A 57671-nucleotide genomic window follows, 5' to 3' on the forward strand; every position below is an offset into this window, starting at 1 on the left:
CAGCAGCGCAGCTTTACGTTCTTCTGAATAGAAAGGCATGACCATACTCTTGCCGCCCCCGGAATGCTTTTCAAAAAGCGGGGGACACGACAACTACCCTGACACCGGGGGGTTCGGCCAGCGTGGTTTAACGGGGCGCCTGAGATCAACATCAAAATCAAAAGCGACTCGCTTCGCATCGTGGTTACGGGTGGGTGCGGCTGCTTTATGTAGGAGCGAGCTTGCTCGCGAAAAACTCACAGGCGCCGCGTTCATTCAGGAAGCACGCGTTATCGTTGACGTTTTTCGCGAGCAAGAGCTAGGCGCCCCCTCGCTCCTACAGACGGCGGTGTTCGCTTAACTGACTGGTATCAGGGCAAGCACCCTCCCCCATCATTTCAAGCTCGAACACGCAGCACGACCCCAATCCCGATCGAACATCTATCCTTACCTCAGGTCCACGTTAAGGAGAGCAATGGATCGGAGGGATGTTCATCGTGCATATCGCTGACATAACCATGTTCTACGCCCCGGCCAGCGGTGGCGTACGCACTTATCTGGACGCCAAGCACCGGCGCCTGGCGCTCAAGCCCGGCATTCGCCACAGTCTGTTGGTGCCGGGCGCCCACTTGAGCGAGCGCGATGGTATTTTCCAGGTGCCGGCGCCGCCGCTGCCCTTCGGCAAAGGCTACCGCTTCCCCCTGCGCCTGGCGCCATGGCGAAATGTCCTGCACGATTTGCAGCCTGATCTGATCGAAGTCGGCGATCCTTACCTGACCGCCTGGGCCGCCCTGGACGCCCGGCGCCAGCTGGATGTGCCCGTCATCGGTTTTTACCACTCCGATCTCCCCCTGCTGGTGCGTAACCGCATGGGCGCCTGGTTTACCCCCAACGTCGAAGCTTATGTCAGCAAGCTCTATGGGAATTTTGACCGCGTACTGGCTCCCAGCCAGGTAATGGCCGACAAACTCATTGGACTTGGGGTAAAAAACGTCTTCGTGCAACCCTTGGGCGTCGACCTGCAAACCTTCACGCCACAGGTACGCGACCCCGGCCTGCGCGCCGAACTGGGGATCGATGAAGACACCAGGCTGCTGATTTTCGCCGGGCGTGGCTCCAAGGAAAAGAACCTGCCGGTGCTGCTCAACTGCATGAAGCGCCTGGGCGAGGGTTATCACTTATTGCTGGTGGGTTCCGGCATGCCGGCCAATGTGCCGGACAATGTCACCGTAGTCGATGGCTTCCGCCCGGCCGATCACGTGGCCCGCTTGATGGCCAGCGCCGATGCGTTATTGCATGGCGGTGACCAGGAAACCTTCGGCCTGGTCATTCTGGAAGCCATGGCCTGCGGCATTCCGGTGGTCGCCGTGGCGGCGGGAGCCTTTACCGAGATTGTCGACGAGCGCTGCGGCCTGCTCTGCGCGCCCAACAACCCCAAGGCGATGGCCGATACGGTACGCGAACTGTTTGGCGCCGACAGCCGCCGTCTCGGGGAACAGGCGCGGCGCCATGTCGAACAGCATTACGCGTGGGATGCGGTGGTGGACAGCCTGCTGGGGCATTACCATGCCGTGCTCGGCACACAAAAGCCGATGCTCGCCCATGGTTGAACGTTCAGTCATGCTGGTGCTGCACGACGTGGCGCCGAGCACCTGGGCCGATTACCGGCCCTTTGTCGAAGCCGTCGACGCCATCGGCAATGTCCCTGTCACCTGGCTGGTGGTCCCGGACTTTCATCATCACAACGCCCTGGCCACCCATGCAGACTTCCGGCGCCTGCTCGACAACCGGGTAGCCAAGGGCGATGAACTCACCTTGCACGGGTATTACCACTGCGACGACCAACCCCGGCCGCGTACACCCCGGGAATGGTTCATGCGGCGCATCTATACCCATGAGGGCGAGTTCTACCAGTTATCGCAAGCCGAAGCCTTGCAGCGCCTGACCGACGGCATCGAGGTATTCCAGCGCAATGACTGGCCCCTGCAAGGGTTTGTCGCACCCGCCTGGTTGATGAGCCAGGGTACCCGGTTGGCGTTGCGCCAGTTACCGCTGAGCTACACCAGCGACCCGCAGCACCTGTATCGCCTGCCCGACTTCACGCCCATCCACGCCCCGGGCCTGGTGTGGAGCGCGCGCAGTGCATGGCGCCGAGGCTTGTCCAAGGTCTTGAGCGATCGACGCGAGCAGCGCTGGCAGACCGCACCGGTGATCCGGTTAGGGTTGCACCCCGTCGATATGCGTCACGAATTTTCCCGTCAGTATTGGCTGCACACCCTGGAGCGCCTGCTTGAGGATGGACGCACGCCACAGACCAAGTCCGCGTGGCTGTCGACGCTGCCATGCGCCGGCTGATCTGGCTGGGCCTGGCGCTGCTGGTCGCGCTGGTGATCCCGGTGTGGCTGGGTGGCGGCGAAACCGTTGCGCGCCTGCGCCAGTTTCCCCTGCTCCAATTACTGGGAATGTTTGCCATGATCATCGGCTGCTGGCTGATCAACAGCCTGCGCCTGCGCTTATTGCTGGGCGCACAGCGCGCTCGGTTGGGATGGCGCAAAAGCCTGGGCGTGGTGATATCGACCGAATTCGCCATGTGCGCGACCCCAGGCGGCAGCGGCGGGCCCCTCACGCTGATGGGCCTGCTGGCACGCAGCGGCATACGGCCGGCCCATGGCAGCGCGGTGTTCGCCATGGACCAGTTGAGTGACTTGCTGTTCTTTTTCTGCGCACTGGTGGGCATCGTGCTGTATGCGCTGTTCCATAGCCTCAGCCCACGCCTGGAAGAGCTGTTGGGGCTCAGTGCCGTGTCGATGGTCGGTGGCGTCGTCGGCTGCGTGTTGGTGGTGCGCTTTCATCGCCGCCTGATTCGCCTGGCCGGAAGTGCACTCAAGGCCATGAAAGTGCGCGCCGGCACCCGCCGGCGGTGGGCCCGTCGGTTGCTGCGCTTCCTTGCGGCCTTCACCCAAACGCTGAAATTGCCCTGGAGCACCCTGCTCGGGGTGTTCGCGCTGACCAGCCTGCATTGGTTATTACGCTACAGCGTCTTGTACCTGGCGCTGCGTGGCCTGGGTGGGCAGGTGCAGTGGGCCTGGAGCTTCCTGATCCAGATGCTGTCATTGACCGCAGGGCAATTGAGCCTGCTGCCAGGCGGGGCCGGGGCGGCGGAGTTGACGTCGGCGGCATTGCTCGCGCCGATGGTAGGCAATGCCACGGCGGCGGCAGCCATTCTGATCTGGCGGGCAGTGACCTATTACTTCTATCTGCTGGCCGGTGCGCCCGTGTTTCTGTTGATGGTGGGCAAGCCGCTGCTCAAGCGTCTTTTCCGGGGGCAGCGGGCGGCTTTTCATCCTCCTGCAACTGCTCCCACAACTGGGCGGCGCCGGGAAAGTCAGTACCATCCTCAGCACACAGCGCATCCGGGTCGTAGCGACTCAGACAGCCCTCGCCCAGGGTAGCGGGTGGCCTGGAAGTCGCCTTGTCGAGTGGGTCGGTCATGGTCGCCTCCTGAAAATAAAAAGGGCCCGGAGAGTTTTACTCCCGGACCCCTGCTTGTTCAACCAGACGCGTCGGTCAGAACACCACGGTCTTGTTGCCGTGCACCAATACGCGATCTTCCAGGTGATAACGCAAGCCACGGGCCAGCACCATCTTTTCGACGTCGCGACCGAAACGCACCATGTCTTCGATGCTGTCGCTGTGGCTGACGCGCACCACGTCCTGCTCGATGATCGGACCGGCGTCCAGCTCCTCGGTGACATAGTGACAGGTTGCGCCGATCAGCTTCACGCCGCGCAGGGACGCCTGGTGATAAGGCTTGGCACCCACGAACGACGGCAGGAAGCTGTGGTGAATGTTGATCACCTTGCCCGCGTATTCGCGGCACAGTTCCGGCGGCAGGATCTGCATGTAGCGCGCCAGCACCACCACGTCGGCATCGTGCTGCTTGACCAGGCGCGACACTTCGGCGAACGCCGGCTCCTTGTCCTGCGGGTTGACCGGCACGTGGTAATACGGGATGCCATGCCATTCGACCATGCTGCGCAGGTCGTCATGGTTGGAGATCACACACGCGATCTCGCAATCGAGCTCATCGCTGTGCCAGCGGTGCAGCAGGTCCGCCAGGCAGTGGGATTCACGGCTGGCCATCAGCACGACGCGTTTCTTCTGCTCTGTGTCGGTGATGTGCCAGGTCATCGAAAACTCTTCGGCGATCGGCGCAAACGCCTCACGGAAGGCTTGCAGACCAAAAGGCAAGGTATCGGCACGGATTTCGTGACGCATGAAAAACCAACCGCTGAGATCATCCGAGTGATGGCTCGCCTCGGTGATCCAACCGTTATGAGAAGCCAGAAAGTTACTGACCTTGGCAACGATGCCAACCCGGTCCGGGCAAGCAATCACCAGCCGAAAAGTGCGCATTAGGGGGAAACTCCAGAACTTCGCAAAGGCCGCCATTCTAGCGATTGCGCAGAAAAACTGCAGTACTCCTTGTGCCTTATTCTGATCCCTGGCGCTGGCAACACCCCTTAACAGCGTAAGGGTTTACCAGCGTTATATGGCGTTACACAGGCAAGCTCGGCAATTAGCAGAATTAAGCTGATTGTTTTTAGCCGCGTACCCGATAATTAACTCGACTTCACACCGCGGCGAAAAACTTCAATCTAATTCACGTAAATAGCTGCTTAAATGTTTACTTGATGAAATTGCCTGACTATTATTAGGCCACTCACCCTGTCAATCAGCGTTCTACATAAGGTTGTCCACATGTCTCTGATCAACGAATACCGCGCCACCGAAGAAGCTATCAAAGAGCTGCAAGCCCGTTTGAAGAACCTGTCGCAAGACGACAAGCTGAAAACCGAGCTGGAATTCGAAGGCAAACTGCGCACCCTGATGGGCGAATACTCCAAATCCCTGCGTGACATCATCGCGCTGCTGGATCCGGAATCGAAAGTTAAAGCACCGCGTGGCGCTGTGAAAACTACCGGCACCAAACGTGCTCGCAAAGTCAAGCAGTACAAAAACCCGCACAACGGTGAAGTGATTGAAACCAAAGGCGGCAATCACAAGACACTGAAAGAGTGGAAAGCCAAGTGGGGCGGTGACGTGGTAGAAGGTTGGGCTACCCTGCTGGGCTAAGCCTGGTCGGATCTGCACCCGATACGCGACACATTGAAAACGCCAGCTCGCTGGCGTTTTTTATTGTCTGAATGTTTTGCAGTTGCTCGGCTACAGATTCAGGCGGGCCGCTAAAGAGTCAGCATAGTCTTGCCATTCATCCAGTACCTGGCACTGAAACGCTGTCGCACTGTTTTTCAATTCCTGATGGGCCAGCTTAAATGCCGCCAGGGTATTGGGTGCGCCCCATACCGGGTCTGACAACCGTTGCTGACAGAAAAGTCTCCAGCGCTCTTGCTCCTCATTGTTCAAGGTTTCAGGAAAGTTACGCGCGCGATAGCGGAATAATAATTCAGGCAATCGATGATCATCGAACGGCCATTGCTGGCGTCCCAGTTGTACCGGCTCTGCCATGCGAACTTGTTCACATAAGCGCCGATCACGGTCGCCGATAAAACCCTCATAGAGCTGCTGCTCAGGATCGGCATTCGGCGCATATTCCTCCTCGGCGTAAACGCTCGCCAACTTGTCACGCCAAACTTCCTGTGCGTCAGTTAGTCGCAGCGCCCGTGCCTGGTAAACCTCCATATCCAATTGCAACCGCTCGCGATCTTGCGCGCGCAGCACTTTCAAGGGCGCGACGACCGGACAGCGGTTGATGTGCAGCAACTTGAGCGGCACCGGCAGATCGCCCGCCGACAGCTCATCGCGCCGCGTATAGAGGCGCTCGCGCAACGTTTGGGCATCCAGTTCGAGCAGGGCCTGCGGGTCGAGCCCCAAGTCGCACACAATCAATGCATTGCGATTGCGCGGATGCCAGGCCAACGGCAAGACCACCCCCAGATAATGCCGCTCGGCGCTGAAGCGTCCGGAAATATGCACCAGCGGCTGTAACAGGCGCACCTGGTCCATCACCCGTTGCTTGCTCCGCAACTGGAACAGCCACTCATACAGCTTGGGTTGTTTGTCCCGCACCAATCGCGCCAGGGCGATGGTCGCGCGCACGTCAGACAACGCATCGTGGGCCTGGCCGTGGTCGATGCCGTTGGCTTGCGTCAGGCGTTCGAGCTTGAGCGTCACGCGCCCGTCCTGCTCGGGCCACACAATCCCCTCCGGGCGCAGGGCATAGGCGGTACGCATCACATCGATCAAGTCCCAGCGGCTGTTGCCGCCCTGCCACTCGCGTGCGTAAGGGTCGAAAAAGTTGCGATAGAGACTGTAGCGCGTCATTTCATCGTCAAAGCGCAGGGTGTTATAACCCGCGCCGCAGGTGCCGGGGGCCGCGAGTTCGGCGTGCACCCGGGTCATGAAGTCCGCTTCGGCAAGGCCTTTGTGCGCCAGGACCTGCGGCGTGATACCGGTGATCGCACACGCTGCCGGATGGGGCAGGATATCGTCGCTGGGCCGGCAATACAGATTGATCGGCGGGCCGACCTCGTTGAGCTCGAGGTCGGTACGAATGCCGGCTACCTGCAGCGGGCGATCGCTGCGCGGGTTGATTCCGGTGGTTTCATAGTCGTACCAGAAAATGGAGGTCACGGGCTGTTCCTGTGCTGAAGACCGGCAAAGTCTAGGCGCTGCAAGGGGCCAGGGGCCAGCAATACCTTACTGGACAAACATCCAGCAAAATCTTGAAGGGTTGCTTCCCGCCTCGACACTGCTAGCATCCGTGTCTCTCAGTCGCTTCGCACTGCCAAGGATCGCAATGCCAACAGCTCCTCTGGATACCTGCTACCAGATCGAGACCCCCGAGGGTATCGACCTGCCCTTGCGCCCTGCCGGCCTTGCGCCAAGGGCATTGGCCTTTGCCTTCGATCTGCTCGTGCGCGGCGTGATCATGGGCATCCTGCTGGTGCCCCTGGCGCTGCTTGGCAACCTCGGCCTCGGCCTGGGCGCGCTGCTGCTGTTCCTGGTCAGTTGGTGGTACATGGTGCTGTTCGAAGTGCTCAACCAGGGCTGCTCGCCCGGCAAGCAAGTCATGGGCCTGCGGGTGGTACAGGATGACGGCACCGCCATCGGTTGGTCGGCATCACTGATCCGCAACCTGCTGCGGTTTGTCGACATACTGCCCTTCGGCTACTTCTTCGGCGCCATCAGTTGCCTGCAACATCCGCACTTCAAGCGGCTCGGCGACCTGGCAGCGGGCACGCTGGTGGTCTACCGCGAACAGTCGCTGGCCCGTCCGCCCCTACCTCAGGCAGCCGCCCTGCGCCTGCCCTTCGCGCTGGAGCTGAGTGAACAGCGCGCAATCCTCGGTTTCGCCGAACGCCAGGCCGACCTGTCTGCCGAGCGGGTGCATGAACTGGCTGCAATCCTCGCGGCGCCCTTGCAGGTGTCCCCGGCCCGCGCCGTGGAGCAACTTAACGGTGTGGCCCGCGGTTTGTTGGGGCCGACATGAAGCAGAGCCTTTTTGAAAGCCGGCACCAGCAGCAATGGCAGACTTTCGCCGAACAACTGAAACAGTTGGAGCGAGGCAAAGCCTGCGAGGTGGCCGACTTCCCTTATCACTATCGACGCCTGTGCCAACACCTGGCCCTGGCCCAGGAGCGCGGCTACAGCAGTTACCTGGTGGACCGCCTGCAACAACTGGCGCTGCGCGGCCACCAGCAACTGTATCGCCATCGCAGCCAAACGACGGCGAACGTGGTGGCCTTCATCCTCGCCGATTTCCCGCGCCTGGTACGCGAACAATGGCGGTTCGTGCTGATCGCCAGCCTGCTGTTCTTTGGCAGCCTGCTGGGCATAGCCCTGTTGGTCTACCTGTTTCCCGACCTGATCTACAGCATCGTCAGCCCGCAACAGGTGGCCGAGATGCAAAGCATGTACGACCCCGCCGCCAGTCGCCTGGGCCGCGCGGCCGAACGCGCCTCCAGCGAAGACTGGATGATGTTTGGCTACTACGTGATGCACAACATCGGCATCGCCTTCCAGACCTTTGCCGCCGGTTTGCTGTTCGGCCTGGGCAGCGTGTTCTTCCTGGTCTTCAACGGCTTGACCATCGGGGCGGTGTCCGGGTACCTGAGTGAAATCGGCTACGGCCAGACCTTCTGGTCATTCGTGATCGGCCATGGTGCCTTCGAACTCAGCGCCATCGCACTGGCCGGTGCGGCGGGCCTGCAACTGGGCTGGTCACTGATCGCGCCAGGGCCGTTGGCACGTAGCGAATCCCTGCGCCTGGCGGCCCGCAAAAGCGTGCAGATGCTCTGCGGAGTCATGGTGTTCCTGCTGATCGCAGCGTTCATCGAAGCCTACTGGTCATCCACCACAAGCATTGCGCCCTGGATCAAATACCTGGTGGGCAGCGCACTATGGCTGCTGGTGGCCGCCTACCTGATCTTCGCCGGCCGGACTCGCCATGCGCCTGACTGACGCCAGCGTGGTCATCCGCCCGCGTACCTCCTGGGAAGCCATGGACCTCGGCGTACTGCTGGCCCGTGAACATCGTGCAGTGCTGATGGGCAGTTGGGCCCTGGTCAGCCTGCCTGTGTTCCTGCTACTCACCTCGCTGCTGTGGCAGTACCCGTCTTACGCCCTATTCCTGTTCTGGTGGCTCAAGCCCGCCTTCGAACGCTTGCCGTTGTACATTCTTTCCAAGGCCCTGTTTGGTGAAACCCCGAGCCTGAAACAGGCCGCTCGCCAGTGGCCACGCCTGCTCAGGGGGCAACTGTTCGCCAGCCTGACCTGGCGCCGGCTGAGCCTGAGCCGCAGCTTCATGCTGCCGGTGAGCCAGCTTGAAGGCCTGGATGGGCCGGTGCGTCAACAGCGCCTGGGCATACTGCAACAGCGTAATGCAGGCGCCGCGCGCTGGCTGACAATCATCGGGGTGCATATGGAGATCGGCCTATGGTTCGGGTGCATGGCGCTGTTCTATCTGTTCATCCCCGAGCAGGTTGAACTGCAGTGGGACTGGCAGCGGCTGGTACTGGCGACAGGCCCGCAGGGGCTATGGCTGGAACACCTGAGCAACGCGTTCTATGCGCTGGTCCTGGTGTTCTGGGAACCCATCTACGTCGCCTGCGGTTTCAGCCTGTACCTCAACCGTCGCACCGTTCTGGAAGCCTGGGACCTGGAACTAGTGTTTCGCCGGTTGCGCCAACGCCTGAGCGGTGTCGCGCCGCTGTTGCTGCTGGTCGTCGGGCTCACGCTGGTGCAACTGAGCCCATCGGCGCTGGCCGATCAGACAGCTGAGCCCAAGCCCCTCGGCACCCAGGCGGCCAGCCAATCGATCAAGGCGCTGTTGGAAAAACCGCCGTTCAAGAATCCGCAAACCGTCACCCGTTATCGTTTTGGCGAGGAAAAACCCGCCACGCCCCGCAAAGCCCATGGGGACGGTAAATTACCTGCCTGGCTCCAGCAATTGCTCGACAACCTCAACAGCAACACCTTCAGGCACGTGGCCCAAGGCTTGGAGATACTGCTATGGAGCGTGGTGATTGGCGGGCTGGCCCTGGTGGTGTGGCGCTACCGTGAATGGCTGCGCACATTTGTCAGCCGCAGGCGGCGACCTCAGCCCATCACCGCAAGGCCTGCGCCTGCCCAATTGTTCGGCCTGGAACTGGGGGTCGAGACATTGCCCGACGATATCGCCAGCGCCGCCGAACAGCTATGGCCCACCCGCCCGCGGGAAGCCCTCGGCCTGCTGTATCGCGGCCTGCTCAGCCGGCTGCTGCATGAGTTCGACCTGCCACTCAAAAGTGCCGATACCGAGGGCCAGGTACTGGAGCGCGTTCATCAGTTGCAGCAACCGCAGTTGCTGGCATTCAGCCGCGAATTGACCGCTCACTGGCAAAACCTTGCCTATGGCCATCGACTGCCTCCCGGCACCGCCCAGCAAAAACTGTGCAGCGATTGGCGCGCACTCTTCAGTAGCGGAGCCAGCCAATGAAACGGCCATTACTGTGGATTGCCGCGCTGCTGGCCTGCCTGTTGGGAGCGGGCGGCCTGTATGCCTGGCACAAGGCAATTCCCTATGAGGAGGTTGTGGATCGTGGCCCATCGCCGGACGCACTGGCCAACCCCTACCTCGCGGCGGAGGATTTCCTGCGCCAGCAAGGCCTGGCGGTAACACATGCCAACGGGCTCGAGCGGCTTGCCGATCTGCCCGCCCCAGGCCATAGCCTGCTGTTGCTGGGGGAGCGTGGCAACATGACCCCAGGCCAGGTCGAACAACTGCTGGCGTGGGCAAAAGCCGGGGGGCACCTGTTACTGGTGGCCGAGGCGTTATGGGATGAAGAGACCGGTAAAAGCGGCGACCTGCTGCTCGATCGTCTCAATCTTCACCAAACCCTTAGCGATGACTTCGACGAGCCGGCGGTGCCGCGCAAAAAGATCGCGCCGGACCTCACTAAACTGTATGTCGACAATGAAACCGCACCGGCGTATTTCAGTTTTGACACCGACTTCAACCTTACCGACCCCGGGCACCTGGCGCAGTTTTCAGCCAACAGCGCCAAGTCCAGCCATCTGATGCAACTTGACCTCGGGTCAGGCCGCGTCACGGTGCTCACCGACAGCGACCTGTGGAAAACCCCGAGCATCGGCAAGCACGACAATGCCTGGCTGCTGTGGTACCTGAACCAGGGCACCGACGTCACCCTGCTGTTCAACAGCGGCGCGGACAACCTGCTGACCCTGCTGGTTCGTTACTTCCCCCAGGCCCTCGTCGCGCTGGTCGCACTGCTTGCCCTGGCACTCTGGCACGCCGGCATGCGCCAGGGCCCGATCCAGGCACCCGCGCCCAAGGCGCGTCGACAGCTACAGGAGCATTTGCGCGCCAGCGCCGACTTCCTGCTACGCCGCAGCGGCCAGGGCGCCTTGCTGCAAGCCTTGCAGCAGGATTTACTGCGCACCGCCCGCCGCCGTCACCCCGGCTTTGAACACCTCGACATGGCAGAACAATGTCAGGTGCTGGAACACCTGACGCAACAACCCTCCCCTATCATCCGCCAGGCACTCGCCGCACCTGCGCTGAAACGGCTCTCCAGCGCCGATTTCAGCCAACGGGTGGCGTGCCTGCAAACCCTCAGGAATGCCCTATGAGCGACTCTCCAACGGCTACAACCCTGACCGCAGAACAGACTGTCCAAAACGCCACGCAACAGGCCCAGGCCCTGCGCATTGAATTACGCAAGGCAGTGATTGGCCAGGACGCGGTGATTGATGACGTGCTCACTGCGCTGATTGCAGGTGGCCATGTGCTGTTGGAGGGTGTACCCGGCCTTGGCAAAACGTTGCTGGTGCGTGCGCTGGCCCGTTGTTTCGGCGGCGATTTCGCGCGCATCCAGTTCACGCCGGACCTGATGCCCAGCGATGTCACCGGCCACGCGGTGTACGACCTGCAGACCGAACAGTTCAAGCTGCGCAAGGGGCCGTTGTTCACCCACTTGTTACTGGCCGACGAAATCAACCGCGCTCCGGCCAAGACCCAGGCGGCACTGCTCGAAGCCATGCAGGAGCGCCAAGTCACCCTGGAGGGCGAGGCATTGCCCATCGGCGCGCCGTTCATGGTGCTTGCCACCCAGAACCCGATCGAGCAGGAAGGCACCTATCCGTTACCTGAAGCCGAGTTGGACCGCTTCATGCTCAAGGTGCGCATGGACTATCCCGACGCGCAGCAGGAAGTGGACATGGTGCGCGAAGTGACCCGCTCGTCCAGGGCCGACATGCTCGATGTACAACCGTTGCGTACCGTGCTGCAGGCCGAAGACGTGGTACAGATGCAGCAGATCGCCAGCGGCATGCCTCTGGATGAACAGGTGCTCGACTATGCCGTACGCCTGGCGCGGGCCACGCGCAGTTGGCCGGGCTTGACCATCGGCGCAGGCCCACGGGCCTCTATCGCCCTGATTCGCGGCGCCCGTGCCCGTGCGCTGTTGCGCGGCGGCGACTTCGTGACCCCGGATGACGTCAAGGGATGCGCCCTGGCGGTGCTGCGTCACCGCGTACGGCTCGCGCCCGAACTGGACATCGATGGCCTGGAGGTGGACCAGGTGATCAAGCAGTTGCTCGACCAGATTGCGGCCCCCAGGCAGTAACGCCGGCATGAAACCGACCCGTCTGTTCCTGACCTGGCTGGGTGTCCTGTTGGCCCTCAGTATCCTGCTGGGCGCGTCGATGGCCTTGCAGGTCAAGGTGCCCGAGACCTTGCACGCAATCGCCTGGGGCCTGCTCCTGGCCCTGTTGGTGCTGGCGATGCTCGATGCCATACGGTTACGCCGCCGCCCTTCGGTACGTGTGCGCAGGACACTGCCCGGCAGCCTGGCATTGGGGCGCTGGGGAGAAGTGCGCCTGTCACTGGAACACGACTATCCACAGCCGCTGACCGTGCAGGTATTCGATCACGTGCCCGACGGGCTGGTTGTGGATAACCTGCCGCAATCCATTTTGCTGCGCCCGGGCGAGCGTGGTGAGTTGGGCTATCGTGTGCGCCCCGTACGACGTGGACATTTCAGCTTCAGCCGCTGCGAAATCCATCTGCCCAGCCCCCTGGGGTTGTGGTCGGCGCGGCGCTGGCTCGACGTCACGGACGCCACTCGCGTGTACCCGGACTTCGCACGCTTATCGGGTGCGCAGTTGCAGGGGGTGGATAACTGGCTGAGCCAACTGGGTGTGCGCCAGCATCAGCGGCGTGGACCGGGCCTGGAGTTTCATCAATTACGCGAGTTTCGCGACGGTGACAGCCTGCGTCAGATCGACTGGAAAGCCACGGCACGACAACGCACGCCGATTGCCCGGGAATATGAGGATGAACGTGACCAACAGATTGTGTTCATGCTCGATTGCGGCCGGCGCATGCGCAGCCAGGACGACGAGTTGTCCCACTTCGACCACGCTCTGGATGCCTGTCTGTTACTGAGTTACGTCGCCTTGCGCCAAGGCGATGCAGTCGGGCTGTGTACCTTTGCCAGCGACCAGCCGCGTTACCTGGCGCCGGTCAAGGGCAGCGGTCAGTTGAACGTCTTGCTCAATGCCGTCTATGACTTGCACAGCACACGCAAGACAGCCGACTACGAGGCCGCCGCCAGCCAATTGCTGGCTCGGCAAACACGGCGCGCATTAGTGATCGTGGTCACCAACCTGCGTGATGAAGACGATGAAGCACTGGTGAGTGCGATCAAGCGCATTGGTCGGCACCATCGGGTGCTGATCGCGAGTTTGCGAGAGGAAGTGCTCGATCAACTGCGCCAGGCCCCGGTACAAACCCTGCCCGAAGCATTGGCCTACAGCGGCGCAATTGACTACCTCAACATGCGTAACCAGTTGCATGACCGCCTGGGTGCCCATGGGCTGACCGTGCTGGATAGCTTGCCGTCAACATTGGGCGCCGCGCTGGTGACGCGTTACCTGCGCTGGAAAAAAGCCGGCGTGTTCTGAACGCACGCGCACGGCCACGGTGGACACGGCCCCCGTAGCCGACTGCACCCGCCGTTCAGGCGGATGCCTGCAGCGGATCGAAACTGAAGTAATGCAACAAGGCGCTGATCAGCTGTGCGTATTCTTCGCATGCCTGAAGCACGCGGAACCCCGAATCGTAATGTTGCGGGTTGACGTCTTCCCGGCTCCACAGACAAGTCGCGGTAAGATCAACAGCCTGGAATTCGCCGTGCAGCCCGGGAATTTTCAAGCGCAGCTCGAAGTCTGCACCGATCATCATCGGTAACTGGCTGATCAGCATCAGCCCGCCCTCGGAAACGTCGCCCAGAAAACCGATTGGCTTGTCCGTAAGCCGATTGAACACCTGCAAGAAATAAGGCAGCTGATGCCGTTCGATCCGTCGTTCGATAAACATGGTGAGGTTGCCATCCCATAAAGCCAGTGATTCGAAACGAGCCCATCGCTCTCCCTGATATCGGTGTGAAAAGCGCGCGTTGTCACGCGACCGCTGCCGAATCCGGGCGTTGCACTGTTTTGAATAGAAAGTTGTACAAACTGATATTCAAAGAATAGCCCAAGACTGGCACCAGGCCAGTTCTCAAGCGACAAAGTTCTCAAGCGACAAATAGCACTACAGCGAGGTCGGCCGTGGTTGCGCCACACTTGCGCCGGAGTCATGCCCCAACTGGCGCAAGGTATCGAGCCGGGCACGGGCGCGATAAGCGTACTCGCTGGACGGGTATTGGCTGATGATGAATTGATAGGTTTGCGCGGCATCGACGAACAGCTTCTGCCGCTCCAGGCACTGCCCGCGCAGCATCGAAACCTCGGGTTGCACATAACGACGGGTGCGGCTCTCGCGGTCGACCTGGGACAACTCCAGCGTGACCCGCGCGCAATCGCCCACCCCATAGGCACGGTAAGCGTTGTTCAAATGGTGGTCCATTGACCAGCGGGTGCAGCCGACAACACTGACGGCCAGGGCAGCAACGAGCAAAATTCGCATGGGGGTTCTCCTGTCTTGTGCAGTGTATCGACCCCGCGCCGAAAATCTTCAAGACTGTTCGTCTTTTCAACCTCAGCAAAAACAAGCCGTTCGTCAATAAGTAGTGCAAACGAACAATGACTACAACGAAAGAGCATAGTAGCCTTCCCCAGCGCTTGAACTCAGGAGTCTGTGCATGTCCGTCCGTCGTACCAAAATCGTCGCCACCCTTGGCCCGGCCAGCAACTCGCCGGAAGTCCTCGAACAGCTGATTCTGGCTGGTTTGGACGTTGCCCGTCTGAACTTCTCCCACGGCACCCCGGACGAGCACAAGGCTCGCGCCAAGCTGGTGCGTGACCTGGCCGCCAAACACGGTCGTTTCGTGGCGCTGCTGGGTGACCTGCAAGGCCCGAAGATCCGTATCGCCAAATTCGCCAACAAGCGGATCGAGCTGAAGATCGGTGACAAATTCACCTTCTCTACCAGCCATCCGCTGACTGAAGGCACCCAGGACATCGTCGGCATCGACTACCCGGACCTGGTCAAGGACTGCGGCGTCGGCGACGAACTGCTGCTCGATGACGGCCGCGTGGTCATGCGCGTCGACACCGCGACCCCGACCGAACTGCATTGCACCGTGATCATCGGCGGCCCGCTGTCCGACCACAAAGGCATCAACCGTCGCGGCGGTGGCCTGACCGCACCGGCCCTGACTGAAAAAGACAAGGCCGACATCAAGCTCGCCGCCGAGATGGAAGTGGACTACCTCGCCGTGTCCTTCCCGCGCGACGCCGCCGACATGGAATACGCCCGTAAACTGCGCGACGAAGCCGGTGGCACCGCTTGGCTCGTGGCGAAGATCGAACGCGCCGAAGCCGTGGCCGATGACGAAACCCTCGACGGCCTGATCAAGGCGTCGGACGCCGTGATGGTTGCCCGTGGCGACCTGGGCGTGGAAATCGGCGACGCCGAGCTGATCGGCATCCAGAAGAAAATCATCCTGCACGCGCGCCGCCACAACAAAGCGGTGATCGTTGCGACCCAGATGATGGAGTCGATGATCCAGAACCCGATGCCGACCCGCGCCGAAGTGTCCGACGTGGCCAACGCCGTGCTCGACTACACCGACGCCGTGATGCTCTCGGCTGAAAGCGCCGCCGGCCCGTACCCGTTGGAGGCCGTCCAGGCCATGGCGCGCATCTGCGTCGGCGCTGAAAAGCACCCCACCAGCAAGACCTCCAGCCATCGCATCGGCAAGGTTTTCGAAAGCTGCGACCAGAGCATCGCCCTGGCGGCCATGTACACCGCCAACCACTTCCCGGGCGTCAAGGCAATCATCGCCCTGACCGAAAGTGGCTATACGCCGTTGATCATGTCGCGCATCCGCTCCTCGGTGCCGATCTACGCGTTCACCCCTCACCGCGAAGCCCAGGCCCGCGCGGCGATGTTCCGCGGCGTGTACACCATTCCCTTCGATCCGGCCTCGCTGGCACCCAACGAAGTCAGCCAGAAAGCCATCGACGAACTGGTCAAACGCGGCGTCGTAGAGAAAGGCGACTGGGTCATCCTGACCAAAGGCGACAGCTACCACACCACCGGTGGCACCAATGGCATGAAGATCCTGCACGTGGGCGACCCGCAGTACTGAGTGACACGCAAAAAAAACAAAAGCCCCGCCATGAGAATGGCGGGGCTTTTTGCATTTAAGGCGTCATCGCGGCACAGTTACCTACACAACCGCAGTTCGCAGCCCCCACGCTAACCACGATGCGAAGCGAGCCGCCCTTGATCTTGATCTTGACCTGCTTTTGATCTTAGGCGCCCCGTCAAACCACGCTGGCCGGAATTCGCCATGGATTTGGGGGGCAAACCGGCAGGGATGCCGGTTTAGCCGCCCCGCGCCATGGATGGCGCGTGGCGGCGGCCCCCCAAATCCATGGCGGATTACGGGCACACCGAGCCCAGGCGAGGTGCCGAGTGGTGGGGCAAGAGCGTTTTGCTTACTTTTGCGCTTTTCAAAAGTGAGCCGCCGTAAGGGCGGAACCCTAAGCAGCCGTTACCTAAGTAATGGATATGTACTCGGTCCAATCCAACATCCTGGTCGGCCCAGAGGCCGCCATCGGGGGCAAGCCCCCTCCCACAGTTAACCGCGTACACCCGCAACGCCTGTGCTCGACAGCCAGCGTTCAACCACGGGGCAGGAATACATCGGCCAGCAGTTGATTACGCGGCAGCCCCACCAGGAACAAGCGTTTGGAAAAGGCTTCGACGCTGTCAGGATGCCCGCAGACTAAGGCCAGCGCTTGCCGCGATATGAGCCGCAGTTGCCCCAATGCCTGGGCCAACTCATGTGCGGTCCACAACTCCACTGTAAGGTTCTGATGCTGCGCGGCCAGCGCCATCAGGGACCCGGCCAGATAATGCCCATCAGCATCATGCGCCAGATGAACCACGCGAATGGCACCTTGGTGATCCTGGCGCAACGCCTCACGCAACACCCCCCACAAGGGCCCCAGCCCGGTACCGGAGGCGAGCAGCCACAGCGGTCGCGCCTGCCAGTCCGGATCGTAATGCAGCGCCCCGCCGCGCAACTCGCCCAGGCGCAGACATTCCCCCAGGTTCAACTGTCGCGCCGCATCGCTGAATTCGCCGGGTAAACGGCAATCCAGATGAAACTCCAGGTACGGATCCTCCTGCGGCAAACTCGCCAGGGAATACGGCCGCGCCACCTGCCCCGCCCATAACACCAGGTGCTGCCCAGCGCTGTAACGCAGGCCGCGCTGCGGTTGCAGGCGCAGACGCAGCACCGACGCCGTCAGCCAATCGGCACCCACCACCTTCGCCGCCACACCATCGCGCACAGGATCAAAGGCTTCGACCTGCAGATCGCCAACCACCTGGCACTGGCACGCCAGGCGCCAACCGTGCTGGCGTTGCTGCGGGCTCAACGCGTCAGGTTGGCGGTCCTGAACCTCGCCCTGGCAACGTACCAGGCAGGCATGGCAACTGCCGGCGCGGCAACTGTAGGGCACGGCCACACCTGCCTGGTTCAAGGCATCCAGCAGGTTGCTGCCGGTGGCGACCGACCAGTGGCGTTCGCCGACGTGCAGTTCAGGCATATAAAGGCTCTATCAGAAGGGACGCGCACAGGGAATCATGCCTGCGACAGTTTGACCATAGTCGGGTGTATCGGCCACCGCCACGGGTTATACTGCCGCGCCTTTTTAGCGTCGCGCCTGCACCAATGGCGTGCCTGTGGAAGGTGGCTTCAGCCGACCGATGCAACACTGAAGCCACCTTTATTGAATGTTCCCTTATAGAGGAGCGCGACTCATGACCGTGATCAAGCAAGACGACCTGATTCAGAGCGTTGCCGACGCCCTGCAATTCATTTCCTACTACCACCCGGTTGATTTCATCCAGGCGATGCACGAGGCCTACCTGCGCGAAGAATCGCCGGCGGCCCGTGACTCCATCGCCCAGATCCTGATCAACTCGCGCATGTGCGCCACCGGCCATCGCCCGATCTGCCAGGACACCGGCATCGTCACCGTGTTCGTGCGCGTGGGCATGGACGTACGTTGGGATGGCGCCACCATGGGCCTGGACGACATGATCAACGAAGGCGTGCGTCGCGCCTACAACCTGCCGGAAAACGTCCTGCGCGCATCCATCCTCGCCGACCCGGCAGGCGCGCGCAAAAACACCAAGGACAACACCCCGGCGGTGATCCACTACTCCATCGTCCCGGGTAACACCGTGGAAGTGGACGTGGCCGCCAAGGGCGGTGGTTCCGAAAACAAGTCGAAAATGGCCATGCTCAACCCGTCCGACTCGATCGTCGACTGGGTGCTCAAGACCGTTCCGACCATGGGCGCCGGCTGGTGCCCACCGGGCATGCTCGGCATCGGCATCGGCGGCACCGCTGAGAAAGCCGCGGTGATGGCCAAGGAAGTGTTGATGGAATCCATCGACATCCATGAACTGAAGAAGCGCGGCCCGCAGAACCGTATCGAAGAGATGCGCCTGGAGCTGTTCGAGAAGGTCAACCAACTGGGCATCGGCGCCCAGGGCCTGGGTGGCCTGACCACCGTGCTCGACGTGAAGATCATGGATTATCCGACTCACGCCGCTTCCCTGCCGGTGTGCATGATCCCCAACTGCGCCGCCACCCGTCATGCGCATTTCGTGCTCGACGGTTCGGGCCCGGCATCGCTGGAAGCGCCACCGCTGGACGCCTACCCGGAAATCGTCTGGGAAGCCGGCCCATCGGCCCGTCGCGTCAACCTCGACACCCTGACCCCGGAAGAAGTGCAGAGCTGGAAGCCGGGCGAAACCGTGTTGCTCAACGGCAAGATGCTCACCGGTCGCGACGCCGCGCACAAGCGCATGGTCGAGATGCTGAACAAGGGTGAGACCCTGCCGGTGGACCTCAAGGGTCGCTTCATCTACTACGTCGGCCCGGTTGATCCGGTGCGCGAAGAAGTGGTTGGCCCGGCAGGCCCGACCACCGCGACGCGGATGGACAAGTTCACCCGTCAGATCCTCGAACAAACCGGCCTGTTGGGCATGATCGGCAAATCCGAGCGCGGCCCGACCGCTATCGAAGCGATCAAGGACCACAAGGCCGTCTACCTGATGGCCGTAGGCGGCGCCGCTTACTTGGTGGCCCAAGCCATCAAAAAATCGCGCGTCGTCGCTTTCGCCGAACTGGGCATGGAAGCGATCTACGAGTTCGACGTGAAGGACATGCCGGTTACCGTTGCGGTGGACAGCAACGGCGAGTCGGTACACATCACCGGTCCTGCCATCTGGCAGAAGAAGATCAGTGAGAGCCTGGCGGTGGAAGTGCAGTAAGCACCTCCCTCCAAGGATAAAGGCGACTGCGGCCCCAAGGGCCCAGTCGCCTTTTTTTTGTGATGAGTGCAGTCAAATGTGGGAGGGGGCTTGCTCCCTCCCACACAAGCCCCCTCACTGCACTACCCAATGGCTCATGGTATGGTGCTCGCCCCCTACCGGCCTGTTCATCATCGTATGATCGCGATCCCTCGCCCCCTGCGCCTGACGTTCTACTCCCTGCTGATCATCGCTGGTGCCGTGCTGGCTGCCGCCCTGGCCACGCGCCATGCCGAACGCCAGGCCCTGGTGGACGATGCCGCTCGCGCCAACCAGCAGCTCGCGCTGTATGCCAACTCGCTGCACACCCTGATCGAACGCTACCGCGCCCTGCCCGCCGTGCTGGCCCTGGACTCGGAGATGATCAACGCCTTGAAAGGCCCGCTGACTGCCGACACCCAGGACCTGCTCAACCGCAAACTGGAACGCATCAACAGCGCCGCGCAGTCGTCCACCCTGGAATTGATGGACCGTACCGGCCTGGCCGTGGCCGCCAGCAACTGGAAGCTGCCCAGCAGTTATGTGGGACACAACTATGCATTTCGGCCTTATTTCAGCCAGACCCTGAGCCAGGGCACCGGGCGCTTTTATGCCGTGGGGGTGACCACCGGTATCCCGGGCTACTTCCTTTCCAGCGCGGTGGTCGATGAGCACGAGCAGTTCCTTGGCGCCATGGTGGTCAAGCTGGAGTTTCCCGAACTGGAACGCGAATGGGCCCAGGGCAATGACTTGCTGCTGGTCAGCGATGCACGCGGCATTGTGTTTATCGCCAACCAGCCGGGCTGGCGCTATCGCAACCTGCGGCCGTTGTCAGAGAGCGACCTGGCTGAACTCAAGGCCACCCGTCAATACGACAAGAAGCAACTGCAGCCGCTGGAGACCCGCACCCTGCAACGCTTCGACGACAACAGCCACTTGATGCGCGTCAACGGCCCCGACGGCAGTGCCAACTACATCTGGGAGTCGCTGCCGCTCAAAGCCGAAGGCTGGACCCTGCACCTGCTGCGCAAACCCCAGTTCCCGCTGGAAGACCAGCGCAACGCCGGCCTTGCCGCCGCCGGTTCGTGGCTGGCCCTGGTGTTTCTTGTGCTGTTCCTGAGCCAGCGTTGGCGCCTGGCGCGTCTGCGTCAACGCAGCCGCGAAGAGCTTGAGCAATTGGTGGAGGAGCGCACCCAGGCCCTGCGCACCGCCCAGGATGGCCTGGTGCAGTCGGCCAAACTGGCGGCGCTGGGGCAGATGTCCGCCGCCCTTGCCCACGAAATCAACCAACCGCTGACCGCGCAACGCATGCAATTGGCGACGCTGCGGCTGTTGCTCGACCACGGCCGCGTGGACGATGCCTACAAGGCACTCACACCGCTGGATGACATGCTCACGCGCATGGCGGCGCTGACGGGCCACCTCAAGACCTTCGCCCGCAAAAGCCCCAGCGGCCTGCGCGAACGCCTGGACCTGGCCACCGTGGTCGACCAGTCCCTGCACCTGCTCGACGCGCGCCTGCGCGATGAACATATCGGCGTAGCGCTGGACCTGACCCGCCCTGCCTGGGTGCGCGGCGACGCGATTCGTCTCGAACAGGTGTTGATCAACCTGCTGCGCAACGCCTTGGATGCCATGGCCGACAAACCGCGCAAACGTCTGGAGATTCGTTTGCACGCCGACCAGCAGCTCTGGCAGTTAAGCGTCAGCGACAGCGGTGGCGGGATTGCCGAAGAGCACTTGAACAACGTCTTCGACCCCTTCTTCACCACCAAACCAGTGGGCGACGGGCTCGGCTTGGGGTTGGCGGTGTCCTACGCTATCGTGCACGAACTGGGCGGACGCCTGATCGCCGGCAACCGGGGCGACGGCGCAGTGTTTACCTTGACCTTGCCTGTCGCGCTGGAGACGCCCGATCTATGTTGAACGCGGTGATTGTGGTTGATGACGAAGCCAGCATTCGTACGGCCGTCGAACAATGGTTGAGCCTGTCGGGTTTCGAGGTGCAGTTGTTCAGCCGTGCCGAAGAATGCCTGGCGCAGTTGCCCAGGGACTTCCCCGGCGTGATCCTGAGCGATGTGCGCATGCCCGGTCTCAGCGGCCTGGAGTTGCTGGCTGAAGTACAGCGGCGCGATGCCGACCTGCCGGTCATCCTGCTCACCGGCCATGGCGATGTCCCCATGGCCGTCGACGCCATGCGCGACGGTGCCTACGACTTCCTGGAAAAACCCTTCAGCCCGGATACCCTGCTCAATAGCCTGCGTCGAGCACTCGACAAACGCGGCCTGGTCCTGGAAAACCGCCGCCTGCATCAGCAGGCCGACCACCGCGCCCAGCTCGAATCCAGCCTGCTGGGGGTGTCCCGCAGCCTGCAGAACCTGCGCCGCCAGGTGCTGGACCTGGCCACGCTGCCGGTCAATGTGTTGATCCGTGGCGAGACCGGCAGCGGCAAGGAATTGGTCGCCCGCTGCCTGCATGATTTCGGCCCACGGGCGAAGAAGCCGTTTGTCGCGCTCAATTGCGCGGCCATTCCCGAGCAACTGTTCGAGGCCGAGTTGTTCGGCCATGAAAGCGGCGCGTTCACCGGCGCCCAGGGCAAGCGTATCGGCAAGCTGGAATTTGCCCACGGCGGCACGCTGTTCCTCGATGAAATCGAAAGCATGCCTCTGGCCCAACAGGTGAAATTGTTGCGGGTGCTGCAGGAGCAGAAGCTGGAGCGGTTGGGCTCCAATCAAAGCATCCAGGTGGATTTGCGCATCATTGCCGCCACCAAGCCGGACCTGCTGGAAGAGGCCCGTGCCGGGCGTTTTCGCGAAGACCTGGCGTATCGCCTGAACGTCGCGCAACTGCGCCTGCCGGCGTTGCGCGAGCGGCGCGAAGACATCCCGTTGCTGTATGAACATTTTGCGCAAAGCGCTGCCGAGCGCTTGGGCCGCCAGGTCGAGCCCTTGAGCGGGCCGCAGTTGGGACGCCTGCTCAGCCATGACTGGCCGGGCAACGTACGTGAGCTGGCGAACGTTGCCGAGCGCCAGGTGCTGGGGCTTGGAGAGCCGGAACCTGAAGGTGTCGAGGCCGGGCAATCGTTGGCGGCGCAACAGGAAGCCTTCGAGGCGCATTGCCTGAAAGCTGCCCTGGCCCGGCATAAAGGCGATATCAAGGCAGTGCTGGCTGAGCTGCAACTGCCGCGCCGCACCTTCAATGAAAAGATGCAGCGGCATGGATTGGTAAGGGAGATGTTTCTCTAGCAGCCTTCCGATCGCCATCGGGGGCAAGCCCCCTCCCACATTTTGATTTGTGAACACATCCAAGTGTGGGAGGGGGCTTGCCCCCGATGGCGCCCGCAGCCATAAGCGGATTTCCGCTCATCACCCCAAAACCATCAGCGACTTTCCGCTCAAAAAAACCTCGCAACCCTTCTATCCCGGGCCTTCATCCACCTGGCACAGCTTCTGCTATAGCCCCAGCCAGGCAGTGCTCAGGCACGCTTCATAAAAACAACTAGATTAAGGATCCTTCAATGGATAACTCCAATACCTTGCCTCTGGGGTCGGCCGCTGCGCCGGCGAAAGAACGCACGACCTCCAGCCGGATCAAATCGATCTTCAGCGGCTCCGTCGGCAACATGGTCGAGTGGTATGACTGGTACGTCTATGCCGCCTTCTCGCTGTACTTCGCCAAGACCTTCTTTCCCAAAGGCGACACCACCGCCCAATTGCTCAACACCGCCGCGATCTTCGCCGTGGGCTTTCTGATGCGCCCTATCGGCGGCTGGCTGATGGGCCTTTACGCCGACAAAGTCGGGCGTAAAAAAGCCTTGATGGCCTCGGTCTACCTGATGTGTTTCGGCTCGCTGCTGATTGCCCTGAGCCCAAGCTATGAACTCATCGGTATCGGCGCACCCATCCTGCTGGTATTCGCCCGCTTGCTGCAGGGGTTGTCGGTAGGTGGCGAGTACGGCACCTCTGCCACGTACCTCAGCGAGATGGCGACCCGGGAACGCCGCGGTTTCTATTCCAGCTTCCAGTACGTGACCCTGATCTCCGGCCAGCTCATCGCGCTGGGTGTGCTGATCGTGCTGCAGCAAACCCTGACCACCGAACAGCTGTATGCCTGGGGCTGGCGCATTCCGTTCGCCATCGGCGCCCTGTGCGCAGTGGTCGCGCTGTACCTGCGTCGCGGCATGGAAGAGACCGAGTCGTTCACCAAGAAGGAAAAAGCCAAGGAAAGCGCCATGCGCACCTTGATGCGCCACCCCAAGGAACTGCTCACCGTGGTCGGCCTGACCATGGGCGGCACCCTGGCGTTCTACACCTACACCACCTACATGCAGAAATACCTGGTGAACACCGTCGGCATGAGCATCTCCGACTCCACCACCATCTCGGCGGCGACGCTGTTTCTGTTCATGTGCCTGCAACCCCTGGTGGGCGGGCTGTCGGACAAGATTGGCCGGCGCCCGATCCTGATCGCCTTCGGCGTCCTCGGCACCCTGTTCACCGTGCCTATCCTCACCACCCTGCACACCATCCAGACCTGGTGGGGCGCGTTCTTCCTGATCATGGCCGCGCTGATCATCGTCAGCGGCTATACCTCGATCAATGCGGTGGTCAAGGCCGAGCTGTTCCCGACCGAAATCCGCGCCCTCGGCGTGGGCCTGCCGTATGCCCTGACCGTGTCAATCTTCGGCGGTACCGCTGAATACATCGCCTTGTGGTTCAAGAGCATCGGCATGGAAACCGGCTACTACTGGTACGTGACCGCGTGTATCGCGGTGTCGTTGCTGGTCTATGTGACCATGAAAGACACCCGCAAGCATTCGCGGATCACCACGGACTAACTGCATGATGAGATAAAACCTGTGGGAGGGGGCTTGCTCCCGATAGCGGTGGGTCAGTCAGTAATGTATAGACTGACCCACCGCTATCGGGGGCAAGCCCCCTCCCACATTGGGTATGATGTGGGCTCCAGAATTGAGAGCAGACAGGTTATGTCCGACGATATCCATTTCTACGAACCCGCCAACGGCCACGGCCTGCCCCATGATCCGTTCAATGCCATCGTCGGCCCACGTCCGATCGGCTGGATCTCGTCACACGACCGCGAAGGTCGCCTGAACCTGGCGCCTTACAGTTTCTTCAACGCGTTCAACTACATCCCGCCGATCATTGGGTTTTCCAGCGTCGGGCGTAAAGACAGCCTGAACAATATCGAGCAGACCGGCGAGTTTGTGTGGAACCTGGCGACCCGCCCGCTGGCCGAGCAGATGAACCAGAGTTGCGCGGCTGTTGCGTCGGACGTGGATGAATTCGAGCTGGCCGGCCTGACGCCGGTGGCTTCGAAAGTCGTCGGCGTACCGCGAGTGGGCGAAAGTCCGGTGTCGTTCGAATGCAAGGTGACGCAGATTATCCAGCTGCAACGCGCCGACCAGCAATTGGTCCCCAGCTGGCTGGTGCTGGGCGAAGTGGTCGCGGTGCACATCGCCAAATGGCTGCTCAAGGATGGGATCTACGACACGGCGGCCGCCGAGCCGATTCTGCGCGGTGGCGGCCCGGCGGATTATTTCCAGTTAGGCCCTGAAGCGCTCTTCAAAATGTACCGACCAGGCGCCACAAAACCCTGACTGAAATGCAGTCAAACTGTGGGAGGGGGCTTGCCCCCGATGACTAGGTATCAGCTGCAAATTTGCTGGCTGACAAACCGCTATCGGGGGCAAGCCCCCTCCCACATTTAGTCCCAAATCAGCTGGCCTTCCGCGTCCACATCGACCAGATACTCAAGGCGCGCCGCCGCCGCATCATCGGCATCGGACGCGGTCTTGAACGTCCGACCGTCCAGGATCTTGTGAAACCTCGGAGCGCCCATGCCATCGAGTGCCTTGACGGCAACGGCGGCGCTGTAGCCACTTTCTCCCGGTACGACGGCGGAAACGGCTTCGTGGTGGGCAAACTGTTTACGTGCCATGTTGCAGGTCCTGGCCAATGAAAAGTCGGCCATTCTAACCCCTAACCGGCCAGTTGCAGGTACTCGCCGTAGGCGTTGACGGCGGATGCGTCGGTGAAGGTCTGGAAGTCCATGCTGCGCACGACCATGTCGTTCAACAACTCGGTGAAGATCATCAGGGCCGGGGAATTGAAGTAGGCGCTCATCGCCTGCTCGCTGCTCCATAAACCTGTGACCAACCACACATCGGGGTCGACCTGGGAATGCTGCAACGAAAATTGCAGGCAACCCTGAGCCTGTCGGCCCGGTTCGATCAAACTGCTCAAGCGTGCACCCAGCTCGGTGCTGCACCCGTTACGGGCACGGATAAAGGCCATATGGCTCGCGGGAATGGGGGTGGACATGTTCGACTCTCCCGTTGAGAAGTGATGCTCGGCAAGCACTGTGAGGGCGTGTTGCCACAGGATCAAAGATAGCGGCGCAGGGTTGGGCGCGGTTAGTCAATTCCTGCAGGCTTATTGCACAATCCTGCGAGAAGCGTAGGCAGGACGTTTGCGCAGCCGTTTTATTCCACGCCCGAGCGGCTTGTTTCAGGGACATGACAGGCGCTTTGCTTGCCTGATTCACGAAAGGCCGCAGGATCAGGCAAGGATTGTGCAGAATCGACGTAACACTTTTGAAAACCCACCGCTAAGCTGAGCCCCATCAAATTCGCGTGTAGAGGACGTCTCATGCCGTCGCCCGACCTCAAGCCCACTCCCCTCGATGCCGAGATGGAAAAGCAGCGTGCCGAACTGGCCAGCATCGTGCACCGCCATACCTGGGAAGACGGTTCCTACGGCACGGCGATCACCTCGCTGTACCTGAACCGCCACAACACACCGCGCGACTTCATGCCGGTGCTGGTGGAGCCGGCATTGTGCATCCTCGCCAGTGGCAGCAAGGAAGTGCGCCTGGCCGACGAAATCTTCGCCTATGACCCGCTCAACTATCTGGTGTTCTCGGTGGCCATGCCGGTGGCCGGGCGGATTATCGAGGCCACGCCGGAAGACCCCAACCTGTCGGTGCGCATCAATATCGACCCGGCCCAGCTCACCGCATTGATTGCCGAAGCCGGCCCGATGGGCGTGCCGTCGCGTCCCACGTCCCGTGGCATGTACGTCGACCGCATCGACAATCAACTGCTCGACGCCGTGCTGCGCCTGACCCGCCTGCTGGATACGCCCAAAGATATCGCGATGCTTGCGCCGCTGATCAGCCGCGAAATTCTCTACCGTTTGTTACGTGGGCCCCAGGGCTATCGCCTGTATGAAATTGCCGTCGCCAACAGCCAGAGCCACCGGGTGAGCCAGGCGATCAAGTGGTTGAACGGCAACTACGAACAGCCGCTGCGCATCGATGACCTGGCCCGGGAAGTGAACCTGAGCGTCTCGACCCTGCACCACCGCTTCAAGGCGATCACCGCCATGAGCCCGCTGCAATACCAGAAACAGCTGCGCCTGCAGGAAGCTCGGCGACTGATGATTGCCGAAGGGCTGGAGGCCTCGGCGGCGGGGTATCGAGTGGGGTATGAAAGCCCGTCGCAGTTCAGCCGGGAGTACAGCCGGTTGTTTGGTGCGCCGCCCTTGCGGGATCTGGCCAGACTGCGCCAAAGCATCTGACCGCGCGCGGACCTAATGTGGGAGGGGGCTTGCCCCCGATAGCGGTGTATCAGTCAGCTCATTTGCAACTGACCCACCGCAATCGGGGGCAAGCCCCCTCCCACATTGGTCCGAGTTCAGTCAGTCTAATCCGCGGGGTAGCTTCAGGGTGACGCGCAGGCCGCCTTCGCGCAGGTTCTGCAAACTCACTTCGCCCCCATGGCTATGGGCAATGTTGCGCGCAATGCCCAACCCCAGCCCATAGCCCTGCTGCTGCCCGGCCAGGCGAAAGTGGGGCTCGAACACTTGTTCCAGGCGCTGTTCCGGCACGCCGGGGCCTTCGTCGTCCACGTGCAGGATGAACTCGGCGCCATCGTCCTCGATGTGCAAATGGGCGTTTTGTCCGTATTTCAGCGCATTGTCGATCAGGTTGCCGATACAGCGCTTGAGCGCCAGCGGCTTGCCCGGGTAGGTGGCCAGGGCCTGGCCATGCTGGGTCACTCGCCCGTTGCCGTTGGGCGCGAGGTAGGGCTCCACCAGGCATTCGAGGACGTGGTTGAGGTCCACCGGCTGGATGTTCTCGTGGATATCGGTGTCTTTCACGCATTGCAGCGCGCCCTTGACCAGCAATTCCAGCTCATCCAGGTCACGCCCGAACTTGGTTTGCAGGTTCTCATCGTCGAGCAGTTCCACGCGCAGGCGCAGGCGCGTGATGGGGGTGCGCAGGTCGTGGGAGATGGCGCTGAACAACTGGCTGCGCTCGGTCAGGTAGCGGCTGATGCGCTCACGCATGGCATTGAACGCACGCCCCACTTCCACCACTTCACTGCCGCCGCCTTCGGCCACCGGCTCCACGTCCGCGCCCAGGGACATGTCCCGCGCCGCCCGCGCCAGGCGCTTGAGCGGTCGGCTTTGCCAATGCACCAGCAGGCCGATAAACAGCAGCAGGAAGCCGCTGGTCAACACGATAAACCACACCTGCTGGGCCGGCAGGCCCTGCTCTTCAAGGCTGGTGTAGGGTTCGGGCAACAGCGAGGCGATGTACAGCCATTCACCCTGCGCGAGCTGGATCTGGGTGACCAGCACCGGCGGGTTGACCGGCTCCAGGGTCAATGCGTAGTGGGCCCAGGAGCGCGGCAGTTCGTCGAGCTTGAGGCCGGCATTGAAGATGCGCAGGTCTTCGGCGCTGACGAACTCCACCGAGATATGCACATCGGCGCCGAGGGTCTGGCGCAACACGTCGTCCACAGCCACCAGCACCGCCTGCTTACGCGGGGTTTCGGGCAATACCTGCATGTCCAACGGACGATCATTGAGGGTCACCACAAAACGCGTGCCGCCCATGCTGCGCAACTGGTCGAGCACCAGCGGGCGATAGGCCACCGGCAATGAACGGAAGTAACTCACGCTGGCGGTCATCGAATGCGCCAGGCTACGGGCGCTGGTGACCAGGCCTTCCAACTGCGTGGCGCGCAGCTGCGAGACCCAGATCACGCTGGACAGCGCCTGGGCGAACAACACGGCGAGCAAGGTCAGCAGCAACATGCGCCCCAGCAGCGAGCGCGGCACGGGAAAACGGCGGCGGCGTTCGCTCAGGTGTTCAGTGGGCATTGCCGGCAACCACGCTGGCTGCCAGTTGATAGCCGCTGCCGCGCACGGTGCGGATCAGCCGCGGAGGTTTGTCGGTATCGCGCAGGCGTTGGCGCAGGCGGCTGACGGCCATGTCGACGATACGGTCCAACGGCATCAGGTCGCGGCCACGGGTGGCGTTGCCGATGGTGTCGCGGTCGAGGATCTGTTGCGGGTGGTCGAGAAACAGCTTGAGCAAGGCAAAGTCGGCGCCGGAGAGGATCACCTCTTCGCCGTCCACGTGAAACAGGCGGTGGCTGACCGTATCGAGGCGCCATTCGTCGAACACCAGCACTTCGCCACCGCTGCTGCGCTCCTGGCCGAACTGGCAGCGACGCAGCAGCGCCTTGATCCGCGCCTGCAACTCGCGGGGGCTGAACGGCTTGCCGATATAGTCATCGGCGCCCAGCTCCAGGCCGATCACGCGGTCAGCTTCGTCGGAACTGGCGGTGAGCATGATGATCGGCACCTGCGCCTGGCGCGGGTGCTGACGAACCCAGCGGCAGAGGCTGAAACCGTCTTCATCCGGCAACATCACATCGAGGATCACCAGGTCGCACGGCGCCTCGCTCATCGCCTGGCGAAACCCCGCGCCATCGGCCACGCCACGGACCTGGAAGCCGGCGCGACTGAGGTAGGTCTGCAGCAATTCGCGGATTTCCTGGTCGTCGTCGACGAGGAGAATGGATTTACTGATTGCGCTCACGGGGTCCTCCTTGTTGTTGTGGGTGTTCTTGAGGGCCTCATCGGGGGCAAGCCCCCTCCCACATTCGATCGCGTTCCAACTTTGGAATGCAGGCAAATGTGGGAGAGGGCTTGCCCTCGATAGGCCATCACAGCCTAAGCAAATGCCTGCTCAAGCGCCACACCCGCCCCGGTCAACCCGGAATACGGTGCCGTCACCAACCATACCGGAATGCCCTTGAAGTAGTCGCTCATGCAGCCTTTATCGGCGAAGCTCCTGGCAAAACCGCTGTTGATAAAGAAGTCGGCAAACCTCGGTATCACCCCGCCCACGATGTACACGCCACCACGCCCGCCGGTGGTGAGCACGTTGTTGCCCGCCACCCGGCCCAGCCAGATGCTGAATTGGTCCAGGACTTCCATCGCCACCGGATCGCCAGCCAGGCCCGCCGCCGTGATGGCTTCGGGTGTGTCCAGCACAGGTGTGTGCCCGTCCACCGCACAGATCGCCCGGTACAGGCGCGGCAAACCGCCGCCGCTCAAGGCGGTTTCGGCGCTGACATGGCCGATCTCGCTGTGGATGTGCTGCCACAACTGGGTTTCGCGCGCACTGCTCAGGGGCAGGTCGACATGGCCGCCCTCCCCCGGCAATGCCGCAAAGCGCCCTGCGCCAAGGTCCAGCAGGGTGCCGACGCCCAGGCCGGTGCCCGGGCCGATCACCACGGCCGGGCGCAACGGCTCAGGGGTGCCTTCGCACACCACGCGGAATTCGTCGGGCTGCAGGCGGGTCATGCCCAGGGCCATGGCCGAGAAATCATTGACCAGCAGCAATTCATCCACCTGCAACGCCTGGCAAAACGCGGTCTTGCTCAGGCGCCAGTGATTGTTGGTGAACTTGAATTCATCGCCGCTCACCGGCCCGGCCACCGACAGGCAAACTGCGCCGATATCGCCGATATTCAAGCCTTCTTCCGCCAGATAGAACCTGATCGCGTCTTCAGGGCTGGCGTAGTCCGCCGTTGCATGCACACGAATCGAATGCAATGCCTGATCCCGCCACAACGCAAAACGGGCGTTGGTACCCCCGATATCACCGACCAGCGCTAACTTCACTTAAGCGTCTCCAAGGCAGAGGTAAAGGCGCTGGCGCCCTGCTCTGCGGAGCTTGCGGCCAAGCGCATGAATGCAAACAACTCGCGACCGGCGCCCACGTTATTGCCCAACAGGCCAGTGGCAGGCGTACGCGCTGCAAATACGTCGGCGTCCACCTTAAGCTCCAGGGTGCCGGTGACGCCATCGACGCGAATGATATCGCCATCCTGGACCCGCGCCAGCGGCCCGCCGCTCTGGGCTTCGGGGTTGACGTGGATCGCGGCGGGAATCTTACCCGAGGCGCCGGACATACGCCCGTCTGTTACCAACGCCACTTTGAAACCACGGTCCTGCAACACGCCGAGGAACGGGGTCATCTTGTGCAATTCCGGCATGCCGTTGGAGCGCGGGCCCTGAAAGCGCATCACCGCAACGAAGTCTTTTTCCAGTTGGCCCGCCTTGAAGGCATCGGCCAGGTCCTGTTGATCCTGGAACACCACCGCCGGGGCTTCGACCACCTGATGCTCCGGTGCGACCGCAGACACTTTCATCACCCCACGGCCAAGGTTGCCTTCCATCACACGCAAGCCGCCTTCGGGCGAAAACGCACGGGCCACGGGGCGCAGGATGGTTTCGTCGAGGCTTTCGATGGGGCCGTCGCGCCAGATCAGTTCGCCGTCGACCAGGAACGGCTCCTGGGTGTAACGGCTCAAGCCCTTGCCCGCCACGGTGTTGACGTCTTCGTGGAGCAGGCCGGCTTCGAGCAGTTCACGGATCAGGAACGACATGCCGCCCGCCGCCTGGAAGTGGTTGATGTCGGCCTTGCCGTTCGGGTACACGTGAGACAGGGTCGGCACCACCTCGGAGAGGTCGGCCATGTCCTGCCAGGTCAGGATGATGCCCGCCGACATGGCGATGGCCGGCATGTGCAGGGTGTGGTTGGTGGACCCGCCCGTGGCGTTGAGGGCGACGATGGAGTTGACGATGGATTTTTCGTCGACGATCTCGCCGATCGGCGTGAAGTTGCCGTTGGCCTTGGTCAGGCGCGTGACCTGGTGCGCGGCCTCGCGGGTCAATGCATCACGCAGCGGCGTGTACGGGTTGACGAACGAGGCGCCCGGCAGGTGCAGGCCCATGACTTCCATCAACAGTTGGTTGGTGTTGGCGGTGCCGTAGAAGGTGCAGGTGCCGGGGCTGTGGTAGGACTTCATCTCCGACTCCAGCAACTCTTCGCGGCTGGCCTTGCCTTCGGCGTAGCGCTGGCGCACATCGGCTTTCTGCTTGTTGGAGATACCCGACGGCATCGGCCCGCCGGGCACGAAAATCATCGGCAGGTGACCGTAGCGCAGCGCGCCCATCATCAGGCCGGGGACGATCTTGTCGCAGATGCCCAGCATCAGCGCGGCATCGAACATGTTATGGGACAGCGCTACCGCCGTGGACATGGCGATGACTTCACGGCTGAGCAGGCTCAGCTCCATGCCCGGCTCGCCCTGGGTCACGCCGTCGCACATGGCCGGGGTGCCGCCGGCGAACTGGCCGACCGAGCCGACTTCGCGCAGGGCTTTTTTGATCTGTTCAGGGAAATGTTCGTACGGCTGATGCGCCGAGAGCATGTCGTTATATGAAGAAACAATTGCCACGTTGGCGGCATTCATCATGCGCAGGCTGTTTTTGTCCTCGGTGCCGCAACCGGCCACGCCATGGGCAAAGTTGGCGCACTGCAGCTTGCCGCGCATCGGACCGTCGCTGGCAGCGCCACGAATGAGCGCAAGGTAGGCCTGGCGGGTGGCGCGGCTGCGGGCGATAAGCCGTTCGGTGACCTCAAGAACGCGGGGATGCATGTATAGAACTCCAGGCTAACGGATGTGGCGACCTGAGAGTCTATGCTGATCAAACGCCCACGGCTCATGGGAAGGCAGGGGGTCGTTTGGATCATCGGACCAGTTGATTCAGGTCACTCGTTGTAGATTGAACAAAATATTGCCACTAAAAAGGCTTGTTTTCTATTTTTATGCGAATAATCTTGTAATTCTTACAACAAATCGACGACAGGCACTTTTCCAATGACTCTACGTATCGCAATCAATGGTTTTGGCCGTATCGGCCGTAATGTCCTGCGCGCACTGTATACCCAAGGCTATCGCCAGGATTTGCAGATCGTCGCCATCAACGACCTGGGCGACAGTTCGATCAATGCCCACCTGCTCAAATACGACACCGTACATGGCACATTCGACGCAGAGGTCACCCACGATCAGGAAGGCCTGACCGTCAACGGTGACCGGATTGCCGTGAGTGCCATTCGCAACCCGGCCGACCTGCCGTGGGCCGCGCACAAGATCGACGTGGTGTTCGAATGCACCGGCCTGTTCACCGACCGTGACAAGGCTGCCGCCCATATCAGCGCCGGCGCGCGCAAGGTGATCATCTCCGCACCGGCCAAGGGCGCGGACGCGACCGTGGTCTATGGCGTAAACCATGACATTCTGCGTCAATCGCACCAGATCATCTCCAACGCTTCGTGCACCACCAACTGCCTGGCACCGGTCGCCCAGGTGCTGCACCGCGAGCTGGGCATCGAAAGCGGCTTGATGACCACCATTCACGCCTACACCAACGACCAGAACCTGACCGACGTCTACCACACCGACCCGTACCGCGCGCGTTCGGCCACCCAGAACATGATCCCGAGCAAGACCGGCGCCGCCGAAGCCGTCGGCCTGGTATTGCCGGAACTGGCGGGCAAGCTGACCGGCATGGCCGTGCGCGTGCCGGTGATCAACGTGTCGCTGGTGGACCTCACCGTACAGCTGAAAAAAGAAGCCACGGCCGACGAAGTCAACGCGCTGTTGAAACAGGCCAGCCAGCACTCGAAGATCCTCGGCTACAACACACTGCCGCTGGTTTCCAGTGACTTCAACCATAACCCGCTGTCGTCGATCTTCGATGCCAACCACACCAAGGTCAGCGGCAAGCTGCTCAAGGTGCTGGCGTGGTACGACAACGAATGGGGGTTCTCCAACCGGATGCTGGATAATTGCCTGGCGCTGTGTAACGCCGAATAATCCCTCTGGGATCTCGCTTGTGTGGGAGGGGGCTTGCTCCCGATAGCGGTGGGTCAGCTAGAGGTAAGCTGGCTGATACGCCGCCATCGGGGGCAAGCCCCCTCCCACATTTGCTTTGCGCGGGGCCGCAGAAATCGCCACTTGCCATTTCAGCTGATGATAAGCATTATCATTCACTGCATGTCAGTCTGGTATCACTGTGAGCCAATCTCGCTTCAACCACGTCTTTCTCGCCCAACGGGTGATCCTGCTGCGCACGCTGCAGCGCATGGTGAATAACCACAGCACCGCCGAGGACCTGTTGCAGGAAACCTACCTGCGCGTGACTCGGGCCTTGAGTGAACGGCCGATCGACCACCTTGAACCCTTCGTCTACCAGACCGCGCGCAACCTGGCGCTGGACCATCTGCGTTCGCGCAGGATCCAGGCCCGCACCCTGCAGGAAGATGTCCCGCTGGATATCCTGCAAAGCGTCGCCGCCCCCATCAGCACGCCCGAAGACGCCACCCAGGCCGAGCAACTGCTTGAGCACCTGAGCGTCAGCCTGGGCCAGTTGAGCGCGCGCCAGCAACGCATCTTCATCCTCAGCCGCCTGCACGGTTGCAGCTACCAGGAAATTGCCGATCAGTTGCAGGTGTCCTTGAGCACCGTGCAAAAGGAACTGAAATTGATCATGGCCATCTGTGTAGGTGTGGCCGAACGGTTGGATCAGCCTTAAGCTTCATCCGACAGAGGTATCGATCCAGACTGTAGGAAATAACGAATAAAACGTGGCGAAGACCCGAGGAACACCGTGACGGACCCGAATAAACTGCGCCCCCATGAGCTGGCTCATGAGGTGCTGCAAGACACGGCCATGGACCAAGCGCTCGATTGGCTGATCGCCTTGCAGTGCCCGCAACCCGGCCAGCAAGCCGCTTTCCAGGCCTGGCTGGCGCAGGACGCGGCGCATGCCCATGCGTTCAGCAAGGCCCAGTCCGCCTGGGGTGGCGCGCCGGTGCACAGCGCCGCCGTGGCGTTGGCCGCGCCGCGCAGACCAAGCGCCTGGCGCCGGGTCAAACCGCATTGGAAACCCCTGGCCACCGCTGCCGTGCTGCTGCTCGGCCTGTTCAGCTTCAGCAACCTGCCGGTACGCCTGCAGGCCGACCACCTCACCGTGGTCGGTGAGCGTCAGCGTCTGCAGCTGGATGACGGCTCCAACGTACTGCTGAACACCAATTCGGCGTTTTCCAGTCGCATCCAGGATCACCAGCGCATCGCCCGCCTCTACCAGGGTGAAGCGTTTTTCGACATCGCCCCCGCCCGTGGCCTGCCGCTGGAAATCGACGCCGGCCCGGTGCGCGCCAGCGTACGCGACACCGCCTTTGCCGTGCGCTATCTGGACGGCGAAGCCCAGGTGCAAGTGCAACGCGGTGATGTCGACCTGAGCAACACCTTCGACGACGCCCGGGTGCGCCTGAGTGCCGGCCAAAGCATTCGCGTCGGCCCCAAGGGCTTTAGTCAGCCGGCCAAGCTGGACGCCGGCAAGGACCTGGCCTGGGTCCAGGGCCGACTGGTGTTCGAAAACTGCCCGATGAGCGAAGTGCTGGCGGAGTTACGCCGCTATTACCCGGGCTGGATCGTCAACACCAACGACAAGCTCGCCAGCGTCGCCGTCACCGGAAACTATCGCCTTGACCAACCGTTGGACGTGGTGCGTTCCCTGGCCCACATCACCTCGGCCAAGCTGTCGGAATACCCGGCGCTGGTGATTTTGAACTGAATGAGAAATATTTTTACTCGATGTTAACCGGCGATACGTCTCGTTATAGCCAATGCAACTGATTCCTATTTGGTTTCTGTTCGCAACTATAAGATTCGTATTTCCGGAGCGCTCTCGATGTCCTCTCGTTTCAACCGCCGGTCTTGTTCCCCCGTTCTGTCCTTGCTGACCGCCGCCATCCTGATGGCCGGCGTGCCGGCAATGGCCGCCACTGCCGCCGAACCTGCGCCGCGCAGCCACGGCAACTACCACTTCAGCATCGAACAGCAGCCGCTGGTGGCGGCGCTGAACGCGTTTACCGGCGTGACCGGTTGGCAAGTGGGCCTACCGGCCGAGTTGGGCCAGGGTGTGTCGTCCCCGGGCGTGCGCGGTGCGTTGTCGCCGGAGAAAGCGCTGGAGCGGCTGTTGGTGGGGACCAACTTGAGCTACCGCAAACTGGGCAACAACAACAACATCGTCCTGGAAAAACGCGCCGCCGGCAGCGCCCTCAACCTGCAGCAAGTGACCATCAGCGCCACCCGTACCGAGCAGGCTGTCGACAGCGTACCGAGCATGGTCAGCGTGCACGATCGCCAGGAACTGGACCGCCAGAACGTCAACAACAGCCGGGAGCTGGTGCGCTACGAACCGGGCGTGTCCGTGGGCGGCGCCGGCACCCGCTCGGGCAACGCGGGCTATAACATTCGCGGTATCGACGGCGACCGCATTCTGACCCAGGTCGATGGCGTGGAAGTGCCGGACAGCTTCTTCAACGGCCCCTACGCCAAGACCCGGCGCAACTACGTCGACCCGGAAATCGTCAAGCGCGTGGAGATCCTGCGCGGCCCGGCGTCGGCCCTGTACGGCAGCAGCGCCATCGGTGGCGCAGTGAGTTATTTCACCCTCGATGCGGATGACATCATCAAGCCCGGCCAGGACGTCGGCGCGCGCCTGAAAACCGGCTACAGCTCCGCCGACGAAAGTTGGCTGACCTCCGCCACCGTCGCCGGCCGCGTGCAGGATGTCGACGGTTTGCTGCACCTGAGCCAGCGTAACGGCCACGAAACCGAATCCTATGATGGCAACAACGCCACCGGCCTCGCCCGCACCGGCGCCAACCCGGAAGACGCGCGCACCACCAACGTGCTGGCCAAGTTGGGCTGGAATTATGGCGACGACAACCGCCTGGGCCTGACCTACGAAAAATACAAGGATGATCGCGACGTCAACCTCAAGAATGCGGTAGGCGGCCCGTTCATTGGTGGCCGTGGTTTCAACCTGTACCGTGACCGTCGCGGCAACGACACCATTACCCGCGAACGCTTCGGCCTGGAGAACAGCTTCGCCCTCGAGTCGCCGATCGCCGACCGCATCAAGACCAGCCTCAATTACCAGATCGCCAAGACCGACCAGACGACCGCCGAAATCTATCAGTCCGGCCGCCGTGTCTTGCGCACCCGCGACACGCTGTACGAAGAAAAACAGTGGGTCTTCGATGCACAGCTGGACAAGGCCTTCAGCCTCGGTGACACCGATCACCAGGTGACCTACGGCACCACCCTCAAGCAGCAGAAAGTCACCGGCTCCCGTGAAGGCGGCGCCACTTGCCTGGCGGTCGGCAGCGGCTGCACCGCCATCGGCGCGCCCAGCCCGATGGCCAGCGACAGCGTGAAGAAAGCCAGCGACTTCCCCGACCCGACCATCAACACCTATTCGCTGTTCGCCCAGGACCAGATCACCTGGGACAAGTGGACCTTCCTGCCCGCCGTGCGCTACGACTACACCCGGCTCAAACCCAAGCTGACCGAAGAATTCCTCAGCACCGTGAACCCCACCGGAGCGGACACGGTCGACGGCAAGGACAAAACCTGGCACCGCGTCACGCCCAAGTTCGGCCTGACCTATGCCCTGACCGATCAATACACCTGGTTCGGCCAGTACGCCGAGGGTTTCCGCACCCCGTCCGCCAAAGCGCTGTATGGCCGCTTCGAAAACCTCAACCTGGGCTACACCGTGCAGCCCAACCCCGACCTCAAGCCGGAAACCAGCAAGGGCATCGAGACCGGGCTGCGCGGCAAGTTCGACGAAGGCTCGTTCGAGATCGCCGTGTTCTACAACAAGTACCGCGACTTCATCGACGAAGACAACGCAGTGGTCGGCGGTACCGTCGAACAGTTCAAGGCCGTGAATATCAAACGCGCCACCGTCAAGGGCGCCGAAGCCAAGGGCCGCCTGAATCTGGATGCATTCGGCGCGCCGCAAGGCCTGTACACCCAAGGCGCGATCTCCTACGCCCATGGCCGCAACAACGACAACGGCGAGCCGCTCAACAGCGTCAACCCGCTCAAGGGCGTCTTCGGCCTGGGCTACGACCAGGACAACTACGGCGGCCTGGTGAGCTGGACCCTGGTCAAGAAACAGGATCGCGTCGACAGCAGCACCTTCCACGCCCCCGACGGTGACACCAGCGGCCCGTTCAAGACGCCGGGCTTCGGCATTCTTGATCTGACCGCCTACTACAAGGTCACCAACGACGTGACCGTCAACGGCGGCATCTACAACCTCACCGACAAGAAGTACTGGAACTGGGATGACGTGCGCAGCTACGACAGCGTCGGCGAAGCCGCAGTGACCGGCCCGGCCAACCTTGATCGGCTGACCCAGCCGGGACGCAACTTTGCGATCAACCTGATCTGGGACATCTGACGAAACCTGCCGCACCTCGCCGCAATGATCGTGCGGCGAGGTGAGGATTTTTTACTGTGCCGCGTCTCCCTGTTCGTCTAGTTGATAACCGCTCTCTTTAGAGCCACAAGGCGCTACCCCCCTCAAGGATTTTTTCATGACCGCATCTCCTACCGCAGAACGTCCAGCCCTGCGCTCCCAGCGCCTGAACCAGATCACCCATGAGCCGCACACCAAGCTCGACGCACTGGTCAAGGCGCACGCCCCGTTTGAGACCCAGGCCAACTTCGCCCGCTTCATGGTGGCGCAGTACCTGTTCCAATCGGAGCTGGTCGCGCTGTACAACGATGCCGAATTGAACCGGATCATCCCGGACCTGGCCGAGCGCTGCCGCGCCGAAGCGGCCAGGCTTGATCTGGGCGACCTCGACACCGACGTACCGGCACCGGTTGCCGGTGCCGTGAACAACCCGGACAAGGCCCAAGCCCTGGGCTGGCTGTTCGTCTCCGAGGGCTCCAAACTGGGCGCCGCGTTCCTGATCAAACGGGCCGTGGGCCTGGGCCTGAGCGAGACCTTCGGTGCCCGCCACCTGGGCGAACCGGCGGGCGGTCGCGCCGAGGGCTGGAAACGCTTCACTCGCATCCTCGATGGCCTGCAGTTCAGCGCCGAAGAAGAAGCCGCGGTAGAAAAAGGCGCCATCGAGGCGTTTGTACGCTTCACCGTATTGCTGGAACAGGCGTACGCTACGGCCCCTGAACTGGCCTGACCTACTGATTGAAGTGCAATCAACTGTGGGAGGGGGCAAGCCCCCTCCCACAGTTGGAACGCATTTCACATTGTTTTTCTGTGATAACCCTACCTATGACCGGCAAAACCCAATCCACCTCCAGGATCGCGCAGATACTCTACGGCCTGCTGGCCTACGTCAGCCTGGGGATCGGCCTGGTGGCGATTGTCATACCGGGTTTGCCCACCACCGAATTCATCCTGCTGGCCGCCTGGGCCGCGACCAAAAGCTCACCGCGCCTGAGCGCCTGGCTGGAAAACCACCGCCTGTTCGGGCCGATCCTGTTCAACTGGCGCAATGGCAAGATCATCGCGCGCCGGGCCAAAGTCAGCGCCACCGTGAGCATGCTGCTGTGCGCCGTCCTGATGCTGGTGATGCTCGACCATGGCTGGCCGATCTATCTGGCGATTGCCGGGATGAGCCTGGGCAATCTGTGGATCTGGTCGCGCCCCGAACGCTTGGCCTCCACGCCCCCGTAAACGCCACCGCTCATCGATTTATCTCATGAATACCCCACCTGGGCTGATAGCGCAGGTAGCGTCAAATGGACTTGGCCATACGAGTGAGTAATCGGCTCTGCTTGTCCGCTTGCATTCTAATAAGTAAAAACGCGAGTAAACGCCATGTTCAACGCAGTCTCCATCCGATTGAAAATCGTGTTGTTGTCCGGTCTTTGCCTATTGGGCGTAATTGCGCTGATAGTCGGTATCAACCTCTACGAAACCAACCAGAACCACAAGCTGATCAGCGCGTCGAGCTCGCGGACGCTCACTGCCAGCGTGCAGGACCTGCTGCAGACCAAGGCCGCCGAACAGGCCGCGTACGTGCAAAAAACCTTCAGCGAAAGCCTGATGGCCGTCACCGCCCTCGCCGACCAGGTCAAGGACCTGCACACCATGGGCACCCGGCACTCGATCGACGCAGCGACCTTGCGCGAAGCGCTCAACCAGAGCACCAAGACCACCTTCGAACGCAATACCAAGGTCCTGGGCGTGTGGCTATCCTTCGACCCCAACGCCCTGGACGGCAAGGACAGCGACTTCATCAACGACACCGCCCGCGGGTCCAACGACGCCGGACGCTTCTCCATTTACTGGACCCGCACCGGCGGTGCAGGCGCGAACTCGGTGATGGCGGAAGCGGACCTGGTCAAGACCTCTACCACCCTCAGCGGTACAGCCGGCGATATCTGCCAGCGGGAAAGACGAGGCACCTGCCTGCTGGACCCGTATGAAGACAACGTGGCGGGCAAACCCATGTTGATGACCAGCATTTCCCTGCCCTTGCTGATAGACGGCAAGGTGCTCGGCATTGTCGGTATCGATATTGCGCTCAACGCCCTGCAAGCCTCGGCCGACGCCGCCCAGCACGAGCTGTTCGACGGCGCGGGGCACCTGCAGATGGTCGCCAGCAGCGGCTTGCTGGCAGCCTACAGCGGCCAGCCGGACAAGATCGGCAAGAACATCGGCGATGTGTTGAGCGTCGAGGGTAAGGAGGTCATGCAACTGTTGGCCAGTGGCCGCCGTGAGATTCTTCAACAGGATGATGTGATCCGGGCCGTCTACCCGGTCAAGCCGATTGCCGAGGCCGCAACGTGGGGTGTGGTCATCGACCTGCCCAAAAAGGTGCTGCTTGCCGACTCGATCAAGCTGCAGGACTTTCTCGATAAGGCCCAGGCCAGCGGCACCCTCAAGGCCCTGCTCGTCGGAGCCGCCGCCGCGCTGTTCGGTTTGCTGCTGATCTGGCTGACCGCCACCGGCGTGACCCGGCCCATCAATGGGGTGGCGGCCATGCTCAAGGGCATCGCCAGTGGTGACGGCGACCTGACACAGCGCCTGACCTACACGAAGAAAGATGAACTGGGCGAACTGGTCAGTTGGTTCAACCGCTTCCTCGACAAGCTGCAACCGACCATCGCCCAGATCAAGCAAAGCATCACCGAAGCGCGGGTCACGGCCGATCAGTCTTCGGCGATCGCCCGTCAGACCAGTGAAGGCATGCAGGTGCAGTTCCGCGAAATCGATCAGGTGGCCACCGCGTCCAATGAAATGAGCGCCACCGCCCATGAGGTGGCCAACAGCGCATCCAGCGCCGCCAACGCGGCACGCGAGGCGGACCAGGCAGCCCGTGAAGGCACGTCGATCATTGAGCAAAGCACCCACGACATCACCACCCTCGCCGAAGAAGTCAGCAAGGCCGTGGCGGAAGTGGAAGCCCTGGCGGTGAACAGCGAGCAGATCGGCTCCGTGCTGGAAGTGATCCGCAGCATTGCCGAGCAGACCAATCTGCTGGCCTTGAACGCCGCGATTGAAGCCGCACGCGCAGGGGAAAGCGGGCGAGGCTTTGCAGTCGTGGCCGACGAGGTGCGCAACCTGGCCAAACGTACCCAGGATTCGGTGGAACAGATTCGCCTGGTGATCGAACGCATTCAGACCGGCACCCGCGGCGTGGTGGCGACCATGCATTCCAGCCAGCATCAGGCCCAGAGCAATGCCGGGCAGATCCATCAAGCCGTGCAGGCACTGGGCAAGATCAGTGACGCCGTGACCGTGATCAGCGACATGAACCTGCAGATCGCCAGTGCCGCCGAAGAGCAGAGCGCGGTGGCCGAAGAGGTCAATCGCAACGTCTCGGCGATCCGCACCGTGACAGAGACCCTCACCGGCCAGGCCACCGAGTCGGCGGCCATCAGCAGCCAGCTCAACGCCCTGGCCAGCCAGCAGATGAAGTTGATGGATCAGTTCAGGGTTTAAACAACAGAGCAAATCCAATGTGGGAGGGGGCTTGCCCCCGATAGCGGTGTATCAGTCAATAAATGGGTGGCTGACACACCGCATCGGGGGCAAGCCCCCTCCCACATGTTGACCGCGCGCCGCTTAAAGACCGGTCCAGGCCTGGACGAACGCCGCAGCATCCTCCTTCGGCGCGGTGCGCGGCGGGTTTTGCGGCGTGCCCAGGTACAGGAAGCCGATCACCTCTTCATCTGCGCTCAGCCCCAGCCCTTTGGCCACATGGGCCGAATAGGACAACTCACCGGTGCGCCATACCGCGCCAATCCCTTGCGCATACGCCGCCAGCAGAATGCCGTGAGCCGCACAGGCGGCGGCCAGCAATTGTTCGGACTTCGGCACTTTGAAATGCTCCTGCAGGCGCGCAATCACCACCACCACCAGCGGCGCCCGCAACGGGCCGTTCTGGGCCTTGTCGATGGCGGCTTGCGGGGCGTCGGCATCCTGCAAACGCGCGGCTTCGGCCAGCAACGTGCCCATGCGCTCACGGGCCGGGCCTTCCACGGTGAGGAAACGCCACGGGCGTAACTGGCCGTGGTCGGGCGCGCGCATGGCGGCGGCGAACAGCACATCGCGCTGCTCCTGGGTCGGTGCCGGTTCCAGCAAACGCGGCACGGAAACACGGTTGAGCAAAGCGTCGAGAGCCTGCATTGGCCACCTCCAGAAAAAAATGTACGGTCATTCTAGCGGAATGCATCGGGCCGCCACCAAACGATAATTGCTCTTATTCAAACTGCCCTGCCCTGTTAGACTTTGCCACCGGATTTTTCGCCTTCGTTCAGGAAACTCGATGTTCCGTTCGCTACTACGCCTGTGCGCAGCATTGATGGCCCTGGGCCTGACTGCCTGCGACGACGCCCCAAGGTTCACCCAGGCTGAGCCGGGTGAAGCACGGGCCGGCGGCGCGGCGACCGTGAACAAGCGCGACCAGAACGCGTTCTCCCTGCCCTCGGCCAACCTGGCGCCTACCCGCCGCCTGGACTTCAGCGTCGGCAACAGTTTCTTTCGCAGCCCCTGGGTGATCGCGCCCTCGACCACCACTGCGCGTGACGGCCTGGGCCCGCTGTTCAATACCAACGCCTGCCAGAACTGTCATATCAAGGACGGCCGGGGCCACCCACCGCTGGCCGATGCGCCCAATGCCGTGTCGATGCTGGTGCGCCTGTCCATCTCCCCGCCTGCTACAGAGCTGGCGCCTTACGCCAAACTCATCGAACAGCTTGGCGTGGTGCCCGAGCCGGTCTACGGCGGCCAACTGCAGGACATGGCCGTGCCGGGTGTGGCGCCGGAGGGCAAGGTGCGCGTCGATTACACACCGGTCAACGTCAGATTCAAGGACGGCACGGTGGTCGAGCTGCGCAAGCCCGAGCTGCAGATCACCCAGCTTGGCTACGGCCCGATGCACCCCGACACGCGCTTTTCTGCGCGCATCGCGCCGCCGATGATTGGCCTGGGTTTGCTCGAAGCCATCAGCGACGCCGACATCCTGCGCAACACCAACCCGAAAACCGCCGACCGTGAAGCCATCGTCGGCCGGGCGAATCAGGTGTGGGATGACGCCGAGCAAAAGACTGTTTTAGGGCGCTTTGGCTGGAAAGCCGGGCAACCCAACCTCAATCAACAAAATGTTCACGCATTTTCCGGTGATATGGGCCTCACCACGTCCCTGAGACCCTTCGATGACTGCACCGGCGCCCAGGTGGCCTGCAAACAGGCACCCAACGGCAACGGCCCCGAGGGCGAGCCGGAAGTCAGCGACAACATCCTGCGCCTGGTGCTGTTCTATACGCGTAACCTCGCCGTGCCGCTGCGCCGCGACGTCGATGCGCCGCAGGTGCTGGCCGGCAAGAACCTGTTCTTCCAGGCCGGCTGCCAGGGCTGTCACAAGCCGACGTTCACCACGGCGGCCAACGCCTCCGAACCCGAACTGGCCAATGAGGTGATCCGCCCCTACAGCGACTTGCTGCTGCACGACATGGGCGAAGGCCTCGCCGATAACCGTACCGAATTCAAGGCCGGTGGCCGCGACTGGCGTACCCCGCCGTTGTGGGGCATCGGCCTGACGCAAACCGTGAGTGGTCACACCCAGTTTCTGCATGACGGCCGCGCCCGCAACCTGCTTGAAGCCGTGCTCTGGCATGGCGGCGAGGCGCAAGCGGCGCAGCAGCATGTGTTGTCATTCAACGCCGAGCAGCGCGCCGCGTTGCTGGCGTTCCTGAATTCTCTATAAGCTTTGCCCCAATTACAGAAGGGAGCTCGACATGTTCCGTCCCAAGTTGTTGTTCACCAGCCTGGCCGCCCTTGCCCTCGGCGCCTGCTCGCCCCAGGACCCGCAAGCGGTGACCTCGGCGGCCATCGCCAAGCAAGTCATCCTGCCGACTTACAGCCGTTGGGTTGAAGCCGACCGCCAACTGGCCGTCAGCGCCCTCGCCTATTGCCAGGATCAAGAGAGCCTGGACACCGCCCGCGCCGACTTCCTCCACGCGCAAAAAGCCTGGGCCGAGTTGCAACCGCTGCTGATCGGCCCGCTGGCCGAAGGCAACCGCGCCTGGCAGATCCAGTTCTGGCCGGACAAGAAGAACCTGGTGGGTCGCCAGGTCGAGCAACTGGTCAGCGCCCAGCCGCAGATCGATGCGGCCGCCCTCGCCAAATCCAGCGTGGTGGTGCAAGGCCTGTCGGCCTATGAATATATCCTCTACGACGCCAAGCCCGACGTCGCCGACCCGGCCCAGAAAGCCCGCTATTGCCCGCTGCTGATGGCCATCGGCGAACGCCAGAAAGCCCTGGCCGAAGAAATCCTGGCCAGCTGGAACAGCACCGACGGCATGCTTGCACAGATGACCAAGTTCCCCAACCAGCGCTACGCCGATTCCCACGAAGCCATCGCGGATCTGCTGCGCGTGCAGGTCACCGCCCTGGATACCCTGAAGAAAAAACTCGGCACGCCGATGGGCCGCCAGACCAAGGGCATCCCGCAACCGTTCCAGGCCGATGCATGGCGCAGCCAATCGTCCCTGCAGAGCCTGGAAGCCAGCCTCGCGGCGGCCCAGACCGTCTGGGTGGGCGTCGACAACAAAGGCCTGCGCGGGCTGTTGCCGGCCGATCAGAAAGCCCTCGCCGACAAGATCGACGCCGCCTATGCCGCGTCCCTCAAACTGTTCGCCAGCAACCAGCGCACCCTCAACGAACTGTTGAACGACGACGCCGGGCGCCAGCAGCTCAACGACCTCTACGACAGCCTCAACGTGGTCCATCGCCTGCACGAAGGCGAGCTGGCCAAGGCGCTGGGCATCCAACTGGGCTTCAACGCCAACGACGGTGACTGATGATGCTCAGGCGACAGGCTTTGGCGGTTGGCAGCGTACTGCTCAGCGCCCTCACCTTGGGCGGCTGGACGCTGTTCAAGCACAAGGACAAGCGCCCGCTGCTGCTGTCGGCGCGCGATGATGCCGACGGCAGGCACTACGCCGTCGGTTATCGCCTGGACGGCAAGCAGGTGTTCGCCACCCAGGTCGGCCAGCGCTGCCACGACATCATCAACCACCCGACGCTGCCGATTGCGTTGTTTGTCGCCCGCCGTCCGGGCACCGAGAGTTACCTGATCGACCTGCGTGACGGCGCGCTGTTGCAAACCATCACCTCGAACGCCAATCGCCACTTCTATGGCCACGCGGTGATCCACAAGAGCGGCGACTGGCTGTATGCCACCGAAAACGACACCTCCGACCCCGGCCGTGGCCTGTTGGGTGTGTACAAGTTCGAAGGCGAGCGGCTGGTGCACAGCGGCGAGATCTCCACCCACGGCATCGGCCCGCACCAGGTGTCCTGGATGCCCGATGGCGAAACCCTGGTGGTGGCCAACGGCGGCATCCGCACCGAAGCCGAAAGCCGCGTAGAGATGAACCTCAACGCCATGGAGCCGAGCCTGGTACTGATGCACCGCGACGGCGGCCTGGTCAGCAAGGAAACCCTGGGCCAGCAGATGAACAGCGTGCGCCATATGGGGATCGCCAGCGATGGCACCATCCTTACCGGGCAACAGTTCATGGGACCGTCCCAGGAGCGTTCCGAATTACTCGCGATCAAGCGCCCGGGGCAGCCGTTCATGGCGTTCCCGGTGGATGATGCGCAGTGGCAGGCCATGGGGCACTACACCGCCAGCGTCGCGGTGCACAGCGAGCTGCGCCTGGTAGCGCTGACGGCGCCACGCGGTAATCGCTTCTTTATCTGGGACATGGACAGCGGCGAGTTGCGCCTGGACGGGCCATTGCCGGACTGTGCCGGCGTGGGTGCGGTGGCGGACGGCTTTGTCGTGACCTCGGGCCAGGGGCGCTGCCGCTTCTACGATTGCCGTCAGAAACAGCCGGTGGCGACCCCGCTGACCCTGCCGGCAGGGTTGTGGGACAACCACCTGCATCTCATGACGTAACCCCCCATCTTGATCGCAACGCTCCTGCGCTGACGCCCGGGAGCCCATCCGCCGACAGCCGTTTGGCACTTCTCCTACGCAACCTGTGGAACTGTCTCTCACCCGGGGAACAGTGTTCTCACAATAACTTGCGAAACCACTCCTTATCCCCGTCCCCGTCCTGATCAAGACTGCGGCGCTCAGTGCAGCGCCGCCTGCTCTTGCGTGCTCGCGCTTCGTTCAACCTGCACAGGTTTCACAAGGACCCCCACTATGACCATGCCGGGCCGCCGGATGATTATCATGCTCAGCCTCGTTCTGTCCGTCGTCCTGATGCTCGCCGGCTACAAGGCGCATTGGATTTATCAACAGTTGCAGCTTTTGCATGGGCCAAAGCCACCGGTCAGCGTGGCGACGTCCAATGCCTTTGAAATACCCTGGCAGCGCCAGATGCCGGCGGCGGGCACGCTCAAGGCATTGCAAGGTATCGATCTGAGGGTTGAGGTGCCCGGTGTTGTGACACAGCTGCACTTTGAGTCAGGGCAAAGGGTCGAGGCCGGGCAGCCCCTGCTGCAGCTTGAGTACCAGACCGAGCAGGCCGAATTGGACGTGGCAAAGGCCGACCAGCGCCTGGCCCTTCAGAACTTTGAGCGCGGCCGCAAACTGGTGGAAATCAGCGCCATCTCCAAAGGCGAGTTCGACCGGCTCGGCGCTGAACTCAATCGCAACACCGCCGTGGTGGCACAGCGTACTGCGGCGCTGGAAAAAAAGCGCATCGTCGCGCCCTTCACCGGCACCATTGGCATTGGCCAGGTCAATGCGGGCGATTACCTGCAAAGTACCCAGGTTATCGCCAGTCTGCAGGACACACGCCAGCTTTACGTTGACTTTTATGTGCCCGAGCAAGCCGTTCAACTGATCAGGAAGGGGCAGTCGGTTCAGGTTGAAATCTCGGCACGCCCCGGCATCTTCAGCCTCGCCAAGGTGAGTGCCATCAACCCGCTCGTCGATGACAGCACGCGAAACGTGTTGGTGCGCGCAACGCTGCCCAACCCGCGCGATGAGCTGTTGCCGGGAATGTTCGCCCATCTGCGGGTGCTGCTGGACGAACCGACTGCACACACCGTGATCCAGGAAAGTGCGATCGCCTTCAGTCCTTATGGCCAGTACATTTTCGTAATAACACCCAGTAACCACGGCGAGCCGCACGCCTCCGATGCCGGCGATACGCCGCAACTGATCGCCGAGCAGCGCCTGGTCGAAACAGGCGAACGGCGCAATGGCCTGGTGGTGGTTTCCAAGGGGCTGCACAAGGGCGAACAGGTGGTCACTGCCGGCCAGCTCAAACTCAAACACGGCACTCCTGTGCGTATCAGTATCGACCGAAGCCAGCCGGAGGGGACGCTGCCGATGCCTCATCAGGAGGGTGCGCAATGACCTTCACCGACCTGTTCATTCGTCGCCCGGTGCTGGCCGTGGTCGTCAGCCTGCTGATCGTGCTGCTTGGATGCCAGGCCTACGAAAAACTGCAACTGCGCCAGTTTCCACAGATGGAAAACGCACTGGTTACGGTCACCACGGTCGCACCGGGACTGAGTGCGCAAACCATCCAGAGTTACGTCACCCAGCCCTTGCAACAGAGCCTGGCCAGCGCACAAGGCATCGACTATATGACCTCGTCCAGCCGTCAGAATATTTCGTTCATCTCCATCTACAGTCGGGTCGGCGCCGACAGCGACCGCCTGTTCACCGAACTGCTGGCCAAGTCCAATGAAGTCAGGAACCAGTTGCCCAGCGGCATCGAAGATCCGGTATTGAGCAAAGTTGCAGTGGACAGTACCGCGCTGATGTACCTGAGCTTTTCCAGCAAAACCATGAACAACGCGCAGATCACCGACTATCTGCAGCGGGTGGTCCAGCCTCGGTTGGTGACACTGCCGGGCATGGCGCAAGCGCAGATTATCGGCAGCCAGAGCTTCGCCATGCGCCTGTGGCTCGACCCGATAAAACTCGCCGGGTTTGGTCTGGGCGCCAGTGACATAACCCAGGCAATCAAACGCTACAACGTACAACCTGTCGCGGGGGACCTTACCGGCGAATATGTCGTCACCAGCGCGACCACCCACACCGAACTCCAATCGGTCGAGGGGTTCAGTGCCATTCCAGTGAAAACCGAGGGCGACAACCAGGTGCGCCTGGGGGACGTGGCGCGCATTGAGCTGGGCTCGCAAAACTACGACAGTTTCAGCACCTTCAATGGCACCCCGGCGGTCTATATCAGCATTCAAGCCACACCCGATGCCAACCCCCTGGAGTTGGGCAAGCGTGTTCGCGAACTGATGCCCCAATTGCAGGCGCAGGCGCCACCCGACCTGCACTCGGATATCGCCTACGATTCGACGCTGTATATCAACGCTTCGATCGAACAGGTGCTGTCCAGCCTGATGGAAGCCTTACTGATTGTGGTGTTGGTGGTGTTTTTGTTCCTGGGTTCGTTGCGCTCAGTGATCATTCCCGTCATCACCATTCCACTGTCGCTGCTTGGCACTTTGTTCCTCATGCAACTGCTGGGCTATTCCATCAACGTGCTGACGCTGCTGGCCATGGTCCTGGCTATCGGCCTGGTGGTCGACGACGCCATCGTGATGATGGAAAACATCCACCGGCACATCGAAAAAGGCAAATCTCCACTTGAGGCCGCCATCAAGGGGGCAAGAGAGGTATGCGTTCCGGTGGTGTCCATGACCATCACGCTGGCTGCGGTCTTTGCGCCTATCGGCTTCATGCAGGGTTTGACCGGGGCGCTGTTCAAGGAGTTTGCCCTGACCCTGGCCGGCGCTGTGGTGATTTCCGGGATCGTGGCGTTGACGCTGTCACCGATGATGTGCGCCATTTTACTGCGGCCTGAAGAACAGCCAACGGGCCTGTCGCTGGCTCTGGAGCGTTTTTTCAATGCCCTGAAAAAACGCTATCGACGGCGCCTGCGCCAGATCATGCGAGCGCGGTCGGTGGTATTGGTTTTCGCCGCGCTCGTGCTCTGCCTGATACCCGCCATGCTCACGTTCACCCTCTCGGAATTGGCGCCCGACGAGGACAAAGGCCTGATTTTCATCCTGTCCAGCGCGCCCCAGGCAACGAACCTGGCCTACCTGAATCGCTACACCCAGGACTTTATCGAACCGTTCAACACCGTGCCCGAATATCATTCATCCTTCCAGATCAACGGCCTGGACGGATTACATTCAGGCGTCGGCGGCTTCCTGCTCAAACCCTGGGAGGAACGTGAGCGCACACAAATGCAAGTCCTGACAGACGTACGTGAAAAACTCGACAGCAACCCCGGCCTGCAAGTCTTCGCATTCAATTTGCCCTCCCTGCCGGGGACCGGTGAAGGGCTGCCCTTCGGCTTTGTCATCAGTTCCCAGCAGGACCACAGTTCGATGATGAACGTGGCCGAGCGCATCAAGCAACGAGCGATCGACTCGGGGAAGTTTGCCTATGTGGATATCGACCTGGCCTTCGACCGCCCGGAAGTCATGGTCGACATTGACCGGACCAAGGCCGCCCAGATGGGCGTATCCATGGAGGACCTGGACCTGACCCTCACCACCCTTCTGGCTGAGGCGCAAATCAACCGATTCAGTATCGACGGGCATCTCTACAAAGTGATAGCCCAGGTCGAGCGCAACTACCGGGACAACCCCCAATGGCTGAGCCAGTACGCGGTAAAGAACGCCAAGGGCCAATTGCTGCCCTTGTCGACGCTGATCACCGTCTCCAGCCCGCAGGTTCGTCCCCAGCGGTTGAATCAGTTCCAGCAACTCAATTCGGTCACCGTGTCGGCCTTTCAGATTGTCGGCATGAGCGACGCATTGCAGACCTTGCAAACCATTGCCCAGGAAGAGGCGCCAGCGGATTACAGCTTCGATTACAGCAACGCTACGCGCCAGTTCGTGCAGGAGGGCAATGCGCTATGGGGCACGTTCGGCCTGGCACTGGCCATCATCGGCCTGGTGCTGGCGGCGCAGTTTGAAAGCCTGCGTGATTCACTGGTAATACTGCTGACCGTGCCGCTGTCGGTGTGCGGCGCATTGATCGCGCTGTTTCTGGGTTGGTCCACCCTGAATATCTACACGCAGATCGGCCTGGTCACGTTAATCGGCCTGATCAGCAAACACGGCATCCTGATCGTCGAGTTCGCCAATCAACTGCGCAAGCAACAAGGCCTGTCCGCGCGGGCTGCGGTCGAACAAGCTGCCGCGACCCGTCTGCGGCCGATTCTGATGACCACGCTGGCCACCGTAATGGGCGTCGTACCGCTGATTTTCTCCAGCGGCGCGGGCTCGGTCAGTCGGTTCGATATCGGCATGGTGATCGCCACCGGCATGTCGATCGGCACCCTGTTTACCCTATTCGTCCTGCCCACGGTGTATACGACGCTGACCAAAGCGGACAACACAGCCAGGGCACTGACCCGATAGCGCTGCCTAGTCCTGAAACAGGGCACCACATGATCGTTCCCACGCTCTGCGTGGGAATGCCGCCCTGGACGCTCCGCGTCCTGCTTTCAGCACAAAATCCGGCACTTTCATAATGGTGACGCGGAGCGTCACGGGATGCATTCCCACGCGGAGCGAGGGAACGATCAACTGACCCGATAGCGCACAAAAAAAGGCCTCGCACTGCGAGGCCTTTTGCGGGGTTTTAATCGTTTCAACTCTGCGGCCTCATCGCTTGAGACATCCCGAACATGAATAACAGCAACTCATGATCGGGTTTGGCCGCCACACTGACCTTGGCCACACGTGGCAGCAGGCATTGCCCGCCGCCTTGCGTCGCACTGAGTACCTGTGTGCGAGGCTGTTCCCATGCCGCCAGGGCCAGGGCCGTAACCGCCAACGCCCCGACCAGGAACAAACCTCGTGCTATTTCTAGCTTCATCTGGTTAAACCCTTGATAGCGCTGCCAAACGCCGTCTCGTAAAAGTAGCTGAGTTTTTTCCAGTCGGTATCGTTCCACGACGAATGGCGGCGCAATTGCAGCATGTCATGGGAGGCGGCCCGATAAGCGGTCAAACGCTGGCGGCATTTTTCAAAGTCCAGCAGCGCCACTTCAACGTTCACCCCATCGCCCTCGCCCGTTACCCGAACGAAGATGTGCTTGATATACAGGCAACCGTGCTGCCAGCGGCCTTTGTGCATGCGCGCCAGGGTGCCGGCCAATTCCTCGAGCAAGCGCTCGTGGACCGCCTCGCCGTATTGCTCACGGCCACCGGCGGCGTACCAGTTTTCGATCTCGTCGAAACCGTCCAGCGACGCGGTGACCAGCAACGCTTTCCACTGATGCTGGGGGTCGCGTCGCGCCTCGCAGAACACCAACTCCGGCACGCGTACATCCAGCAGGCGCAGGCCCTTGAGGGCATCACGCTCGCGCAGCACGGTCGGACGTCCAAACGGATGCAACCAACTGCGGTAGATATGGCCAGTCTGGCGTTTGCAATAGAGCAATCGCCCATTGGGACTGATCACCCGCTGTACGCCACTTTCACCGCCACGCCGACGATTGGGTTCTTCCACCCACTCGCCCTGCTGACGCCAGAAAAAATCAAATCGTTCTTCGGGAGCTATATGACTGCCGACTACGCACTCAACTGCCATCCTGTTACCTCTTGCGCAATACATAGACTCGCCACATGGCGTAGAGCGGCATGAAGTCCAGGGATTCCTGAACCCGGAAACCGGCCTGCTCGAATTCTGCCTCGACAGTAGCAGCCGGTAACACAAACCGGTTTTGGTAACCTTCCTGCTCACCTTTCTTACGACGCCGTACCTCGGCGCGCCTGCGTTTCCAGGCCTTGAAATTGCCATCGACCCACAGCGAGATAATCACGCTGTCACGGCTAACCCGCTGAAACTCCCGAAGTATTGTCATCCTGTGCGCCGGGTCACCGATGTGGTGCATCAAGCGCATGCAGAAAATACTGTCGACCGAGTTATCTGGCAAATCGATATCAAAGGCAGATGTCTGCAAAGGGCGTACCCGTTTGACGACTTCTGCCGGTTGGGCCACCGTGGCGACCTTCAACATCGACGCCGAATTGTCGGCCCCGATGATCACACGATTGGGTTTCTCGGCCAGCAATGGCCAAAAGCGCCCGGCACCACACGGCAGGTCCAGCACCAGGCCCGGTTCACCGGCCATGGCCAGCGCACCGCGCGCCAGTTGCTCATCGCGCTTGTGGGACAACCGGCGAGCCAGATTGTCCTGGTGCTTGAGCAAATATTGCCGCGCGTGTTGATCGTCGTACTTTTCTGAGAATTCCAACTTGATCGGGGAAGGCATCTTACGTCTCCGGTAACTGATGCCTACACCCTAAGCAGCGAACTGTGATCAACAGGTCAACTCGTTGTGAAAAACTTGTCCTGTCCAATCCCATACATTTCAAGACTTTACAGAAACATTCAGTAGCATGGGGCCATCTTCGCCGAAAAGCAGGCGTCGTGCAGCAGCAAAATGACAGACTGTTCGGTCAGGTTTTGACTTGACCCAGTTCGACATGAAAACGGCAGCCGTTGGGCTCCATGGTGCTCAGGGTCACGCTCCAGCCCTGGCTCTCACAGATACGCTGCACCAGCGACAAGCCCAGCCCCAGACCCTCGCCGCGCTTCTCGCTGCCACGCACGAACGGCTCGAACATCGCTTCACGCTTGTCTTCCGGGATGCCCACACCCGTGTCCTCCACCACAAAGCCGCTCGGTTCCAGGGTCAGGCGGATAAACCCTTGCTCGGTGTAATGCAGTGCATTGCGCAACAGATTGCCCATCACCGCATGCAGGAACGTCGTGTTGTAGCGTGTATCCAGCGGGTCGCCGGGGCAGTAGATCAACTCAAGGCCCTTTTGCTCGATGGGCCCGCGCCAGATACCGAGCAGGTCCTCGGCAACCTGGGTCAGATTCACCTGGGCCGACATGGCGGCATCGTCATGCTTGGCGCGGGCCAGCATCAGGAAGGTCTGCACCAGTTCGCGCATCTCTTCACAGGCCCGGGCGATGCGCTGGACCTGGTTGCGCCCGCGTTGATCGATGGCCGGATTCTCCAGCAGCAACTCGCAGGAACTGGCCAACACCATCAAGGGTGTACGCAATTCATGGCTGACATCGCTGGTAAACAACTGTTCGCGAGACAGCGCCTGGCGCAAGCGGCCCAGGGTGGCGTCGAACGCCACGGCCAATTCGCCCACTTCGTCGGCCGCGTAGTCCGGTGCCAACGGTGGCGCAAGCCCCAGCAACTGGTCGCGATGGCGCACCTGGCGGGCCAGGCGCACCACCGGCGCCATCACCTTGCGCGCCAGCACCCAACCCAGGAACACCGCCAGTGCCAGGCTGAGCACGAAACCCACCAGCACCACGGCAAACAGCACCCGCTCGCGTTCTTCGAAATCGCTTTGGTCCTGCAGCAGCACGTAACGTCGGCCGTCGATCACTTCGACCATGGCGTGGTAGGACAGCGACTCGCGAAATACTTCATGAAAGCCCGGGTCCAGATGCCGCAAATCCTTGGGCAACTCGAAATCGCCGGGGCCGCCGCTGAAATAGAACAACTGGTCAGGCTCGGGCCGATGTCGCCAGTCTTCCATGCTGTCCATCAACAGCAGACGTTGCAAGTCGCCGCCCAGGCCCGCTGAAATCAACTTCTCTTCCACCAGGTGCACGGTCGCGACAATGCCCATGGCGAAGGCCCCCGCGACCAACGCGCTCATCAAGGCAAAGGCGATGATGATCCGTTGGGCAAGGCTTTGCTTAAACTCCATCACGGCCCTCGGCCAGGCGATAACCTACACCGTGTACCGTTTGCAGCAACGGCTTGGCGAAGGGTTTGTCGATCACTTGACGCAATTGGTGGACGTGGCTGCGCAGGCTGTCGCTGTCCGGGCAATCATCGCCCCACAAGGCTTCTTCGAGGATTTCCCGACGCAATACGTGGGGGCTTTTCTGCATCAACACCGCCAGCAACTTCAGGCCGACCGGGTTGAGTTTGAGCAGGCGCCCTTCGCGGGTCACCTCCAGCGTATCCAGGTCATAATTGAGGTCGCCCACTTGCAGGGCACGACGCCCACCCCCCTGGGCACGGCGCAGCACCGCTTCGATGCGAGCGGCCAGCTCCGACAAGGCGAACGGCTTGAGCAGGTAGTCATCGGCGCCGGACTTGAAGCCCTGCAGCCGGTCGTCCAACTGGTCACGGGCGGTCAGCATGATCACCGGTGTGTCGCGGCGTGCATCTTCGCGCAGGCGTTTGCACAGGGTGTAGCCATCGATGCCCGGCAGCATGATGTCGAGCACGATCAAGTCGTAATGCTCGGTAGCCGCCAAGTGCAGGCCCGACAGGCCGTCCTGGGCACAATCCACTGTGTAGCCTTTGAGCCCTAGGTAATCGGCCAGATTGGCCAGAATATCGCGGTTGTCTTCAACCAATAAAATTCGCATGGGCAGTGCTCCGTACGCGGTAACAGCCGTGTTGGCTCGCGCAGCTTAAGGCCAAGTGCAGTTCAGGGATAGGCCTGCCGGGCCGGTCGATAAAGCTTTTCAACTGATTAGCCAGCTGAACGAGTTTTTCACTATCGCTTCACACACTGACGACAGCGTCAGCGTGAACATCGCGCCCATCGATAAAAGGAAGTTGCACATGGGATTCCCCAAAACAGCGCCTATGCGCTATCTGTTGTTGGTAACCGGTACCTGGCTGGTTATTTTCCTGCTCACCCGCAGCGTGCTGCTGGTGACTCACCTGGATGAAGTCGGCGGCAACCTGCTGCCGGTATTTGGCGTGGGTTTGCTCTACGACCTGGGGTTCCTGGCTTATGCGGCATTGCCGCTGGGGCTGTACGTGTTGCTGTGCCCACCCGCGCTGTGGCGTCGCCGTGGGCATCGCTGGCTCCTGCAAGTGCTCTTCAGCGCAAGCCTGTTTGCGATGCTGTTCACTGCGGTGGCTGAATGGCTGTTCTGGGATGAGTTCGGCGTGCGCTTCAACTTCATCGCCGTTGATTACCTGGTGTACTCCGACGAGGTCTTGAACAACCTGCTGGAGTCCTACCCGATCGGCAAGCTGCTCAGTCTGCTGGCAATGCTCGCACTGATCCTGAGCGTGGTCCTGCGCAGGCCCTTCAACGCCGCGATGGCCGCGCCGTTACCGGCAATGCGTGGCCGCCTGGTCAATGCCCTGGCCTTGCTGGCAGTCGCCGGCATCAGCCTGCAATTGATCAGCCAGGACCACCCGCGCACCCAGGGCGGCAACGCCTACAACAACGAACTGGCCAGCAATGGTCCCTATCAGTTCTTTGCCGCATTTCGTAACAACGAACTGGACTACACCCAGTTCTACAAAAGCCTGCCAACTGACGTTGTCGCCAAGCAATTGCGCGCCGAACTCAGTGAACCCAACGCGCGCTTCATCGGCCAGGACCCACTCGATATCCGTCGCGCTATCACCCACCCCGGCACGCTGCGCAAACCCAATATCGTGCTGGTCACCATCGAAAGCTTCAGTGCCAAATACATGGGCAGCAACGGTGACGAGCGCAATCTCACGCCCAACCTCGATGCGCTGCGCCAACAGAGCCTGTACTTCAATAACTTCTACGCCACCGGCACCCGTACCGACCGTGGCCTGGAGGCCATTACCCTGGCGATTCCACCTACGCCCGGGCGCTCTATCGTCAAGCGCATCGGCCGCGAAAGCGGTTTCGCCAGCCTGGGGCAGCAGCTCGGCGCCGTTGGCTACGACAGCGTGTTTGTCTACGGCGGACGCGGTTACTTCGACAACATGAACGCGTTTTTCAGTGGCAACGGTTATCGCGTGGTGGACCAGAGCAGCGTGCCCGAGTCGCAAATTTCGTTTAAAAACGCCTGGGGCATGGCCGACGAAGATCTCTACCGACAAACCCTGAACTTGGCCGATGCCGATTACGCCCGCCAGCAGCCGTTCCTGTTGCAGTTGATGACCACCTCCAACCATCGCCCCTACACCTACCCGGACGGGCGTATCGATATCAAATCCGGCAACGGCCGCGACGGCGCGGTGAAGTACACCGATTACGCCATCGGTCAATTCCTCGACGCTGCGCGCCAGAAGCCATGGTTCGATAACACCATCTTCGTGTTCGTCGCCGACCACACGGCCGGCAGCGCAGGCAAGGAAGACCTGCCCATCGCCAACTACCAGATCCCCCTGTTTATCTATGCGCCGAAGCTGATCGAGGCCCGGGAAACTGCGCAACTGGCCAGCCAGATCGACCTGGCGCCCACACTGTTGGGATTGATCAACCTGAGCTACGAATCGACCTTCTTCGGCCGCAATCTGTTGCAGGACAACCCGCTGCCACCGCGCGTAGTGCTCGGCAATTACCAACACCTGGGTCTGTTTGACGGCACCAACCTCGCCATCCTCAGCCCACGCAAGGGCCTGCGTCGCCATGACCAGGCGCTGGGCGAGAGCCAGGAACTGCGCGTCGGCAGCGACGACCCGTTGATCCAACGGGCGATCACCTACTACCAAGCGGCTAGTTATGGGTACAAGCAGCAACTGCTGAGCTGGAAAGCGCCCAAGGACACGACACCGGCCATCAGCACACGCTGACGGCCCTACGCAGCCCTTGCCTGACGCCAGGCAAGGGCGTAACACTTGCGTCCTTTCCTGCAACGACGCCCGCTCATGTCCGACACTCTCTTGTTGATCGAAGATGATCGCCCATTGGCCGCATTGACGGCCGAGTTCCTGCGTGCGGAAGGTTTTACCGTTGCGGTGGAACACCGTGGTGACCGCGCGGCGCAACGCATTGTCGACGAGCAGCCGGCATTATTGATTCTGGACGTGATGTTGCCCGGCCTTGACGGTTTCTCCCTGTGCCGGCAGATCCGCGCGCAGTATTGCGGCTTGATCCTGATGATGACCTCGCTGGATGAAAACGCCGAGCAATTGACCGGGTTCAATGCCGGGGCGGACGACTATGTGGTCAAGCCGGTCGACCCGCTGCTGCTGCTGGCCAGAATCCGCTCGTTACTGCGCCGCCACCCGCAGGCGCCACGGGCGTTTTACCAGTGGCACAGCTTTCGGCTGGAGCTCAATAGCCATTTCGCCTGGCTCGACGAGCAGCCCTTGCAGTTCTCGGTCGCCGAGTTCGAACTGCTCGCGATTTTCGCCCGGCACAGCGGCGTGTTGCTCACACGGGAGAAACTGCTTCAAAGCCTGCGCGGCCTGGAGTACGACGGGCTCAATCGCTCTGTCGATATGCGCGTTTCGCGCTTGCGTAAAAAGCTCATGAGCCTGGCGTGCCCCGTGACTATCCAAACCATCACCGCACAAGGCTATCTGTTTGTCGAAATTCCTCAGGGCGGTCAACATGTCGAGTAAGTTCAAACCCTGGATGGCACTGGTGGCCGGAGCAGGCTGGGCCGGCTTGACCTTTTATCTGTTATGGCTGTGTGCCAATACCGCCGTGTATGTGGGTGAGTACAGCTTTTTGCGCTTGATGGCGGGGCCAGGCTACCTGGTGGCGGAACAACTCAAAACCTTGCCTGCCGATCAACGCGAGGCGCGCATGCAGACGCTGCGCGAACGCTTCCAATACCCGGTGGCCCTGATAAAGCTGAAGGATGTCGAGATGCCACCGGAAGCGTTGATCATGTTGAAGCATCAGCAACCCGCGCAAAACAGCGATGAAGACATGACTTACTTCCCCTTCGACGACGAAACAGCCATCCAATTCGGCCCGCTATGGGGCACCGCCGAGGTCAAGGACCTGCTGACATTTCCGGTATATTGGGTGACGGCCTGCGTCGCCGCCTTGCCTTTAGTGCTGCTGCTCTGGATCAGCCTGCGCACACGC

Annotated in this window: 49 protein-coding genes (1 of these 49 running past the window's edge); 32 read left to right on the forward strand and 17 right to left on the reverse strand. The window is 61.6% G+C overall.

The window, feature by feature from the left end:
• Positions 1 to 467: 467 nt before the first annotated feature.
• Genes J1G34_RS21570 through J1G34_RS21580 form a run of 3 tightly spaced genes read left to right on the forward strand, consistent with a single transcriptional unit; the run spans position 468 to position 3431 of the window.
• A complete protein-coding gene (locus J1G34_RS21570; protein ID WP_065896390.1) occupies positions 468 to 1589 on the forward strand; it encodes a glycosyltransferase family 4 protein in 1122 nt (373 codons plus the stop codon).
• On the forward strand, positions 1582 to 2334 hold the full coding sequence (locus J1G34_RS21575; RefSeq protein WP_065896389.1) for a DUF2334 domain-containing protein: 753 nt from the start codon (positions 1582 to 1584) through the stop codon (positions 2332 to 2334). The genes J1G34_RS21570 and J1G34_RS21575 overlap by 8 nt, the downstream gene beginning before the upstream one ends.
• On the forward strand, positions 2322 to 3431 hold the full coding sequence (locus tag J1G34_RS21580; RefSeq protein ID WP_065895145.1) for a lysylphosphatidylglycerol synthase transmembrane domain-containing protein: 1110 nt from the start codon (positions 2322 to 2324) through the stop codon (positions 3429 to 3431). The genes J1G34_RS21575 and J1G34_RS21580 overlap by 13 nt, the downstream gene beginning before the upstream one ends.
• 115 nt (positions 3432 to 3546) lie before the next feature.
• On the opposite strand, the gene purU is transcribed toward J1G34_RS21580, so the two are convergent.
• Positions 3547 to 4395 (reverse strand): formyltetrahydrofolate deformylase, encoded by an 849-nt coding sequence (gene purU, locus J1G34_RS21585; RefSeq protein ID WP_043050024.1) that lies wholly within the window; start codon positions 4393 to 4395, stop codon positions 3547 to 3549.
• A 345-nt stretch (positions 4396 to 4740) separates the two neighbouring features.
• Between purU and mvaT the strand changes: the two genes are divergently transcribed.
• Positions 4741 to 5115, forward strand: coding sequence for a histone-like nucleoid-structuring protein MvaT (mvaT, locus tag J1G34_RS21590; RefSeq protein WP_003175830.1), 375 nt, complete (start codon positions 4741 to 4743; stop codon positions 5113 to 5115).
• 90 nt (positions 5116 to 5205) lie between these two features.
• On the opposite strand, the gene sbcB is transcribed toward mvaT, so the two are convergent.
• Positions 5206 to 6633, reverse strand: coding sequence for an exodeoxyribonuclease I (gene sbcB / locus J1G34_RS21595; protein ID WP_065895091.1), 1428 nt, complete (start codon positions 6631 to 6633; stop codon positions 5206 to 5208).
• Between the two features lie 166 nt (positions 6634 to 6799).
• Between sbcB and J1G34_RS21600 the strand changes: the two genes are divergently transcribed.
• The 6 genes from J1G34_RS21600 to J1G34_RS21625 are packed head-to-tail and all read left to right on the forward strand — an operon-like array spanning position 6800 to position 13467.
• On the forward strand, positions 6800 to 7492 hold the full coding sequence (locus J1G34_RS21600) for an RDD family protein (RefSeq protein ID WP_065895092.1): 693 nt from the start codon (positions 6800 to 6802) through the stop codon (positions 7490 to 7492).
• Positions 7489 to 8463 (forward strand): stage II sporulation protein M, encoded by a 975-nt coding sequence (locus J1G34_RS21605; protein WP_222994610.1) that lies wholly within the window; start codon positions 7489 to 7491, stop codon positions 8461 to 8463. Before J1G34_RS21600 ends, J1G34_RS21605 begins: the two co-directional genes overlap by 4 nt.
• On the forward strand, positions 8450 to 9979 hold the full coding sequence (locus tag J1G34_RS21610; RefSeq protein ID WP_065895094.1) for a DUF4129 domain-containing protein: 1530 nt from the start codon (positions 8450 to 8452) through the stop codon (positions 9977 to 9979). Before J1G34_RS21605 ends, J1G34_RS21610 begins: the two co-directional genes overlap by 14 nt.
• Positions 9976 to 11133 (forward strand): DUF4350 domain-containing protein, encoded by a 1158-nt coding sequence (locus J1G34_RS21615; RefSeq protein ID WP_122560978.1) that lies wholly within the window; start codon positions 9976 to 9978, stop codon positions 11131 to 11133. The genes J1G34_RS21610 and J1G34_RS21615 overlap by 4 nt, the downstream gene beginning before the upstream one ends.
• The gene (locus J1G34_RS21620) at positions 11130 to 12128 is read left to right on the forward strand and encodes an AAA family ATPase (RefSeq protein ID WP_065887580.1); all 999 of its coding nucleotides are present in this window, start codon (positions 11130 to 11132) and stop codon (positions 12126 to 12128) included. The genes J1G34_RS21615 and J1G34_RS21620 overlap by 4 nt, the downstream gene beginning before the upstream one ends.
• Before the next feature lie 7 nt (positions 12129 to 12135).
• A complete protein-coding gene (locus J1G34_RS21625; RefSeq protein ID WP_065887579.1) occupies positions 12136 to 13467 on the forward strand; it encodes a DUF58 domain-containing protein in 1332 nt (443 codons plus the stop codon).
• Between the two features lie 55 nt (positions 13468 to 13522).
• Here J1G34_RS21625 and J1G34_RS21630 read toward each other — a convergent pair whose 3' ends face one another.
• Positions 13523 to 13882, reverse strand: coding sequence for a PilZ domain-containing protein (locus J1G34_RS21630; RefSeq protein ID WP_065895096.1), 360 nt, complete (start codon positions 13880 to 13882; stop codon positions 13523 to 13525).
• A 216-nt stretch (positions 13883 to 14098) separates the two neighbouring features.
• Positions 14099 to 14473: a tetratricopeptide repeat protein gene (locus J1G34_RS21635; RefSeq protein WP_065887577.1), complete on the reverse strand. Its 375-nt coding sequence runs from the start codon at positions 14471 to 14473 to the stop codon at positions 14099 to 14101.
• Positions 14474 to 14648: 175 nt separating this feature from the next.
• On the opposite strand from J1G34_RS21635, the gene pyk reads away from it, so the two are divergent.
• Positions 14649 to 16100 carry a pyruvate kinase gene (gene pyk / locus J1G34_RS21640; RefSeq protein ID WP_065887576.1) on the forward strand — a complete coding sequence of 484 codons (1452 nt, stop codon included), beginning with the start codon at positions 14649 to 14651 and terminating at the stop codon, positions 16098 to 16100.
• Positions 16101 to 16638: 538 nt separating this feature from the next.
• On the opposite strand, the gene J1G34_RS21645 is transcribed toward pyk, so the two are convergent.
• Positions 16639 to 17571, reverse strand: coding sequence for an iron-sulfur-binding ferredoxin reductase (locus J1G34_RS21645; protein WP_222994611.1), 933 nt, complete (start codon positions 17569 to 17571; stop codon positions 16639 to 16641).
• A 214-nt stretch (positions 17572 to 17785) separates the two neighbouring features.
• Here J1G34_RS21645 and J1G34_RS21650 point away from each other — a divergent pair, with 214 nt between their 5' ends.
• From J1G34_RS21650 to J1G34_RS21670, 5 genes are all read left to right on the forward strand, one after another.
• On the forward strand, positions 17786 to 19309 hold the full coding sequence (locus tag J1G34_RS21650; RefSeq protein WP_065887574.1) for a fumarate hydratase: 1524 nt from the start codon (positions 17786 to 17788) through the stop codon (positions 19307 to 19309).
• Positions 19310 to 19486: 177 nt separating this feature from the next.
• The gene (locus J1G34_RS21655) at positions 19487 to 21253 is read left to right on the forward strand and encodes an ATP-binding protein (protein ID WP_122461232.1); all 1767 of its coding nucleotides are present in this window, start codon (positions 19487 to 19489) and stop codon (positions 21251 to 21253) included.
• A complete protein-coding gene (locus J1G34_RS21660) occupies positions 21247 to 22572 on the forward strand; it encodes a sigma-54-dependent transcriptional regulator (protein ID WP_222994612.1) in 1326 nt (441 codons plus the stop codon). Before J1G34_RS21655 ends, J1G34_RS21660 begins: the two co-directional genes overlap by 7 nt.
• A 272-nt stretch (positions 22573 to 22844) precedes the next feature.
• Positions 22845 to 24164, forward strand: a complete 1320-nt coding sequence (locus J1G34_RS21665) for an MFS transporter (protein ID WP_065935142.1) — start codon at positions 22845 to 22847, stop codon at positions 24162 to 24164.
• A 150-nt stretch (positions 24165 to 24314) separates the two neighbouring features.
• Complete coding sequence (locus J1G34_RS21670; protein ID WP_065895101.1) at positions 24315 to 24947, forward strand: flavin reductase family protein; 633 nt, start codon at positions 24315 to 24317, stop codon at positions 24945 to 24947.
• A 107-nt stretch (positions 24948 to 25054) separates the two neighbouring features.
• On the opposite strand, the gene J1G34_RS21675 is transcribed toward J1G34_RS21670, so the two are convergent.
• Positions 25055 to 25288, reverse strand: a complete 234-nt coding sequence (locus tag J1G34_RS21675) for a hypothetical protein (protein ID WP_222994613.1) — start codon at positions 25286 to 25288, stop codon at positions 25055 to 25057.
• Positions 25289 to 25329: 41 nt separating this feature from the next.
• Positions 25330 to 25671, reverse strand: a complete 342-nt coding sequence (locus J1G34_RS21680; RefSeq protein WP_065887569.1) for a putative quinol monooxygenase — start codon at positions 25669 to 25671, stop codon at positions 25330 to 25332.
• 327 nt (positions 25672 to 25998) lie between these two features.
• Here J1G34_RS21680 and J1G34_RS21685 point away from each other — a divergent pair, with 327 nt between their 5' ends.
• Positions 25999 to 26928 carry an AraC family transcriptional regulator gene (locus J1G34_RS21685; RefSeq protein ID WP_065896379.1) on the forward strand — a complete coding sequence of 310 codons (930 nt, stop codon included), beginning with the start codon at positions 25999 to 26001 and terminating at the stop codon, positions 26926 to 26928.
• A 120-nt stretch (positions 26929 to 27048) separates the two neighbouring features.
• On the opposite strand, the gene J1G34_RS21690 is transcribed toward J1G34_RS21685, so the two are convergent.
• The 4 genes from J1G34_RS21690 to edd form a co-directional block, all read right to left on the reverse strand.
• Positions 27049 to 28518, reverse strand: coding sequence for an ATP-binding protein (locus J1G34_RS21690; protein ID WP_065895104.1), 1470 nt, complete (start codon positions 28516 to 28518; stop codon positions 27049 to 27051).
• Positions 28508 to 29242: a response regulator gene (locus tag J1G34_RS21695; protein WP_222994614.1), complete on the reverse strand. Its 735-nt coding sequence runs from the start codon at positions 29240 to 29242 to the stop codon at positions 28508 to 28510. Before J1G34_RS21695 ends, J1G34_RS21690 begins: the two co-directional genes overlap by 11 nt.
• 134 nt (positions 29243 to 29376) lie before the next feature.
• Positions 29377 to 30333: a glucokinase gene (locus J1G34_RS21700; RefSeq protein ID WP_065887565.1), complete on the reverse strand. Its 957-nt coding sequence runs from the start codon at positions 30331 to 30333 to the stop codon at positions 29377 to 29379.
• On the reverse strand, positions 30330 to 32156 hold the full coding sequence (edd, locus tag J1G34_RS21705; RefSeq protein WP_065887564.1) for a phosphogluconate dehydratase: 1827 nt from the start codon (positions 32154 to 32156) through the stop codon (positions 30330 to 30332). Before edd ends, J1G34_RS21700 begins: the two co-directional genes overlap by 4 nt.
• A gap of 222 nt (positions 32157 to 32378) precedes the next feature.
• On the opposite strand from edd, the gene gap reads away from it, so the two are divergent.
• The 7 genes from gap (at position 32379) to J1G34_RS21740 (ending at position 41346) form a co-directional block, all read left to right on the forward strand.
• Positions 32379 to 33380: a type I glyceraldehyde-3-phosphate dehydrogenase gene (gap, locus tag J1G34_RS21710; RefSeq protein ID WP_057723881.1), complete on the forward strand. Its 1002-nt coding sequence runs from the start codon at positions 32379 to 32381 to the stop codon at positions 33378 to 33380.
• A 199-nt stretch (positions 33381 to 33579) separates the two neighbouring features.
• Positions 33580 to 34098, forward strand: a complete 519-nt coding sequence (locus J1G34_RS21715) for an RNA polymerase sigma factor (RefSeq protein ID WP_065895106.1) — start codon at positions 33580 to 33582, stop codon at positions 34096 to 34098.
• Between the two features lie 75 nt (positions 34099 to 34173).
• Positions 34174 to 35142: a FecR family protein gene (locus tag J1G34_RS21720; RefSeq protein WP_065887561.1), complete on the forward strand. Its 969-nt coding sequence runs from the start codon at positions 34174 to 34176 to the stop codon at positions 35140 to 35142.
• A gap of 117 nt (positions 35143 to 35259) precedes the next feature.
• Positions 35260 to 37827, forward strand: coding sequence for a TonB-dependent receptor (locus tag J1G34_RS21725; protein WP_222994615.1), 2568 nt, complete (start codon positions 35260 to 35262; stop codon positions 37825 to 37827).
• Positions 37828 to 37963: 136 nt separating this feature from the next.
• Positions 37964 to 38572, forward strand: a complete 609-nt coding sequence (locus tag J1G34_RS21730) for a biliverdin-producing heme oxygenase (protein WP_222994616.1) — start codon at positions 37964 to 37966, stop codon at positions 38570 to 38572.
• Positions 38573 to 38667: 95 nt separating this feature from the next.
• Entirely contained in the window at positions 38668 to 39072 is a 405-nt protein-coding gene (locus J1G34_RS21735) for a YbaN family protein (RefSeq protein ID WP_065895110.1), read from the forward strand.
• A gap of 144 nt (positions 39073 to 39216) precedes the next feature.
• Complete coding sequence (locus tag J1G34_RS21740) at positions 39217 to 41346, forward strand: methyl-accepting chemotaxis protein (RefSeq protein WP_222994617.1); 2130 nt, start codon at positions 39217 to 39219, stop codon at positions 41344 to 41346.
• A gap of 123 nt (positions 41347 to 41469) precedes the next feature.
• On the opposite strand, the gene J1G34_RS21745 is transcribed toward J1G34_RS21740, so the two are convergent.
• Positions 41470 to 42033, reverse strand: coding sequence for an NAD(P)H nitroreductase (locus J1G34_RS21745; protein ID WP_122683019.1), 564 nt, complete (start codon positions 42031 to 42033; stop codon positions 41470 to 41472).
• Between the two features lie 139 nt (positions 42034 to 42172).
• Here J1G34_RS21745 and J1G34_RS21750 point away from each other — a divergent pair, with 139 nt between their 5' ends.
• From J1G34_RS21750 to J1G34_RS21770, 5 genes are all read left to right on the forward strand, one after another.
• Positions 42173 to 43612 (forward strand): di-heme oxidoreductase family protein, encoded by a 1440-nt coding sequence (locus J1G34_RS21750; protein WP_222994618.1) that lies wholly within the window; start codon positions 42173 to 42175, stop codon positions 43610 to 43612.
• Between the two features lie 31 nt (positions 43613 to 43643).
• Complete coding sequence (locus tag J1G34_RS21755; protein ID WP_065887554.1) at positions 43644 to 44708, forward strand: imelysin family protein; 1065 nt, start codon at positions 43644 to 43646, stop codon at positions 44706 to 44708.
• A gap of 2 nt (positions 44709 to 44710) precedes the next feature.
• Positions 44711 to 45811: a DUF1513 domain-containing protein gene (locus tag J1G34_RS21760; protein ID WP_065936652.1), complete on the forward strand. Its 1101-nt coding sequence runs from the start codon at positions 44711 to 44713 to the stop codon at positions 45809 to 45811.
• A gap of 258 nt (positions 45812 to 46069) precedes the next feature.
• Positions 46070 to 47227 carry an efflux RND transporter periplasmic adaptor subunit gene (locus J1G34_RS21765; protein ID WP_065896448.1) on the forward strand — a complete coding sequence of 386 codons (1158 nt, stop codon included), beginning with the start codon at positions 46070 to 46072 and terminating at the stop codon, positions 47225 to 47227.
• Complete coding sequence (locus J1G34_RS21770; protein ID WP_222994619.1) at positions 47224 to 50271, forward strand: multidrug efflux RND transporter permease subunit; 3048 nt, start codon at positions 47224 to 47226, stop codon at positions 50269 to 50271. Before J1G34_RS21765 ends, J1G34_RS21770 begins: the two co-directional genes overlap by 4 nt.
• Before the next feature lie 232 nt (positions 50272 to 50503).
• Here the strand turns inward: J1G34_RS21770 and J1G34_RS21775 are convergent, their stop codons facing one another.
• The 5 genes from J1G34_RS21775 to colR form a co-directional block, all read right to left on the reverse strand.
• Positions 50504 to 50731: a hypothetical protein gene (locus J1G34_RS21775; RefSeq protein ID WP_065887552.1), complete on the reverse strand. Its 228-nt coding sequence runs from the start codon at positions 50729 to 50731 to the stop codon at positions 50504 to 50506.
• A complete protein-coding gene (locus J1G34_RS21780) occupies positions 50728 to 51447 on the reverse strand; it encodes a lipopolysaccharide kinase InaA family protein (RefSeq protein WP_065887551.1) in 720 nt (239 codons plus the stop codon). Before J1G34_RS21780 ends, J1G34_RS21775 begins: the two co-directional genes overlap by 4 nt.
• Positions 51448 to 51451: 4 nt before the next feature.
• A complete protein-coding gene (locus tag J1G34_RS21785; RefSeq protein WP_065887550.1) occupies positions 51452 to 52132 on the reverse strand; it encodes a class I SAM-dependent methyltransferase in 681 nt (226 codons plus the stop codon).
• Between the two features lie 187 nt (positions 52133 to 52319).
• On the reverse strand, positions 52320 to 53600 hold the full coding sequence (locus J1G34_RS21790) for a sensor histidine kinase (protein ID WP_065895116.1): 1281 nt from the start codon (positions 53598 to 53600) through the stop codon (positions 52320 to 52322).
• Positions 53590 to 54273: a two-component system response regulator ColR gene (gene colR, locus J1G34_RS21795; protein ID WP_003208587.1), complete on the reverse strand. Its 684-nt coding sequence runs from the start codon at positions 54271 to 54273 to the stop codon at positions 53590 to 53592. The genes J1G34_RS21790 and colR overlap by 11 nt, the downstream gene beginning before the upstream one ends.
• Positions 54274 to 54472: 199 nt before the next feature.
• Here colR and J1G34_RS21800 point away from each other — a divergent pair, with 199 nt between their 5' ends.
• The 3 genes from J1G34_RS21800 to J1G34_RS21810 form a co-directional block, all read left to right on the forward strand.
• On the forward strand, positions 54473 to 56422 hold the full coding sequence (locus J1G34_RS21800; RefSeq protein ID WP_065895117.1) for an LTA synthase family protein: 1950 nt from the start codon (positions 54473 to 54475) through the stop codon (positions 56420 to 56422).
• Between the two features lie 75 nt (positions 56423 to 56497).
• On the forward strand, positions 56498 to 57196 hold the full coding sequence (locus J1G34_RS21805) for a response regulator (RefSeq protein WP_122483753.1): 699 nt from the start codon (positions 56498 to 56500) through the stop codon (positions 57194 to 57196).
• A protein-coding gene (locus J1G34_RS21810; protein ID WP_222994620.1) for a sensor histidine kinase crosses the window boundary here: on the forward strand, positions 57186 to 57671 show its 5' portion. Its footprint extends 813 nt past the window's final position; 486 of the gene's 1299 nt are visible here — the first part of the coding sequence; the start codon lies at positions 57186 to 57188; its stop codon lies beyond the right edge, outside the window. Before J1G34_RS21805 ends, J1G34_RS21810 begins: the two co-directional genes overlap by 11 nt.

The sequence above is a fragment of the Pseudomonas sp. Wu6 genome, assembly GCF_019891515.1.
GTDB classification, from domain to species: Bacteria; Pseudomonadota; Gammaproteobacteria; order Pseudomonadales; family Pseudomonadaceae; genus Aquipseudomonas; species Aquipseudomonas orientalis_A.

Bases quoted from the DNA above. Each gene is read 5' to 3' on its own strand.
- J1G34_RS21635 (WP_065887577.1), bottom strand. From the start codon at position 14,473: ATGCGAATTTTGCTCGTTGCTGCCCTGGCCGTCAGTGTTGTCGGCTGC.
- J1G34_RS21650 (WP_065887574.1), top strand. From the start codon at position 17,786: ATGACCGTGATCAAGCAAGACGACCTGATTCAGAGCGTTGCCGACGCC.
- J1G34_RS21575 (WP_065896389.1), top strand. From the start codon at position 1,582: ATGGTTGAACGTTCAGTCATGCTGGTGCTGCACGACGTGGCGCCGAGC.
- J1G34_RS21620 (WP_065887580.1), top strand. From the start codon at position 11,130: ATGAGCGACTCTCCAACGGCTACAACCCTGACCGCAGAACAGACTGTC.
- J1G34_RS21610 (WP_065895094.1), top strand. From the start codon at position 8,450: ATGCGCCTGACTGACGCCAGCGTGGTCATCCGCCCGCGTACCTCCTGG.
- J1G34_RS21755 (WP_065887554.1), top strand. From the start codon at position 43,644: ATGTTCCGTCCCAAGTTGTTGTTCACCAGCCTGGCCGCCCTTGCCCTC.
- J1G34_RS21750 (WP_222994618.1), top strand. From the start codon at position 42,173: ATGTTCCGTTCGCTACTACGCCTGTGCGCAGCATTGATGGCCCTGGGC.
- J1G34_RS21760 (WP_065936652.1), top strand. From the start codon at position 44,711: ATGCTCAGGCGACAGGCTTTGGCGGTTGGCAGCGTACTGCTCAGCGCC.
- J1G34_RS21675 (WP_222994613.1), bottom strand. From the start codon at position 25,288: ATGGCACGTAAACAGTTTGCCCACCACGAAGCCGTTTCCGCCGTCGTA.
- purU (WP_043050024.1), bottom strand. From the start codon at position 4,395: ATGCGCACTTTTCGGCTGGTGATTGCTTGCCCGGACCGGGTTGGCATC.
- J1G34_RS21730 (WP_222994616.1), top strand. From the start codon at position 37,964: ATGACCGCATCTCCTACCGCAGAACGTCCAGCCCTGCGCTCCCAGCGC.
- J1G34_RS21785 (WP_065887550.1), bottom strand. From the start codon at position 52,132: ATGCCTTCCCCGATCAAGTTGGAATTCTCAGAAAAGTACGACGATCAA.
- J1G34_RS21735 (WP_065895110.1), top strand. From the start codon at position 38,668: ATGACCGGCAAAACCCAATCCACCTCCAGGATCGCGCAGATACTCTAC.
- edd (WP_065887564.1), bottom strand. From the start codon at position 32,156: ATGCATCCCCGCGTTCTTGAGGTCACCGAACGGCTTATCGCCCGCAGC.
- J1G34_RS21630 (WP_065895096.1), bottom strand. From the start codon at position 13,882: ATGTTTATCGAACGACGGATCGAACGGCATCAGCTGCCTTATTTCTTG.
- mvaT (WP_003175830.1), top strand. From the start codon at position 4,741: ATGTCTCTGATCAACGAATACCGCGCCACCGAAGAAGCTATCAAAGAG.
- J1G34_RS21685 (WP_065896379.1), top strand. From the start codon at position 25,999: ATGCCGTCGCCCGACCTCAAGCCCACTCCCCTCGATGCCGAGATGGAA.
- J1G34_RS21680 (WP_065887569.1), bottom strand. From the start codon at position 25,671: ATGTCCACCCCCATTCCCGCGAGCCATATGGCCTTTATCCGTGCCCGT.
- colR (WP_003208587.1), bottom strand. From the start codon at position 54,273: ATGCGAATTTTATTGGTTGAAGACAACCGCGATATTCTGGCCAATCTG.
- J1G34_RS21625 (WP_065887579.1), top strand. From the start codon at position 12,136: ATGAAACCGACCCGTCTGTTCCTGACCTGGCTGGGTGTCCTGTTGGCC.
- J1G34_RS21765 (WP_065896448.1), top strand. From the start codon at position 46,070: ATGCCGGGCCGCCGGATGATTATCATGCTCAGCCTCGTTCTGTCCGTC.
- J1G34_RS21790 (WP_065895116.1), bottom strand. From the start codon at position 53,600: ATGGAGTTTAAGCAAAGCCTTGCCCAACGGATCATCATCGCCTTTGCC.
- pyk (WP_065887576.1), top strand. From the start codon at position 14,649: ATGTCCGTCCGTCGTACCAAAATCGTCGCCACCCTTGGCCCGGCCAGC.
- J1G34_RS21615 (WP_122560978.1), top strand. From the start codon at position 9,976: ATGAAACGGCCATTACTGTGGATTGCCGCGCTGCTGGCCTGCCTGTTG.
- J1G34_RS21745 (WP_122683019.1), bottom strand. From the start codon at position 42,033: ATGCAGGCTCTCGACGCTTTGCTCAACCGTGTTTCCGTGCCGCGTTTG.
- J1G34_RS21645 (WP_222994611.1), bottom strand. From the start codon at position 17,571: ATGCCTGAACTGCACGTCGGCGAACGCCACTGGTCGGTCGCCACCGGC.
- J1G34_RS21775 (WP_065887552.1), bottom strand. From the start codon at position 50,731: ATGAAGCTAGAAATAGCACGAGGTTTGTTCCTGGTCGGGGCGTTGGCG.
- gap (WP_057723881.1), top strand. From the start codon at position 32,379: ATGACTCTACGTATCGCAATCAATGGTTTTGGCCGTATCGGCCGTAAT.
- J1G34_RS21655 (WP_122461232.1), top strand. From the start codon at position 19,487: ATGATCGCGATCCCTCGCCCCCTGCGCCTGACGTTCTACTCCCTGCTG.
- J1G34_RS21690 (WP_065895104.1), bottom strand. From the start codon at position 28,518: ATGCCCACTGAACACCTGAGCGAACGCCGCCGCCGTTTTCCCGTGCCG.
- J1G34_RS21660 (WP_222994612.1), top strand. From the start codon at position 21,247: ATGTTGAACGCGGTGATTGTGGTTGATGACGAAGCCAGCATTCGTACG.
- J1G34_RS21605 (WP_222994610.1), top strand. From the start codon at position 7,489: ATGAAGCAGAGCCTTTTTGAAAGCCGGCACCAGCAGCAATGGCAGACT.
- J1G34_RS21670 (WP_065895101.1), top strand. From the start codon at position 24,315: ATGTCCGACGATATCCATTTCTACGAACCCGCCAACGGCCACGGCCTG.
- J1G34_RS21740 (WP_222994617.1), top strand. From the start codon at position 39,217: ATGTTCAACGCAGTCTCCATCCGATTGAAAATCGTGTTGTTGTCCGGT.
- J1G34_RS21780 (WP_065887551.1), bottom strand. From the start codon at position 51,447: ATGGCAGTTGAGTGCGTAGTCGGCAGTCATATAGCTCCCGAAGAACGA.
- J1G34_RS21600 (WP_065895092.1), top strand. From the start codon at position 6,800: ATGCCAACAGCTCCTCTGGATACCTGCTACCAGATCGAGACCCCCGAG.
- J1G34_RS21805 (WP_122483753.1), top strand. From the start codon at position 56,498: ATGTCCGACACTCTCTTGTTGATCGAAGATGATCGCCCATTGGCCGCA.
- J1G34_RS21725 (WP_222994615.1), top strand. From the start codon at position 35,260: ATGTCCTCTCGTTTCAACCGCCGGTCTTGTTCCCCCGTTCTGTCCTTG.
- J1G34_RS21800 (WP_065895117.1), top strand. From the start codon at position 54,473: ATGGGATTCCCCAAAACAGCGCCTATGCGCTATCTGTTGTTGGTAACC.
- J1G34_RS21770 (WP_222994619.1), top strand. From the start codon at position 47,224: ATGACCTTCACCGACCTGTTCATTCGTCGCCCGGTGCTGGCCGTGGTC.
- J1G34_RS21580 (WP_065895145.1), top strand. From the start codon at position 2,322: ATGCGCCGGCTGATCTGGCTGGGCCTGGCGCTGCTGGTCGCGCTGGTG.
- J1G34_RS21570 (WP_065896390.1), top strand. From the start codon at position 468: ATGTTCATCGTGCATATCGCTGACATAACCATGTTCTACGCCCCGGCC.
- J1G34_RS21665 (WP_065935142.1), top strand. From the start codon at position 22,845: ATGGATAACTCCAATACCTTGCCTCTGGGGTCGGCCGCTGCGCCGGCG.